Source organism: Pseudomonas sp. HS6 (assembly GCF_023375815.1).
Lineage (GTDB): Bacteria > Pseudomonadota > Gammaproteobacteria > Pseudomonadales > Pseudomonadaceae > Aquipseudomonas.
This window is the reverse complement of sequence record NZ_CP067412.1, coordinates 5,879,312-5,936,982: the sequence shown is the minus strand read 5'-3', so window position 1 is coordinate 5,936,982 and position 57,671 is coordinate 5,879,312. Positions and strand designations below refer to the sequence as shown.

At 58.8% G+C, this 57,671-nt stretch carries 43 protein-coding genes and 2 pseudogenes (2 of these 45 running past the window's edge); 20 read left to right on the top strand and 25 right to left on the bottom strand.

What is annotated here, in order from left to right; translation table 11 throughout:
* The 3 genes in view from gspL to gspG are tightly spaced (at most 8 nt apart) and all read right to left on the bottom strand, a layout consistent with a single transcriptional unit that may run on beyond the window.
* On the bottom strand, window positions 1–857 hold the 5' portion of the coding sequence (gspL, locus tag JJN09_RS26965) for a type II secretion system protein GspL (RefSeq protein ID WP_249484489.1). The gene continues 304 nt to the left of window position 1, outside the view; 857 of the gene's 1,161 nt are visible here — the first part of the coding sequence; it begins with the start codon at window positions 855–857; the stop codon falls past the left edge of the window.
* The gene (gene gspK, locus JJN09_RS26960; protein ID WP_249484488.1) at window positions 854–1,807 is read right to left on the bottom strand and encodes a type II secretion system minor pseudopilin GspK; all 954 of its coding nucleotides are present in this window, start codon (window positions 1,805–1,807) and stop codon (window positions 854–856) included. The genes gspL and gspK overlap by 4 nt, the downstream gene beginning before the upstream one ends.
* An 8-nt stretch (window positions 1,808–1,815) precedes the next feature.
* Window positions 1,816–2,274 carry a type II secretion system major pseudopilin GspG gene (gene gspG, locus JJN09_RS26955; protein WP_249484487.1) on the bottom strand — a complete coding sequence of 153 codons (459 nt, stop codon included), beginning with the start codon at window positions 2,272–2,274 and terminating at the stop codon, window positions 1,816–1,818.
* A 146-nt stretch (window positions 2,275–2,420) separates the two neighbouring features.
* Between gspG and gspI the strand changes: the two genes are divergently transcribed.
* Complete coding sequence (gspI, locus tag JJN09_RS26950) at window positions 2,421–2,801, top strand: type II secretion system minor pseudopilin GspI (RefSeq protein ID WP_249484486.1); 381 nt, start codon at window positions 2,421–2,423, stop codon at window positions 2,799–2,801.
* A 225-nt stretch (window positions 2,802–3,026) separates the two neighbouring features.
* Here gspI and JJN09_RS26945 read toward each other — a convergent pair whose 3' ends face one another.
* From JJN09_RS26945 to JJN09_RS26930, 4 genes are all read right to left on the bottom strand, one after another.
* Entirely contained in the window at window positions 3,027–3,413 is a 387-nt protein-coding gene (locus JJN09_RS26945; RefSeq protein ID WP_249484485.1) for a hypothetical protein, read from the bottom strand.
* A gap of 54 nt (window positions 3,414–3,467) precedes the next feature.
* Complete coding sequence (locus tag JJN09_RS26940; protein ID WP_249484484.1) at window positions 3,468–3,848, bottom strand: hypothetical protein; 381 nt, start codon at window positions 3,846–3,848, stop codon at window positions 3,468–3,470.
* A complete protein-coding gene (locus JJN09_RS26935; protein ID WP_249484483.1) occupies window positions 3,848–5,173 on the bottom strand; it encodes a hypothetical protein in 1,326 nt (441 codons plus the stop codon). The genes JJN09_RS26940 and JJN09_RS26935 overlap by 1 nt, the downstream gene beginning before the upstream one ends.
* Window positions 5,174–5,648: 475 nt before the next feature.
* The gene (locus tag JJN09_RS26930) at window positions 5,649–6,008 is read right to left on the bottom strand and encodes a hypothetical protein (protein WP_249484482.1); all 360 of its coding nucleotides are present in this window, start codon (window positions 6,006–6,008) and stop codon (window positions 5,649–5,651) included.
* A 544-nt stretch (window positions 6,009–6,552) separates the two neighbouring features.
* Between JJN09_RS26930 and JJN09_RS26925 the strand changes: the two genes are divergently transcribed.
* Window positions 6,553–7,035 carry a GNAT family N-acetyltransferase gene (locus JJN09_RS26925; RefSeq protein ID WP_249484481.1) on the top strand — a complete coding sequence of 161 codons (483 nt, stop codon included), beginning with the start codon at window positions 6,553–6,555 and terminating at the stop codon, window positions 7,033–7,035.
* Window positions 7,036–7,137: 102 nt separating this feature from the next.
* Window positions 7,138–7,381 (top strand): annotated as a pseudogene (locus tag JJN09_RS26920) (type II secretion system protein GspI); the annotation flags it as partial.
* Between the two features lie 104 nt (window positions 7,382–7,485).
* Here JJN09_RS26920 and JJN09_RS26915 read toward each other — a convergent pair.
* A complete protein-coding gene (locus JJN09_RS26915) occupies window positions 7,486–7,788 on the bottom strand; it encodes a hypothetical protein (protein ID WP_249484480.1) in 303 nt (100 codons plus the stop codon).
* 556 nt (window positions 7,789–8,344) lie between these two features.
* On the opposite strand from JJN09_RS26915, the gene JJN09_RS26910 reads away from it, so the two are divergent.
* Window positions 8,345–8,707: a hypothetical protein gene (locus JJN09_RS26910; RefSeq protein WP_249484478.1), complete on the top strand. Its 363-nt coding sequence runs from the start codon at window positions 8,345–8,347 to the stop codon at window positions 8,705–8,707.
* Window positions 8,708–8,828: 121 nt separating this feature from the next.
* Here JJN09_RS26910 and JJN09_RS26905 read toward each other — a convergent pair.
* Window positions 8,829–9,287 (bottom strand): annotated as a pseudogene (locus JJN09_RS26905) (PAAR domain-containing protein); the annotation flags it as partial.
* A 423-nt stretch (window positions 9,288–9,710) separates the two neighbouring features.
* Here JJN09_RS26905 and JJN09_RS26900 point away from each other — a divergent pair.
* Both JJN09_RS26900 and JJN09_RS26895 read left to right on the top strand, forming a co-directional pair.
* Window positions 9,711–10,334 (top strand): hypothetical protein, encoded by a 624-nt coding sequence (locus JJN09_RS26900; RefSeq protein WP_249484475.1) that lies wholly within the window; start codon window positions 9,711–9,713, stop codon window positions 10,332–10,334.
* A 79-nt stretch (window positions 10,335–10,413) separates the two neighbouring features.
* Window positions 10,414–10,986: a DUF3251 domain-containing protein gene (locus tag JJN09_RS26895; protein ID WP_249484474.1), complete on the top strand. Its 573-nt coding sequence runs from the start codon at window positions 10,414–10,416 to the stop codon at window positions 10,984–10,986.
* A 60-nt stretch (window positions 10,987–11,046) separates the two neighbouring features.
* Here JJN09_RS26895 and JJN09_RS26890 read toward each other — a convergent pair whose 3' ends face one another.
* Together JJN09_RS26890 and JJN09_RS26885 are read right to left on the bottom strand one after the other, a co-directional pair.
* Complete coding sequence (locus JJN09_RS26890) at window positions 11,047–13,509, bottom strand: AAA family ATPase (protein ID WP_249484473.1); 2,463 nt, start codon at window positions 13,507–13,509, stop codon at window positions 11,047–11,049.
* Between the two features lie 468 nt (window positions 13,510–13,977).
* Window positions 13,978–14,409: a type II secretion system protein N gene (locus JJN09_RS26885; protein ID WP_249484471.1), complete on the bottom strand. Its 432-nt coding sequence runs from the start codon at window positions 14,407–14,409 to the stop codon at window positions 13,978–13,980.
* Window positions 14,410–14,541: 132 nt separating this feature from the next.
* Between JJN09_RS26885 and gspH the strand changes: the two genes are divergently transcribed.
* Window positions 14,542–14,994 (top strand): type II secretion system minor pseudopilin GspH, encoded by a 453-nt coding sequence (gene gspH / locus JJN09_RS26880; RefSeq protein WP_249484470.1) that lies wholly within the window; start codon window positions 14,542–14,544, stop codon window positions 14,992–14,994.
* A complete protein-coding gene (locus JJN09_RS26875; protein ID WP_249484468.1) occupies window positions 14,991–15,599 on the top strand; it encodes a prepilin-type N-terminal cleavage/methylation domain-containing protein in 609 nt (202 codons plus the stop codon). Before gspH ends, JJN09_RS26875 begins: the two co-directional genes overlap by 4 nt.
* A 140-nt stretch (window positions 15,600–15,739) precedes the next feature.
* On the opposite strand, the gene JJN09_RS26870 is transcribed toward JJN09_RS26875, so the two are convergent.
* The 3 genes from JJN09_RS26870 to JJN09_RS26860 are packed head-to-tail and all read right to left on the bottom strand — an operon-like array spanning window position 15,740 to window position 17,992.
* A complete protein-coding gene (locus JJN09_RS26870; protein ID WP_249490859.1) occupies window positions 15,740–16,678 on the bottom strand; it encodes a FecR family protein in 939 nt (312 codons plus the stop codon).
* Between the two features lie 46 nt (window positions 16,679–16,724).
* Complete coding sequence (locus JJN09_RS26865) at window positions 16,725–17,276, bottom strand: RNA polymerase sigma factor (RefSeq protein WP_011334580.1); 552 nt, start codon at window positions 17,274–17,276, stop codon at window positions 16,725–16,727.
* Window positions 17,273–17,992: an STN domain-containing protein gene (locus JJN09_RS26860; RefSeq protein ID WP_249484466.1), complete on the bottom strand. Its 720-nt coding sequence runs from the start codon at window positions 17,990–17,992 to the stop codon at window positions 17,273–17,275. Before JJN09_RS26860 ends, JJN09_RS26865 begins: the two co-directional genes overlap by 4 nt.
* Window positions 17,993–18,142: 150 nt before the next feature.
* Between JJN09_RS26860 and JJN09_RS26855 the strand changes: the two genes are divergently transcribed.
* Window positions 18,143–18,457: a hypothetical protein gene (locus JJN09_RS26855; protein WP_249484465.1), complete on the top strand. Its 315-nt coding sequence runs from the start codon at window positions 18,143–18,145 to the stop codon at window positions 18,455–18,457.
* Between the two features lie 133 nt (window positions 18,458–18,590).
* On the opposite strand, the gene JJN09_RS26850 is transcribed toward JJN09_RS26855, so the two are convergent.
* Window positions 18,591–19,034 (bottom strand): carboxymuconolactone decarboxylase family protein, encoded by a 444-nt coding sequence (locus tag JJN09_RS26850; RefSeq protein WP_249484464.1) that lies wholly within the window; start codon window positions 19,032–19,034, stop codon window positions 18,591–18,593.
* 311 nt (window positions 19,035–19,345) lie between these two features.
* Between JJN09_RS26850 and JJN09_RS26845 the strand changes: the two genes are divergently transcribed.
* From JJN09_RS26845 to JJN09_RS26830, 4 genes are all read left to right on the top strand, one after another.
* Complete coding sequence (locus tag JJN09_RS26845) at window positions 19,346–20,779, top strand: PLP-dependent aminotransferase family protein (RefSeq protein ID WP_249484463.1); 1,434 nt, start codon at window positions 19,346–19,348, stop codon at window positions 20,777–20,779.
* A 123-nt stretch (window positions 20,780–20,902) separates the two neighbouring features.
* Window positions 20,903–21,196, top strand: a complete 294-nt coding sequence (locus tag JJN09_RS26840; RefSeq protein ID WP_096820028.1) for a putative quinol monooxygenase — start codon at window positions 20,903–20,905, stop codon at window positions 21,194–21,196.
* A gap of 245 nt (window positions 21,197–21,441) precedes the next feature.
* Window positions 21,442–21,843 carry a cupin domain-containing protein gene (locus tag JJN09_RS26835; RefSeq protein WP_249484461.1) on the top strand — a complete coding sequence of 134 codons (402 nt, stop codon included), beginning with the start codon at window positions 21,442–21,444 and terminating at the stop codon, window positions 21,841–21,843.
* A 241-nt stretch (window positions 21,844–22,084) separates the two neighbouring features.
* On the top strand, window positions 22,085–22,798 hold the full coding sequence (locus JJN09_RS26830) for an ATPase (RefSeq protein WP_249484460.1): 714 nt from the start codon (window positions 22,085–22,087) through the stop codon (window positions 22,796–22,798).
* Window positions 22,799–23,223: 425 nt separating this feature from the next.
* Here the strand turns inward: JJN09_RS26830 and JJN09_RS26825 are convergent, their stop codons facing one another.
* On the bottom strand, window positions 23,224–28,110 hold the full coding sequence (locus JJN09_RS26825) for an NAD-glutamate dehydrogenase (protein WP_249484459.1): 4,887 nt from the start codon (window positions 28,108–28,110) through the stop codon (window positions 23,224–23,226).
* Window positions 28,111–28,625: 515 nt separating this feature from the next.
* On the opposite strand from JJN09_RS26825, the gene JJN09_RS26820 reads away from it, so the two are divergent.
* The 7 genes from JJN09_RS26820 (at window position 28,626) to JJN09_RS26790 (ending at window position 36,105) form a co-directional block, all read left to right on the top strand.
* Window positions 28,626–28,979, top strand: a complete 354-nt coding sequence (locus tag JJN09_RS26820; RefSeq protein WP_096820032.1) for a hypothetical protein — start codon at window positions 28,626–28,628, stop codon at window positions 28,977–28,979.
* A 280-nt stretch (window positions 28,980–29,259) separates the two neighbouring features.
* Window positions 29,260–30,219, top strand: coding sequence for a MoxR family ATPase (locus JJN09_RS26815; protein ID WP_007913915.1), 960 nt, complete (start codon window positions 29,260–29,262; stop codon window positions 30,217–30,219).
* Between the two features lie 5 nt (window positions 30,220–30,224).
* Window positions 30,225–31,169 (top strand): DUF58 domain-containing protein, encoded by a 945-nt coding sequence (locus JJN09_RS26810; RefSeq protein WP_249484457.1) that lies wholly within the window; start codon window positions 30,225–30,227, stop codon window positions 31,167–31,169.
* Complete coding sequence (locus JJN09_RS26805) at window positions 31,166–31,663, top strand: DUF4381 domain-containing protein (RefSeq protein ID WP_249484456.1); 498 nt, start codon at window positions 31,166–31,168, stop codon at window positions 31,661–31,663. The genes JJN09_RS26810 and JJN09_RS26805 overlap by 4 nt, the downstream gene beginning before the upstream one ends.
* Entirely contained in the window at window positions 31,656–32,735 is a 1,080-nt protein-coding gene (locus JJN09_RS26800; protein WP_249484455.1) for a VWA domain-containing protein, read from the top strand. The genes JJN09_RS26805 and JJN09_RS26800 overlap by 8 nt, the downstream gene beginning before the upstream one ends.
* Window positions 32,732–34,468: a VWA domain-containing protein gene (locus JJN09_RS26795; protein ID WP_249484454.1), complete on the top strand. Its 1,737-nt coding sequence runs from the start codon at window positions 32,732–32,734 to the stop codon at window positions 34,466–34,468. The genes JJN09_RS26800 and JJN09_RS26795 overlap by 4 nt, the downstream gene beginning before the upstream one ends.
* On the top strand, window positions 34,465–36,105 hold the full coding sequence (locus tag JJN09_RS26790) for a BatD family protein (protein WP_249484453.1): 1,641 nt from the start codon (window positions 34,465–34,467) through the stop codon (window positions 36,103–36,105). The genes JJN09_RS26795 and JJN09_RS26790 overlap by 4 nt, the downstream gene beginning before the upstream one ends.
* On the opposite strand, the gene JJN09_RS26785 is transcribed toward JJN09_RS26790, so the two are convergent.
* The 9 genes in view from JJN09_RS26785 to JJN09_RS26745 are tightly spaced (at most 57 nt apart) and all read right to left on the bottom strand, a layout consistent with a single transcriptional unit that may run on beyond the window.
* Window positions 36,093–37,694: an ABC-F family ATP-binding cassette domain-containing protein gene (locus JJN09_RS26785; protein ID WP_249484452.1), complete on the bottom strand. Its 1,602-nt coding sequence runs from the start codon at window positions 37,692–37,694 to the stop codon at window positions 36,093–36,095. The genes JJN09_RS26790 and JJN09_RS26785 overlap by 13 nt on opposite strands.
* A complete protein-coding gene (locus JJN09_RS26780; protein WP_249484451.1) occupies window positions 37,691–38,497 on the bottom strand; it encodes a 4'-phosphopantetheinyl transferase in 807 nt (268 codons plus the stop codon). The genes JJN09_RS26785 and JJN09_RS26780 overlap by 4 nt, the downstream gene beginning before the upstream one ends.
* A complete protein-coding gene (locus tag JJN09_RS26775) occupies window positions 38,494–41,235 on the bottom strand; it encodes an alpha/beta fold hydrolase (RefSeq protein WP_249484450.1) in 2,742 nt (913 codons plus the stop codon). Before JJN09_RS26775 ends, JJN09_RS26780 begins: the two co-directional genes overlap by 4 nt.
* 42 nt (window positions 41,236–41,277) lie before the next feature.
* Entirely contained in the window at window positions 41,278–48,531 is a 7,254-nt protein-coding gene (locus tag JJN09_RS26770) for an SDR family NAD(P)-dependent oxidoreductase (RefSeq protein WP_249484449.1), read from the bottom strand.
* Between the two features lie 57 nt (window positions 48,532–48,588).
* Complete coding sequence (locus JJN09_RS26765; RefSeq protein ID WP_249484448.1) at window positions 48,589–49,143, bottom strand: isochorismatase family protein; 555 nt, start codon at window positions 49,141–49,143, stop codon at window positions 48,589–48,591.
* 48 nt (window positions 49,144–49,191) lie between these two features.
* Window positions 49,192–50,604 carry an FAD-dependent oxidoreductase gene (locus JJN09_RS26760; protein WP_249484447.1) on the bottom strand — a complete coding sequence of 471 codons (1,413 nt, stop codon included), beginning with the start codon at window positions 50,602–50,604 and terminating at the stop codon, window positions 49,192–49,194.
* Window positions 50,605–50,634: 30 nt separating this feature from the next.
* Window positions 50,635–51,471 (bottom strand): ACP S-malonyltransferase, encoded by an 837-nt coding sequence (locus JJN09_RS26755; protein WP_302852069.1) that lies wholly within the window; start codon window positions 51,469–51,471, stop codon window positions 50,635–50,637.
* A 25-nt stretch (window positions 51,472–51,496) separates the two neighbouring features.
* Window positions 51,497–57,073, bottom strand: a complete 5,577-nt coding sequence (locus JJN09_RS26750) for an SDR family NAD(P)-dependent oxidoreductase (RefSeq protein WP_249484445.1) — start codon at window positions 57,071–57,073, stop codon at window positions 51,497–51,499.
* A 31-nt stretch (window positions 57,074–57,104) separates the two neighbouring features.
* Window positions 57,105–57,671 carry the 3' portion of a polyketide synthase dehydratase domain-containing protein gene (locus tag JJN09_RS26745; protein ID WP_249484444.1) on the bottom strand. 240 nt of this gene lie beyond the right edge of the window, so only the last 567 of its 807 coding nucleotides appear in the window; its start codon lies beyond the right edge, outside the window — the gene reads right to left on this strand; it ends in the stop codon at window positions 57,105–57,107.

Here is a 57,671-nt window from a genome sequence, read left to right as displayed (position 1 = left end):
GCCGCAATTTGCTGCCGCGCCTGTTGCAGCGGATTGAGGATCACCGGCAACTCGGGAAACGCCTGCTTCACCCGCTGCGCCATCTGCGCCTTGATCTGTTGCCCTGCCCCGGCCTCACGGGCCGCGTACAGGTTCAAACCGATCACCCACACCGCCAGAGCCAACGCACCCAGACCCAATGCCCGGCCCCAGCCGCGAGGCTCGGTGCCCGGCTGTTGAATGCCAGCGTGCAGCCCCCAGCCCGGCAAGGGCCCGGACCAGCGTTGTGAATCAGCCAGTGTCGATTGCACCGCGTCAGGCCCGCCTTCACCGATCCAGTGCGCAGGCAAGGCGATTTCCATCAGCCATGCTTCATCGATCAACGGTTGCACCTGCGCCGAGTCCGGCCCCTGGCGCAATAACAGATGATCGCCGTACAACCGTCCGACGCCGCCACTCATCACCGGCAAACTGTAGGCCGCCGGATACAGACCTTTAAGGTTCAAACCGACCTGGTGCAGCAACTGCCCGAGGTATTGCAAGTCCCGACGCGGCAGCCAGGCAAGCTGCACCTGCCCCGAGGCATCTCGTGGCCCATGGGCGACGTGCATCGAGCTGATGTCGCTGAGCATCAACGCCTGCGCGGCGCACTGCACGGCCGCTGCGGTTTTGCTGGTGGTCAGCGGCGGCAGGTTGATGCTCGCCAGCAAGCTGTCGGTCGGGTGCAGGAAACACACCAGCGGTTGCTTCGGCAGTTTGCGCAGCAGTTGACGATCCTCGCGCGTGATCTTGCCGTGGCGGTCCAGCCACGCGCAGTCCAGTTCGCTGTCGAGATCGAGTTCCGCCAGTGGCGGCAAATTTACGCGCACGTGGTTCATACGCCCACCCGCGACCAGATCACTTGTGGCAAACGGTCTTCACTGCGATGCAACAACGCATCGAGGCTGACCCGCCGCTGATCGAGCCGCGCCTGCCCGCGCAGACGGAACCAGTCGCTGGTAATGCCGACCTTGACGCTGGTGATCTCCAATTGCGGCAAGCGCAGGCGATTGACGAAATCCCCGCGGTTGATGAACCAGCGCCCGGCATCACGCTCATTGATCAGCGCCTGCGCCCGTTCAAGCGACAACCCCGGCACATAAGCCGCCAGCACCGGCGCGGTGGCGGTGTTGCCGTTGAGCCAGGTGGTCGCCGGAATCACCGTCAGGTACGGCGCCAGTTTCAGCAGCACAGCATCGTTGACCCCGTCGACGCTGCGCAGGTCTTCCAGATTACGCAGCATCGGCAGGGTTGGCGTTTGCGGTTTGCGCGAGGCACCTGGCGAGGTGCCGCGACCGCTGTCGAAGGAATTCTTTGCCACGGTTTTTTCCGTCAGTTGTGCATTTAACAGATGGGGGTAAGAGGCGATCACTCGTTGACTGATGCGCCGGCTCAACCCGCTGCTGACACCGATCAACTCGCACAAACGCTCGAACGCCTGCACCTGCGCATCATCGATCCGCTCGTTGGCCACCAGATTGCGCAGGTTGAACTTGCCCTGCTCGTCCTCCAGCCGCCCCTCGAAACCCTGAGCGTTCAACCGCTGCGCCCAAGGCTGATCGAGTCGGGTCAGCGGATCGCGCTGCCGCGCGTCCCACAACAATTGCCGGCTGATCTCCAACCCGCCGTGCAACACCCAACGGCCCTGCACACGCAATTGTTCGGCTTCCAGCGCACGGGTCGAAACGCTCTGGCGGGTCAGCATGCCGGCGGCGATCACCGCGACCACCGCCGCGATCAGCAGCGCACTGATGATCGCCATCCCCTGCTGGTTCGATTGGCTGTTCATGACCGGCCTTACAACTGCCAGGAACCGATGTCGGCATTCACGCCATCGCCGTCAGGCTGGCCGTCGGCGCCGAGGGAAAAGATGTCGATCTCGCCGTTGGCACCGGGATTGAGGTACTGATAAGGACGACCCCACGGGTCATTCGGCAGGCGCTCCAGGTACGAGCGCCAGTTGGTGTTCTTCGCATCGGCCGGCCGCTCCACCAGCACTTTCAGACCCTGGCTCTGATTCGGGTAAGTGCCGTGATCGAGGCGATACAACTTCAGCGCCTGCATCAACCCGCCAATGTCCTGCTTCGCCGCGGTGGCCCGCGCCTGATCCGGCCGGTCGAGCACCTTGGGCACCACCATCGCCGCCAGAATCCCGAGAATCACCACGACCACCATGATCTCGATCAGCGTGAAACCCTGCTGCCCACGGGGCATCCGGCTCGGTCGACTGGGCTGTTTGAATTGCGCGATATCCATCTCGTCATTCCCTGGCTTGATTCGATTCGACGCGCAGTGTTGCAAGAAGATATGTCAGGGATGTTGAAAATCCTCGGGTGTTTTCGTCGTCAAGCCGTCAAGCACGGGCGTTAGCGTCAAGGGCTGCCCGACCGCCCGAGACCCCGATGCGCACCCCCTCCCCGCAAGCCGGATTCACCCTGATTGAAGTGCTCGTCGCACTGGCGATCATCGCCGTCGCCATGTCCGCCGCCGTGCGCGTGGCGGGGTTGATGACGCAGAGCAGCGGGATTTTGCGGGATCGCTCGATTGCGATGATTGCGGCGCAGAGTCGGATAGCTGAACTTCGGTTGGAAGGGAGATTACCGATGGGGGTTAAGGCGATGGAGTGTGATCAAGGGAGGTTGTTGTTGCGGTGTGAGCAGGTGATTGGGGGGGTGGAGAATGGGCGGTTGCTCAAGGTTGGGGTGCAGGTGTTTGATCGTAGCCAGGAGGGGCCGGCGTTGGCGAGGCTGGAGACGTTGCTCAGCCGCCCCGAAAATCCCTAGCCCTCCCAAAACGTCGAATCGCTCGTATGCAAGCGAATCGACCGTGGGAAATTTCCGATACCAACTTGAAGATCCTCACCAACTCGCACACGCCGCGTTGAACCCATAATCAACTCGGTCGCCCAGGTCGATGTACAACGCCAGACACCTCCCTCGGCCCCCTCTCCCTCCGGGAGAGGGCTGGGGTGAGGGCAGGCTCTTGTTCCACCCGTTTTAACCGACGCCTCAAAACAATCCTAGATATTCCGCCCAACCATACAAAGCCATAATCCCCAGCAGAGAAAATGCATTCAATCGATATGGAATTTCGACCCACCGCCGCAAATTCAGCGGAAGGCTCCGGACATCTTCGAGGGCGTTCGGATTATCCAGCAACAGGAGCGAAGGACGTTTACGAAGCAAAGCAGTGATCACATTGAGTCTGTACCTGCGCGCCCAAAAACCGGAACGTCCCTTCTGCGGGCAGTTATGGAGCAGATAACAATTTTCAAGGTGCGACTCAATTTCGGAAAGCTTGAAATACCCGACATAGATCATCACCAGAACGTTGGTGATGATCAGCACCAGTAAAGCAATGCCAGTGGCGGCGAACAGAAGTTTGATTTCAGTCATGGGGAGAGGCTTCGTAAACCACTTCACCGAGGGATTGTTTTTCTCTTTGCCCCATTACAAAAAACCTCTGTATTTCCCGTAATGCCAAAGCACCGCAGTCCCGCCGCATACAAAATAGCCGACATGAAATGGACGCGTCGCCCAGAACCTGAGTCCTCTGGGAAGGCGTTCAACGGCGTCGATCAGCAACGGTTCCTGCCGTTGGATACTCTTGGAGGTAATCAACCGGCTGACCTCTGCCATTCGAAGAGTTCTCCAGTGAAAACTCCCACCTGAAGAACGCCAGTCCGTGATCAGGTATAGCCAATCGTCAAAGTGGTTTTCCAGCGCTTCGAGTTTTGTATAAACGGCGTAGAAAATCATTGCGCAGTTGATTATGCCCAGCAGGATCAGCGCTCCACAGGCCCAAGCGAATGCTGATTGGGTGATTTCCATTATTCAGAATACTCATAGAGTTCTTGGCCGATTGACTCCCCTAGCTCGGTCGTCCTTGTTCCTGTCTCAACGGAACCAGCCGCACCGACCACAAGCACACACACCAGTTTTCCCACTCCCTTCAACTTCGCGCAAACCGCCGAACCTACCTTCCCTCCAAGAGTTCCACCAGCAATCGCTCCAATAGTCCCGCCCACCATTTTCCCTCCCTCGACAAACCTCACTTGCCTGCATTCCGACTCGCGGTCGGACGCGCATACCTCGTAGATTTTTGAGCTGGATGCGCCCAGTTGCAGACCTATGCCGAGATAACCACCTCCCTTCATGAACTTCGCTGCTCTGGCAACGCCCGCAATGTTGGTTGCATATCCGGGTAGTTGTGCCGGTGCGCCTGCCTTGCCCCATCGGTGAACAATTCGGCGGCTGGACAATCCCAGTGCACGTTTGAGTTTTGGATGATCCGGCAGACCGGTGCCTTTGCGTACCAGCGGCCCAAGGCTGGCATCCAGTTTCGCCATCAGACGCTTGCGTTTGGCAAAGAACTCCGGAGCATGCAGATGACGATGTTGGGTGTATTGCTGCTGATGCAGTTGCTCCAGCTCTTTGAGGGTGTTTTTCAATCCTTCCAGATGATGGCCGATCATGAATGACGCCACGCCTAATGTGCCCGCCGACACCTCCAGAAACGGCTCAATAACCTCATGATGCTCAACCATGAACGAAGCCTCTTCATCCGAGAGATCTTTCAGCGCCTCGTTCACCTTCTCCGCAGCGGCCATCATCTGTGCTTCTTCGCGCCGGCACGTGTAGTTGCGAGAGTCGCTGAACAAGACCATTTGCCCAGGTTTGACCTGCTCACCGAGATGTCGATTGAGAGAACGGAATTCGCGACGCAGTGAGTCGCCGGGCCTGACTTCGTACAACTCCCGTTCAAGCGCTTCGAGCGTCATGGGTTTCTGAACAATGTGAAAACCCGATTCAGCGGGTTGCGGCAAGGTGTAGGCGTGTTCCTCCACCAGGTGTTGTGCGGGAGGTGGCTCGGGTTTGGGGTTGAAGGCGTTCCAGGAGGCGCCGCCGTTGTCTGTAGCCATGCGTGGCTTCACCAATGCCCACTCACCGTTACGCACAGCATCGATGAGTTTTCGCTCATTCGCGCCTTGCATGTAGTTCGAACGATGCAGGCCCATGGCGTTTAACAGGTCGTCGAATCCGGGCAGTTCGTCCGGGCGATTCAATGCCTGTCGGAAGTCTTCCATGGCCTGGTAGGAATCGAGGATCTGGTCGCGCTGGCCATGGAGTTCGCTTTGAGGGATAAGTCTGGTCACGTCCGTGTCCCGTTCTGAAAACGAGGGACTTTGGGGAACGGAATCAGGTTTGAATGCAGGATGGATCGGTGTTCTTTGTAGGGAAAATCCGGATTTCTGGCTTGCGGACTCCGGGGTCAAATCATCAGTGTTTTATGGCGGCTGTACGTGGCGGATCGACGAACAGCGAGATTGGCGATCACTCACTAACGGTCAACCCCAACATTGTCAGATTTGTGAGCGCACCTTTTGCCTCAGGCAACCTGCACGAAGCATGGGTGAGCGACTCAAAGACATGACGGTTACGCGATGGACCGATGAATGTCCGGATGTGCCTTCGGAGCCAGATAGCAGCGGCGCGGGTTAAGAAACAAAGGGGACCGAATGAAATAATTCAATCCCCTTTCCCCCGCTAAATCCCCGTGGGAGCGAGCTTGCTCGCGAAGGCGCCAGAATTGACACCCGTTTTAATTAGCAGGTGATCCCGAGATCTGCCTCACTCCGGCAATTGCAAATTATCCAACGCCCGATTCACCGCCAACTCCCCGAGCATGATCAACTGCGCAATCCCCACCAACGCCCGACGCTGCGAAGCCGGCACCAGACTGGCGATGTTTTGGGCAATGGTTTGGGCCGAAGCGAGAGTTTCACTGGCATCAATCAGCAGTTCTTCGTTTTTGTTGTCCGCAGTCACGGCATACATCCCGCGGGTTCTACGTGGGGGCGGCGTGGAGCCGGGCGGACAGAGATAATGGTCGAGCGCGCGGTCGGCGGCTTCGTGGAGTTTTCTGGAATCTATGGATTCGTAGGGGGAAACCGATTCGGTTTCGGGCGGGGTGGGTGTTGGTTTGATCATGGTGAAGCTCCTTGATGACCGGAGCCGCCACCGTTCGCGGTCAAACAAACAGGGTGGCAGCTGTACGCGGGTTGACCGACCGGACATCAAGGAATCCGGCACACCCGAAGGTGTCCCACGCACAGCCACCGCGACATGATTTCAGACAATGCCTGAACACGTGCAGAACGCTGGTGCGCCTTGATGTTGGGCGGACGGTCAAATCCGATCACTGATTCGTCAGCGACCGCACCACAATAGAACCCGTCCCCAAGGCGCACAAGCCGGCGGATTCTGGCGTAGCTGTAGGCAACGGCGCAAGGATATGTAGCCTGAGAGAGTGTCTGGAGATGTCTTTTTAAACGTTGGTGCTTATCGGAATTCTCATTGCGTCTCGGACCCCACGACAGATCCGTCCCCTTGCCCCAACAAACGTAAGCGTCCGGCGAACACATCCCTCTGAAGCTGATATGGAGCCGTCGCCTCCATTGAACCGAAGCAGGAGTGGTTATGCGGAATCTGTTCTCTGCATAATGACTGACCGACCATGTTTAGGGTGCTTGTTATGCCAGCCTCCGTTGATCAAAACTCCGCTGTCGTTTTATGCGCAGCTTCCAATAACGACCTGGAAAATCTGGTAGCCATCAGAATTGAGGCCATGCGCGAGAGCCTTGAACGGCTTGGACGATTTAACCCAGATCGTGCGCGCGAACGATTTGTTGCTGGGTTCGACGTTAACAGCACTCGCCGCATAGAAGTATCAGGTGATCTGGTCGGTTTTGTCGTAATCAAAGACCACCAGAGCGAGCTTTTGCTTGACCACTTGTATGTGATGCCCAGTGCTCAAGGAGCAGGAATCGGCTCTGAAGTTCTTACTCAGATTTTCAGAGAGGCTGATGAGATCGGGCGCCCCATCAAGGTCGGTGCTCTCCAGGAAAGCGCTTCAAATCGTTTTTACACTCGCCATGGCTTCGTGTTCGTCGAAAGCGGTGAATTCGATAATTATTATGTCCGGGCTAACGGTGATGCCGTTGATTTGGGCGACTAAGCAGATCTTGATGCGGCGCCCCGTCAGAAACAAAGGAAACAAAGGGGGCTGATCTATTTTCTGGAAAATAAATCTGTCCCCTTCTTTCACGGTCCCCTTCTTTCAATTGCGATGATTGCGGCGCAGAGTCGGATGGCGGAGTTGCGGCTGGAGGGAAGATTGCCGATGGGGTTAAGGCGATGGAGTGTGATCAAGGGAGGTTGTTGTTGCGGTGTGAGCAGGTGATTGGGGGGGGGTGGAGAATGGGCGGTTGCTCAAGGTTGGGGTGCAAGTCTTTGATCGGAGTCAGGTGCGACCTCCTCTGGCTCGGATTGAAACGTTGCTCAGCCGCCCGGAAAACCCCTAGCCCTGGCCCGCTCAAAAACGTCAGGCACGATGTATGAGGAACAGATCGGGATCCTTGAGAACCTCGTGCCTCAAATCTCCCGATCTTTCCGTTGAATCTATTTTCTACTGTTGAACCACTGAAAATTTTCTGGTAGCTGACACAGCTCCGTCATCTGAGGCCGTAATCGAGTGTGCACCCAGAGCAAGTCCACCTAAGACCAGTAACCAACTGCCTGCTGCGTCAGCATGGGCAGTGCCTTTCGAAACTGTTCCATCGAGCACTTCAACTTTCTTCGTTGGTTCAGCACGACCTGCGACTGTCACAGTGGTATCAGGGGTCACTCCGCCTTGAGGCACTTCACCACCCTTGGAATCCCTGATAGAAAGGATCAGGGGTACGATGGCATTGGACTTTGCTGTAGACATGTCAGTAACTCCGTTTCGTGGGATTGGTTTGACGGAGTGATTCAATCAAGGACCGCAGGAAGCGTCACCTGTCAGATCTGACAGGTATTCGGATGTTTACGACCAACGGTCATTTCTCTTGTATTTGTTTTTCGCCCTGTTCAATCACTGACGGCCCCCTATACCGCAAGAACGGACGCTGTGCCGACAGTTTGTTTAACCGATTTTTTCAATGCTGTTTAAAGACACTCAGCGTTACTTCCTCAAGGCTACAACGCCTTGCGTCATTGCCTACGACTACGCCAGAATCCGCCGGCTTGTGCGTCCAGGGTGCGGGTTTTATCGTTTCCGGGTCACTGAAAAAAACAGTGATCGGGTTTGGTAGCCCGGCTTACCTGTCGCATCGCAACTCCAGTTTGCAGGGACTCTTTCGTCCTCTGTTTTATGGTGGCCATGCGTAGGGCGTCTTCGGACGCGCCGGGTATCCAGGTGACCGGTCTACCAACCTCCGTATGGCCACCACCCTCGTTTGGTAGCGAGGCTGATGGCTCCACTTTTTCACCCTGGAGTTACATCTATGATCAAGCCAACACCAAATCCACCAGAAACCGACCCAGCTTCCCCCTACCAATCCCCCAACTCCCGAACCCTCAACGAAGCCGCCGAACGCGCCCTCGACCACTACCTCACCCCACAACAACGCATCATGGGCAGCCACCACAAACACGACCCCATGTTCCTGGCCAACCCCGCCTACAACAGCGAATCGCTCCTGGCCAACGCCAGCGAATCCCTGGATTCCGCCAGCGAAATGCTCAGCAACTTCGCCGCGATCCTGGAACCAGCGCACCGCAAGACTGCACTGGGGATTGCGCAGGTGGTTATGGTTGCAGGGTTGGCAGTGAATCAGGCGTTGGATCATGTTGAGGTGAACACGTAAGCGGCTGATTGCTGTCGCTCAATGGCCGGAAAGAAAATGGCCGAGGTTGCCAGGTGAAACTGACGACCTCGGCCAAATGAGCATTTCTATTTTTTGCCGCACATCTCGACGTCTGGGGCGTCGGCGTCTTGATGTGCGCGATGCCATCAGCATCGGTGACGCCTTTGGTCTCGACGCCATTGACCGTCGCAACGTAGTCACGAAACGCCAACGGCTTACCCGTCTCACTGTCGGTAACACTGAACGACTGCCCGAATCGTTTCTGAATGGCGAGAGGTAAAGGAGGAATGAAAGGTGCCGGGGTATGCGAATCCCCGATGATGACAGTCCCCGAACCACCAATGACAACGTCGCCGTGTGAACCTGTGGTATCGATCAGCGCAGCATTCTTGCCGTTGATGAACACTGTGGCGGAAACACCTGACACCAGGGCACTTCCACAGGTACAGGAATCTCCTTTACGGGCGGCAGCGAGGCCGTCGAAGAACACGTCGGGGGATCCTGAGGCGATGGCCTTCGGACCATGCCCGGGCATTGGGCAGGAGGTTGGATCAGTAATGCGTGCGGCAGGTTTTGCCATGTGCTTGACTTCCTGTCAGCGGATTGAACGAGTGCGGACTCTATCAGAAAGCCGCTTGAACGTTGACCTGAGGGCTGCTCCCAATCTGTATTCAAAACGGAATAAGCCAAGTGAGTGGCCATGTGCTACTTTTTCAGAGCTTCTCATCACCGTTCTTTACAGGAGTTTCTATGTTTACTGATATCAAGCCAGGCCCAAAGCCAAAGCGTGAAGATGGCAAGGAAGACCGTAGGCGGCATGTGAATCCACCCAACGATAAAAAACACCCGACTTTGCCTATCCACAAGCATAAGCCCGGAGACTAATTGCAGGCTGACCGCCTATTTAATCGACATTTGTCGTCGGAACGGATTCATTTTCCAAACATGGATCTGTTCCCTTGTTGGATTATCAGACGCTGGACTGCATAGGAAGAGAGCAGTGATGGGCATAGTCATCAAATATCAAGATGGTTCCGGTCAGATTACGGAGCGGGAAATCTCGGACCTACGTTTGGAAAACGAGAACAATATTGATGCGTTTTGCCATACTCGGGAGGAGCGTCGGACGTTCAATCTAGATCGGATAATGCATGCAGTCATTCCTGAGACAGGCGAGTTGTTGAATCCGTATCAACTCGTACCTTTGATGCGTGATCCAGAATCACTGGATTCTCTAACCTGGGAAGCCCGCCATGCCATCAAAGCATTAAAATTCTTCAGCCTTACTACTCGCGGATTCGGCAAGCGTGAACGCAAACACGTAGAGACCTTTGTCAAATCTTTGGTCAACAGCCAGTCACATTCTGATGAAGATATCAGCGAATGGGTCTACGGGCTTTGGTGCGCTGACATATACAACTATCGCGACGGCAACATTGACGAATACAAAGGCTTGCTAGAGCAGATCCCAAATTCGCTACTTGATATGTGTCGGGCATACGCTATAAGAATCGTGATTGGCTCAGCTAGAAATACAGAAAACACCACTTGGATACAAAGAGTTGATGAGGAGTTCGCCCCTCAGCCAACAGTGCGAACGTTTATTAGACCCGACGGGGACCACTGACTCTCAAAAAAAATTCGAAGAATTGTGACGGATTGTTTTTGTTGGAAATAACCCTCCCCATTTTTTAAGGGATAATAAAATGAAAACAATTATAGCCCTTCTCACGCTAATTTTTCTTATAAGTGGCTGCAAAGATGACCAGAAACTCGAGACAGCAAAACAAGAAATAAAACAGTCACAAGAGAAAATCCTAGAATTAGAAAAAAGCCTAGAGACTCTAACCAAGGCTATTAACAATGACAGAGACTCATATGAATGGGATAAGCTAGTCAGCACCTTTGATCGGGTGGCATATCTCACACCGGGTTCTGACGGTTATAGAACTGTTCGCTTCGACCTAGGTGTTCTTACCGCAAGCCTGATTGATATCAAACCTTACGCAAACGGAACAAAAGTGACCCTTGAATTTGGAAATACGCTTTCAGCCACTATTTCCGGCTTAAAAGCGACCATCGACTGGGGAAAGGTCAATGAAAAAGGATCTCCAATGAACGAACAGGCTAAATCCAAAGAAATCACCTTCAATGAAGCGCTATTGCCTGGCGCGTGGACAAAAGTCTCAGTAGTTCTAGATGGGGTTCCCGCTAGTGAGTTTGGGTTCATTCGCGTGAAAGACATCCATCATTCGGGAATAAGACTATTAAAAAAATAGCTGCATAAAAGGGCGATTTATTACATGAAATAAATCGCACCATGCTCTTTAAGAGCAGGATTATTTTCCAAACCCTTTTCGAGCAGTTTCTTTTTTATCAAAAAAGTACTGAACCTTTTCAAAAGAACCGCTACATATACTTACACTTTCTTCCCAGCTATAATATTCGGACTTAATATTTGAACTCCGCCATATTGCCGTTAAATAGTCACGAAACTTACCAGCCCTATTAAATCGCACAGAAAGATCAGTATTGCGAATCGCCGCCGCTATCTCCTGCCTGACTTCTCGATCAAATATAGGAGTATCGAATAACATCGCATCCAGATACGCAAAATCTGCTGACCAGTACTGAATATGGTAAACCCCCGTTGCCGTAACCCGGAAAGAGTCTGGCATTTGTCCGATAAGCCCTGTTATATCTTCCTCAAACGTTATCCTTTCAGAGGCCTTAATAAGTTTTTTATTGGTCAACTTTCTGAGCTTTATTTCTATTTGCGACTTGGAAAAACCAAGACCTTGAATCTTATCAAACAAAGCATCCGCTCTAACAAAGCCCTCGGCATTTTTCAATGTATCAGCATTATCTAATAGCGAAATAATTATTGACGCCAAAAAATGCTCACGAGAGTCTGCTGCGCTCACATCAAACAAATTAAATGCCATCGAGCGCTCTGGATAATAGGTGACATACTCCCCATAAATAATGGTTTTAGCAAAATCATGAACCGGGATTTTGTACTTCTCACCCAAAATCATTTCTTTAATTATTCTTTCCGAGTCGGCATTGGCGCTACCGATATAATTCACAACTAGCTCAACAGCGGTCCTGACGTTTCCGTTTGAAATATTATCAATGAGAGTTATAAGTTCATCAGTCTGATTTAATGTAAAGAGGATCGCCTCAAGAAAATGTGCTAGAGAGCTCATACCCAGTCTGGAGCTACGAAGCTGTTCAATTGGGGTTTTACCACTTGCCATACTCAAAGCGAACCCAAGCCGCTTCTCCAGAACCAAATCAATTCTAGGGGGGGATATAGTAAAAGCTTTGGTTGGGTAGGCCGCCAACGCCCCGGACCTTTTAGATTGATAAAACGTATGTGGTCTAACTGTAATAAATACGACCGCGCCCCATCCAGATGCTATTTCTTCTGAGATTACAAACGCTTCTTGCTGTACGGAAAGACTACGCTGATCCGCATTATCTATCGCTATAACAACCTGCTTGTGCCTTGCTTTGGATATATGATCAATCGACCGCCTTAAATGTTCAGGCTTATTCTTTGTCTTCTCTCTCAGATGTTCTTTCAACGCTTTCTTATAAGCAGGAGGATCAGTTTCCTCCAAGTCGCCATCCAACCCCCGTCTAAATCGAGCGACTTCCGAATGGTAGACTCCAAATATAAAACCGGACTCATAAAGATCAACTTCATGTTTGTCATGCAACTGAGCTTCCGTTTCATCTATAACGAAATCTCTAATATTGTCGTAGAAGTTAGCCTGCCTACCTAAATCGATATAGATAAACAAAGCGTTCTCGAACTCTTCTTTCGCTGAAACATTTATCAAGTTTTTAATGAATGACGTCTTACCAACTCCAACATCACCAATGAGTACTATGGGTCTTTTACTTGTAGTTAAAGCAACCACTTCATCTGACAGCTTTGAAACTTTTTTCCTATCACCTTTTACAGGTTGCAATGTAGGATTTGAATCTCCTGGAGAAAACAATGCAGCATATCGATAGCTAAGTATTTTCTTGCTTAGAAGCGAGTATTGTGACAAGGCACCGGCCTCGCAATAGCACTGCTCGTAAAAGGTTTTTTCTATAGACTTATCTCCAAGCACATCCTCAAGTACTATATCTGAAATTATTTTCAAACTAGCCTGAAAGTCACTCCTCTCTTTCAGGTCTGGATAAGTGGGAAGTGAGGAGCTTAGTTTTGTCGGAGTGCTTATGCTTCCACCCGAATTCAGATACGCCATCAATCTATTTTCTTCAATTGCAACCTTGCTTAACAAGCTATGTACAAGAGGAAAATCTTTAATCAGCTGATTGAAACTGGATATGACAAAACACTTGCCATCCAAAGGTTCTATACCATCCTGGCGACTACCAACAAACGCGATCACTTGCTCACCATTTGTAATAGCTGCGTATGTTACACCTCTATTTGCGCAGTATTCCTGAACTTGCTTTAGTGCCTCCTCATTGGTTTTTGAAAGCTTTTTTATTTGCTTTAAACTATGTATATGCTTGTGGTTACCAGCAGGTATTTCAAAATGCTTTGACTGTCTCTTTGCTTCATAAATCATCTTGCGTGGTGTGCCCAGCTCATAATCCGTATAGTCCGGACCATTTGGCTGCTCAACTTTTATCTCTAGATGATCCCACCCCATGCAGCGCTCTAGAAAATGGTCAACCAGGTCGAATCGAGTTTGCGCTTCATTGCGATCACAAGACTCCTTTTGAGACAGCTCGAGCAAATCAAGTGCTGCTTGATAACAAGTTTCGTAGTCCATTATTCTGCCCGCCTTCTGCGTCAGTATTTTGTTTTATTTTTATTTATGACCTAAGAACACTAGCCATACAATGCATTTATTTAAAATAATATAATCGAATGCGCTATCAAGATCGATATTTTAAACCTACAAGGGGTCACTTCCTGCCTAAACTAGCTGATTTTTTTCCAAGAGCTTTTCCATGCGTTTGGCCGTGATGACCATACTCATACCTAATACAACCCAAGAATCCTTCATACCGATCCCTCACCAGTCAAACATCAACAGAAGACTAGCCGCACATATGGTAAAAGGCTATCACACCTTGATAAGTGAAGTATTGGGTCCACACATCCATACGTGCTTTGGGCTGAAATTAACCATAAATCGTCTTTTCTTGAGCCCTATCTTGCTGTCCAAAGACGCCTGTACTGCTATCCGAGAAGGCACTCCCTCGACCGGAAACCTCAGGCGACCTTTCCTAAAGAATCACGGCCTAACCAACCTAGGCATCTCCACCCCCTCCCCCAACTTCTCCACCTCCAACCGCACCCTCTCCCCCCCCTGCTCAATCACCACCCCATCCCCCTCCACCGCCACCAACCTCACCCCAGGACTCACCCGCTCCCCCTGCAAAAAACTCCTCGGCGGCCCATCGTTCAAACTCAAAATCGCCACCGCCCCGCGACTCCCCGCCATCACGCCGCTGACCTTGATCTCCACCGGCGCCGTGCGGTTGGAAAACCACTGCAACGCGGGGTTGTCGCTACGTGCAGCGAGCAGTTGTGGCGTGGCGGCCGGGGTGTGGGATTCGGCGGTGGTCAGGAGCAGGGATGACCAGGTGGCGATGCCGACCAGGGCGGCCAGCAGTGCGGCGGCCTGGATGATTTGGGGGGGTGAAAAGCGTGCGGTGAATCTCATGGGCTGAATCTCCTTTTAGTCCCGGTGACCAGACTACGCGGCAATTCTCACGGTTTTATTTCACACGCCTTACATGTTGGCCGTGCAGGATGGTTTTTTGGGACGGGCTGGACGCAAGGGAGTGCGCATTCGATGAACCGGTGCAGGCAGCAGGGTTTTACGCTGATCGAGTTGATGGTGGTGCTGGTGATCATCGGGATCGCCAGTGCGGTGATCAGTTTGAGTATCAAGCCCGATCCGTTGCAGTTGTTGCGCAAGGACGCCGAGCGCGTGGCGCAGTTGCTGCAGATTGCTCAGGCTGAGGCCCGCGCCGATGGCCGGCCGATTGCGTGGTTGAGCGATGGCAAGGGGTTTCGGTTCAGTCGGCGTAGTGACAGTGGCAAGGGTTTTGATCATTTCGATCGGGACCCGCAGTTGCGGCCGCGTCCCTGGCAGAGTCCGAAGCTGGAGGTGCGGGTCGAGCCGAAGCAGAAGGTGGTGCTGAACGCGGAGTGGATCAATCCGCCGCTGCAGTTGACTCTGTCTGACGGGCTCAATCGGTTGAGCGTGCTGCGCGATGCTTCGGGCCGGATTAGCGTGCAATGAACAGACAACAAGGTTTTACGCTGATCGAGGTGATGGTCGCGATTCTGTTGATGGCGGTGGTCAGCTTGATTGCCTGGAAGGGGCTGGACAGTGTCACGCGCGCCGACAGCCATTTGCAGGCCAGCGGTGAGCAGAGCGACAGCCTGTTGCGGGCGTTGAATCAGATGCAGCGGGATGTGGAGATGCGCGCCGGGATCGAGCTGACGGAGCCGAAGAAGGTCGGCACCGAGGACGAACCGGTGACGGCCCCGCCTGCCGTTACGGTGCGCAGCAGTGACAGCAAGGGGTTTCGGCTGGACATTATTCGTAGCGCGGCGGATCAGCCGGGGGCTTTGCAGCGGGTGCGCTGGTGGCTCAAGGGGGACACGTTGTATCGCGCGGTGGCGCCGGCGCGGAGTCGGTATCCGTTGCCTGCGCCGACGGCGGGGGTGGCGGTGTTGGGTGAGGTGAGTGATTTGCAGGTGCGGGTCTGGGAGGCGGACAAGGGGTGGCGGCAGTTGAGCGGGAATCGGCGGGAGGATCCGTTGGGGTTGGAGGTGCGGCTGACTCAGCAGACACCGCAAGGGCCGGAGAAGTATCGGCAGGTGATGGGGCCGTTGCAGTAAGTCCAGTCACCTCTAATCCTGTGGGAGCGGGCTTGCCCGCGATGGGGCCTGCACATCCAACATCTCATTGCCTGACATACCGCCATCGCTGGCAAGCCCGCTCCCACAGGGTTTGGGGTGTTTGTGGGGGTTGTGTTGGGTTAGCTGAGGACGACTACGCCGCCTGGGAGTTCGGTGCATTTGACGCCGTAGGCATCACGGATCAGTGCACCTACGCCGGCCAGTTGATCGAGGGAGAACCGTGCTTGTACGCGGCGCTGGCCGAGATCGCGATTCAGCAGCAGCAACATCCCCGGGCGATAGCGGTTGATCTCGTCGATCATCTGACTCAGCGTCGCGCCGTTGAATACCAGCACCTGCTGACGCCAGTTCATCACCGCCGCCGTGTCGACGCTTTGCACGGTGCCGACCTGTTGCGCGTCGTAGGTCAATTGCTGGCCCGGCTCAAGGCGCAGGCTGCGGCCTTCGACTTCCACTTCTACTGCGCCATCGAGGCACGTCACGCACACCTGTTGATCGAGGTTGCGCAGGTTGAACCGCGCCTTGCTCGCCCGCAACCAGCCGCCACCGGCCTGCATCGCCATCGGCAGGCGTGCGGTCTGCACTTCGACTTCGCCGCTGACCAGTTCAAAGCCTTGCACGCCCTCATCCACCGAACGCTGGTTGATGCGGGTCTGGGTATTCAGTTCCAGGCTCAAGCCATCGGCCGGTTCGACGCGACGTTGCTGGCCGACTTCGGTGATGTAATCGGCGCCAAGCCCGGAGAACCCGCCCGGTATCGTGCCGCGTACCAGCAGAAACGCCGCCGACGCGGCAATCGCCCCGCCGAGAAAGGCCCGGCGTCCAAACCGTCGTGGCGCCTGCGTCGCTTCCGCCGCCGGTTGCAGCAGGTGCCACAGGGCCTTGCACTCTTCGAAGGCGCGGGCGTGTTCGGGGCTTTGCGCGCACCACTGGCGCAGCGCTCGGGCGTCGGCGACCGTGGCGCGGCCGGAGGTCAGCAGGATCAGCCAGTCGCGGGCTTCGCTTTGCAGACGCTCGGCAGGCGTGGGCTCGGCAGGTGTCAGACGGAAGATGTTCAAAACGCACAGGTACTCGACGGGTTGATCGGGACACTCAATCGGAGCTTCATTCACTAGACGGTTTTCCGGCCCCGCGACCGAACCGCTGAAACACTTTTCTTTCCAGTTTGGCCGCGCAGTGTCCGAGGGCAGCCTTGATTTCCTTCTCTACCATGCGTGTGGAGATGCCGAAACGCTGGGAGATTTCCAGGTGCGGCGCTTCTTCCAGCCGTGCGGCGATGAAGATCCGGCGGCGCCGGGCCGGCAGCTCGTAGAGGGCGCTGAGCAGGGACTGGATTTCCTTTTGGCCGCCAACCACGCGCATCGGGTCCAGCGCTTCGTCGCTGACTTGCAGCAGTTCTTCGACTTCGCTACCGGTGAGCAGTCGCGCATCAGCCTGGCGGCGGTCGGCGGCGATGTTCAGGGCCATGCGATAGAGGTAGGCGTTGGGCCGCAGCAGGTTCGGCGGCGCTTCCATGCGGTCGACCCGCAGATAGGTTTCGTGCAGCACGTCGTTGGCCAGGTCCTCCGAGCCGAGACGGCGTCGCAGGCGCACCCGAAAGTCCTCGTAGGACGTCAGGAACAGCTGGACCATCGAACTTTGTCCGGCGTCTTTCATCCCCCGGAAACTCCTTCCCATTCTGTGCATTCCATGCGCTTTCCTGAAGATTCGGGTAACAACAGCAAGGTGACTGGCTGGCGCAATGCGCCGGGTGTCGGCCGGTCGATTTTCAGCGTGTGAAAACTGTCTACCAGCGCTGCATCGCGCCGAACATCGCCGGTCGAGGTGACCAACCGGTTGTGCTGCACCACGCCGTCGCGGCCGATCCACAACTGCAACACGGCGCGAAAACTACCGGGCCGGGTCAGCGGCGAGCGGCACAGGTTGCGTTCAATCGCGGCCTGCACCGCCGTGGCGTAACTGCGGTTGACGGCTGCGCTGGCGGGGGTCGGTTTCTCCGCCGGCATTGGCACTTCCTCGACTTGCGCCACTTGCAAGGTGAACGCGTCGTCGCGGCTGTACTTGGCCATCAAGCCGCTGCCGCCGAGCATCCGGCGCAATGCTTCGGCGGCGGTGAATTCACCGTCCACCGCCAGGGAACGCCGACCGCGACTCAGTTGGCTGTCGACCAGCACCGCCATGCCGGTGGCGCGGCTGAACTGATCGAGGGCTCGGGCCAGTTCCTGGGCCGGGATGTGCAGCGTCATGCGCATCGATGCCGGCACCGGATCGGCGCTGGCGCGGCTCAGAAACAAGCCAAGCAACAGCCCCAGACAGAGCTGGCGCACGAGCGCTGAGCGCACAACATCCTCCCTGGCACGGCCTCGCTGCACGGCTGATGTATTCCTGAAAACCGTCATCCTGAGGGCTGTTTATGAATCTGGTGTGACGGCCACTGCAAAAAAACCATCACGGGATCGGCGCCGCCGTTGCACTAGACTCTTGAGCCAGAGCGGCCCCTTCGGGCCAGCCAGGAGGCACGCATGAAATCACTGTGGACATTGGCGCTGAGCGGGCTGTTGTTGACCCTGTCGGGCGGCGTGCATGCCGAGCAGGCAGTGGGTTGCGTCGAGGTGACCGTGGGCGGTTACAAGGCGCCGAATTACGACTGCCTGAGCCAGCAGATGGGCAACAACCCCGACGGCGCGGCGGCTGCGCAGAAGAATCAGGAAGCGATGAATGTGCCGATCGACAAGCGTCCGCCGAATCAGGTTGGGCTGGCGACGCCGGCGGCCACCAGTACGCGGATGGGCAATACGTTTGGCACGTCGGTGAAACCGCAGCGGCCACCGAACTAACTGTTCTACTGTGGGAGCGAGCCTGCTCCGTGCGGCGTTCCGACGATAGCGTCCTGTCAGTCAACATTGATTGCACAGACAAACCGCCATCGCTAGCAAGCTAGCTCCCACAGTATTTTGTATTTGGCATTGATCAATGGTCTGCGGGGACCTGTCGGAAGCTCACCGCCAGGCGATTCCAGCTGTTGATGGTGCTGACGGCCATGGTCAGGTCCACCAGTTCAGTCTCGTTGAACTGTTCCCGCGCCTGCTGGTAAACATCGTCAGGCACCCGGCTATCCGCCAGCAGCGTGACAGTCTCGGCCCATGCCAGTGCGGCCCGCTCGCGCAGGTTGAAGAAGCCGCTGTCGCGCCAGACTGCGATGGCGTACAGCCGTCGATCCGTCTCCCCTGCCCGCCGTGCTTCCACCGAATGCATGTCGGTGCAGAACGCGCAGCCGTTGAGTTGCGAGGCGCGGATCTTGATCAGGTGCAGCAACGGCGCCTCGATGCTCAGGCTGCTGGTCAGCGCTTCCAGGGCAATCATCGCTTTCATGGCTTTGGGTGAAGCGCTGTAGTAATCCAGACGCGGGGACATGGGCGGGTCTCGGGCAGCAGAAGAGTGATTTCACGGTAAGCGCTGATAGGCCAGCGTTACAGCCCCAATTCCACGGAAAACCGGCAGACCATTGCCCCCGGACCAAACTCAATACCTGTGGGAGCTGGCTTGCCAGCGATGGCGGTATACCTGCTTACACTAATGCCGGATCCGAAGGCCTCATCGCTGGCAAGCCAGCTCCCACAGGGTACGTGACCAATTCGAGGTTTTTACTCCGCGCAACTACTGCCCCGCAGACAAACGGGAGTAATCTGGCCGGCACACTCAATTGCCCGGAGAGCCCCGTCGGTATGGAACTTCATGTCGTGATCAACGGCCGCAAGGATCTGGCCGGTCAGTTGTATCAGCAACTGCGGGGCGCCATTGAATCCGGGCGTCTGGCCGCCGGCACGCAACTGCCGCCGAGTCGCTTGCTCGCCGAGCAACTGGGGATTTCGCGCAAGACCATTTCCGACACTTACGCGCAGCTGACTTACGAAAACTTCCTCACCGGCGTCATCGGCAAGGGTACGTACGTCAACGCCCGCCCGATGCCGGTTCAGCGCAAGCAAAGCCATTCCGAACTGGCCAGTTCCGAGGTGATCGAGAGCTGGTGCAACCTGCCGGTGTTCCTGCGCCATCCGACGCTGGAAGGCTCGCTGCGCTACGACTTCATCGGTGGTGCCACCAGCAAGGGCCAGTTTCCCCACGATGACTGGCGCCGCTGTGTCTCCCACGCCATGCGGCAAATGGCGGGTTCCAAAGGCTTTTACAGCGTGGCGGAAGGCCTGCCGGCGCTGCGCAATGCGATTGCCCGGCACATCGCGTTTTCCCGTGGCGTGAACTGCCAGGACGAAGACATCGTGGTGTGCAACGGCGCACAACAGGCGCTGGACCTGATCGCCCGCGTGCTGCTGCGCCCCGGCAGTCTGGTGGCGATGGAAGACCCGGGTTATCCGCCAGCCCGACTGCTGTTCGGTACTCACGGCGCCACGGTGGTCGGGGTGCCGGTCGATGCGGAGGGGATTCAGGTCGAGCACATTCCCGATGGCACCCGGTTGATCTACGTGACGCCGTCGCACCAGTTTCCGCTGGGGATGCCGATGAGCCAGGCGCGGCGCGAAGCGTTGCTGGTCCGGGCCCATGAGCTCGGCGCGATCATCATCGAGGACGACTATGACAGTGAGTTCCGCTACGAGGGCCGCCCGACCGATTCGCTGCACAACCTCGATCAGCGCGGCATCGTTGCCTACGTCGGCACCTTCTCCAAGACTCTGCTGCCGGAGCTGCGGCTCGGCTATGCGATTCTGCCGCCGGCGATCCTCGAAGCGGTGATCCGCGCCAAGCAGCTCACCGATCTGCACGCCTCTACCCTGCCGCAATGGGCGCTGGCCAAGTTCATCGCCGAGGGCTGCCTGCTCAAGCACATCCGCCGCTGCCACACCATTTACGCCCAGCGCCGCGAGCGGATCCTGGCGCGCATGGCCACCGACCTCGCGCCGTGGCTGGAGGCCGTGCCGGCGAGTGCGGGCTTTCATATGGCGGTGTTCTGCCGGGTGCCGATCGACTTGCCGCTGGTGATCGAACTAGCGAAAAAGGTCGAAGTCGGGCTGTACGCCATCGATGGCTTCTATTACCAGCAGCCTTCACGAAGCGGGATGTACTTCGGTTTCGGCGCCATCGAGACGCTGGACATCGATATCGCACTGGATCGCCTGCGCGACATTCTGCAACAGGTCGCCTGATAGATTGGACTAACGGATTACCCGCCGATTGGTTATTGGTGATCCGGGGGTGCAGGCCTATTCTGCACAGGCGTTATCCCTCAATGAGCAGGATTCGTCCGGCCTGATTCAGGAGTGTGAGCAATGTCCAACGAAGTGATCAACACCGTACAGGTGCAGGCTGCGGCCGGCCGCTCCGAGGAGCTGGGCAAGCAGTTGCAGAAGATCGTCGAAACCCTGCGCGAAACACCGGGCTGCGATTCCTATATGGTCGACCGCTGCCCCGACGACAGCCACCGCTGGACGGTCAGTGCCCATTGGCAGTCGGAAGCGGCGATGCAGGCGCACTTCAACCGGCCTGAGGCTCAGGGGTTTATCGATTTGATCGACAGTCGGCTGGCTAACAGCGTCGATTTCAACAGTTTCCCTATCGTTTGACTTACTGACGCCATCGCTGGCAAGCCAGGCTCCCACAGGTTCTGTTGTCGTTCATATGATTTTTGAACGATACGAAACCTGTGGGAGTCTGCGGTGCGACGATTCGACTTGCCAGCGATGGCGTATTTGGAAGCACAGAAATATCGAGGATTGGTCACCCGAACTTCCCGAATATTGGCCGTTTGAATAGCCCTCCACGCGGACTACTGTGAAGACCGACTCCCCCACTTCACAGGTGACCCGCCATGAAACTCCTGCACATTTTCGCCGCCGCTCTCGCCCTGTCTGTTTCTGCCGCCGCCATGGCTCACGATGCCTCCGAAAAAGTCTCGGTCCTGCAGGACCAAATGCTGAAAAACGTCCCGGGCAAAAAAGCCATGATGATCGAAGTCGACTACAAACCCGGCCAGTCCTCCATCGCCCACAAACACGACGGCACGGCCATGGCGTATGTGCTCGAAGGCGAAGTGACTTCCCAGGTCAAGGGCGAAGAGGCAATCACCTACAAGAAGGGCCAGTTCTGGTACGAACCCGCCGGCTCCGAACATCTGGTGTCGAAAAACGCCAGCAAAACCAAGCCGGCCAAGTTGCTGGTGTTCATGGTGCTGTCGCCGGACGAGCAAGTGCTGATCCCATTGAAAAACTGATGGTTGTTTAACCAGCCATAAATAAAAGGCGCAAATCGTTGATTTGCGCCTTTTTAATTTCTCGCGGCAATTAATCAAAAGCGCTTACAGCCAATAAAACTATTGCATGACAGTCATTCAGCAAATTGTCAGGTTGTTTTCAGTTTCGCGGGAGTAGTCTGAGGCAACTGTCGCCGGTTCCATTTAATCAACCCCGACACCTCTGACTTTCCGACTGAAGTTGCTTCACGGGAGACTCACCATGAAACTTGCCTTTGCCAGTACTTTGGCGATATCGGTTTTAGCGTTGTCCGCCTGTTCCGTTCCCACCGCTCCAAAAGCGGTTTCCTCCCTCGACACGCTGTTCACCCAACCGGTGGGACGCAGCAGCGCCACTCAGGTGAAAAGTGGTCCCGGCGTCTCGCTGGGCGTCGTCTACAGCCCTAGCACCCAGACCAACCGCGAATACCTGCGCGACTATCAGGCCAACGCCGGCACCGGTTTCGGCCAGAGTTTACTGGTGCAGCCGATCCATGACGCCTACGTCGCCACCTCGAAACCGGACATGGCGGTGGATTGGGTGAAAGCCTCGCTGCAACGCCAGTTCGGCTCGGTCACGGTGTACCCGGACATGCAAAGCCTGCGTGCGGCGAATCCCGATGTAGTAGCGATCATCGATACTCACAGCCAGTTGATTACCTCGCGCAGTTCGGACATCAAGGCCGATGTGAGTGCGGACTTCTATGACGGCAAGTTCAACTATGTCGGAACGGCCAAGGGATCCGAGGCGAAAGAGTTGACGCCGGTCTGGGCGGACTTCAAGCGGTCGGAGGAGATTGTTGCGGATATTAATCAGCAGCAGGAAGTTCAGGTTAGGGCGTTGCAGAAGTTTGACCAGTCGCTCAGTAATTTGTTGACTGGGGCGGCAGGTAAAGTGTCGATGCTCGAGAGTAAACAAGGTCTTAGTGTGCGGTGATAGTTAGGCCGCTGCCCTCACCCTAACCCTCCCGAAACGTCGGACCGCCCGTAGGGAGAGGGGACTGACCGAGTGGTCTGGGCGAAATACATCGACCTGTTATTCCTGAGTCGAACTCAGGTTTGGAAGATCATGAAGACCGGCTCCCTTGCGATGATGGTTAGACCGCGGCCCTCACCCTAGCCCTCTCCCGGAGGGAGAGGGAACTGATCGAGGTGTTTGTTAGAGTTACGCCGACGTGAAATATCGATTCGAACTCAGGTTTGGAAGAGCATGAAGATCGGCTCCCTTTCCCCCTCTCCCCTTTGGGGAGAGGGCTGGGGTGAGGGGCTGGATTTGTGCAGCAACACTCAAATACCGCCGAACACCAGACATAAAAAAGCCCCGCCTCTTTCGAGTGCGGGGCTTTTTCATTCAGCAGCTACTCAAGCAAGCTCAAGCTCCGCAGTCGCCGCAGCAGGCACAACCGCCTGACCGCTCAGCGCCACGTCGTTCAGCTCACGGTTGGCCACCGCGTACATGGCGTAGTCAGTGCCGCTGGCGGCACGGATTTCCACCAGCATGGCGCGCCAGCGTTGGATCATGGCGTCGTGCTGCGCCATCCATAGCGCCAGACGCTCTTCCACGTCCAGGTTGCCGCCGCCCGCTTGCAGAACGGCGATGGTGATCGCGCGTTGCTGCCAGTCGACGTCGTCGCGGAACGCTTCACGGGCCAGGGCCTGCCAGTTGTTTTCCACCGGCAAGGCGCTGATCTGCGAAATGTACCAGGTGATGTCCAGCGCGCTGCCCACGGCGAAGTACGCCTTGGCCACTTCGGCTGGGTCCTGACCGGTCACGTCGGCCGCTTCGATGATCGGCAGCAGCGTGTAGAGGTGGGTAGTCCCCGCCACCATACGCGCCAGCAATTCCGGTACACCGGCTGCGACGTAAGCCTGATAACGCGCCTGCCAGTTTTCGCGGATTTCGCCGCTCAGCAGCTCGTCCAGCTTCAGACCCAGCTCCTTGAGGTGCGGACCGAAATGCGCGACGTCACGGGCAGCGTTCTGCTCGTTGCGACGGGCACGCAGGAACCAGCGCGTAGCGCGACGGCCCAGACGCATCAGCTCGTCCATCAGCTCCAGTTGCACATCAGCAGAGACCTGATAGTCCAGCGCTTCGATCTGACGGAACCAGTGCGGGAGGTGGAAGATGTCACGCACGATCACGTAAGCGCCAGCCACGTTCGCCGGGGTCATGCCGGTGGACTCTTTGAGTCGCTGAACGAAGGTGATGCCCATATGGTTGACCAGATCGTTGGCGATCTGGGTGCTGACGATTTCGCGCTTCAGACGGTGACGGCGCATGGCTTCGGCGAACTTGCTGACCAGGGTCGGCGGGAACGCGGTTTCCATGTCGCGGGTCAGGTAGTCGTCATCCGGCACCAGCGAATCCAGCAGCTGTTGCTTGAGGTCGATCTTGCTGTACGAGATCAGTACCGACAGTTCTGGACGCGTCAGGCCCTTGCCCGTCGCGGCGCGCTCGGTGAGCTGCTCCTCGGTCGGCAGGTACTCGATGGCACGGTCCAGCTTGCCACGGCCTTCCAGGTCGCTCATCAGGCGTTTGTACTCGGCAGCACGCTCGTAGGCACGGCGGGCAGCCAGGGACAGGGCCTGAGTCTGCTTGTAGTTGTTGCCCAGCACCAGACCACCGACTTCGTCGGTCATGCTTGCCAGCAACTGATCGCGTTGCTTGCCGGTCATGTCGCCGGCCTGAACCACTTCGTTCAGCAGGATCTTGATGTTTACTTCGTGGTCGGAGCAGTCCACGCCACCGGCGTTGTCGATGAAGTCGGTGTTGGAACCGCCGCCATTGAGACCGAATTCCACACGACCCAGTTGGGTCATGCCGAGGTTACCGCCCTCGCCCACCACTTTGCAGCGCAGTTCGTTGCCGTTCACGCGCAGTGCATCGTTGGCCTTGTCGCCGACATCGGCGTGGCTTTCGGTGCTGGCTTTCACGTAAGTACCGATACCACCGTTCCACAGCAGATCCACCGGTGCCTTGAGCAAGGCGTTCAGCAGTTCGGTCGGGGTCAGTTTGTCGGCCTTGATGTCGAAGCGTTCCTGCATCTGCGGGGAGATGGCAATGCTCTTCGCGCTGCGCGAGAAGATACCGCCGCCTTCGGACATGATGCTGGTGTCGTAGTCGGACCATGCCGAACGCGGCAGGTCGAACATGCGCTGACGCTCGACGAAGCTGGTCGCCGGGTTCGGGTTCGGGTCGATGAAGATGTGCAGGTGGTTGAACGCAGCAACCAGTTGCAGCTTGTCGGACATCAACAGGCCGTTACCGAACACGTCACCGGCCATGTCGCCCACGCCGACCACAGTGATGCTGTCTTCCTGAACATTGATGCCGCGCTCGCGGAAGTGGCGCTGTACGCCGACCCACGCGCCCTTGGCGGTGATGCCCATTTTCTTGTGGTCGTAACCGGCCGAACCACCGGACGCGAACGCGTCACCCAGCCAGAAGCCGTAGTCGATGGCGATACCGTTGGCGATGTCGGAGAAGGTTGCAGTGCCCTTGTCCGCCGCGACCACCAGGTACGGGTCATCGTCGTCATGACGCACGACGTTGGCCGGCGGTACCAGTTTGCCGTCCTTCAGGTTGTCGGTGATGTCCAACAGGCCCGAGATGAAGATGCGGTAGCAGGCGATGCCCTCGGCCGCGATCTCGTCACGGCTGCCGCCCAGTGGCAGGCGACGCGGCAGGAAGCCGCCCTTCGCACCCACCGGCACGATGACCGAGTTTTTCACTTGCTGGGCTTTTACCAGGCCGAGGACTTCGGTACGGAAGTCTTCTTCACGGTCGGACCAGCGCAGACCGCCACGAGCAACGTTGCCGAAGCGCAGGTGCACGCCTTCTACGCGTGGCGAGTAAACGAAGATTTCGAACTTCGGAACAGGCTTCGGCAGCTCAGGGATCAAGTGCGGGTTGAACTTGAAGCTGAAGTACGACTTGTTCTGGCCGTTGGCGTCGGTCTGGTAGAAGTTGGTGCGCAGGGTCGCTTTGATCAGGTCCAGGTAACGACGCAGGATGCGGTCTTCGTTGAGGACTTGAACGTCGTCCAGCGCGGTCAGGATCGCTTGTTCCAGACGCAGTTGCTTGTCGTCCAGATCATCGCTGCCCAGCTTGCGCGCCAGGTAGAAGCGGGTCTTGAACAACCGGGTCAGTTCGCGAGCGATGTCGGTGTGGTTGTTCAGGGTGCTGGCGATGTAGCCGAGGTCGAAGCCCAAACGGATCTGCTTCAGGTAGCGAGCGTAGGCACGCAGCAGCGCGACGTCGCGCCATGGCAGGCCGGCGGTCAGCACCAGACGGTTGAACGCATCGTTTTCGGCGTCGCCGCGCACGATGTGGACGAACGCGTCCTGCAGGGTGTCATTGAGCTGCTGGATGTCCAGGTCCATGCCTTCAGCGGCCGTGAACGCGAAGTCGTGGATCCAGAACTCGCGACCGTTGTTGTGACGCAGACGATACGGGAACTCACCCAGCACGCGCAGGCCGAGGTTTTCCAGGATCGGCAGCACGTCGGACAGCGCCAGCGGGGTATCGGCGTGATACAGCTTGCAGTGCAGCTCGCGCGGGCCGGAAGCCAGCGGCTGGTAGAAGCTCATGGCCAGCGGCTTCTTCTCGCTCAGGTTGAGCAGGTGCTGCATGTCGACCACGGCCGAGTGCGCAGCGAAACGCTCGCGGTAGCCGGCCGGGAAGCCTTTCGGGAAATCCGCCAGCACGTTGGTGCCGTTGGCTTCGCCGAAGGTTTCAACGGTCAGGGCGGCGTAGTCGTCCTGCCAGCTGCGGCAAGCCTGGATGACTTCGTTTTCCAGTTGCAGCGGGTCGATGTCGATGCGGTTTTTCGGGTCTACGCGCAGGATCAGTTGCACGCGAGCCAGCACGGACTCGGAGAAGAAGGTCCAGAACTCGCAGTCGGTCGCCTTCAGGCGCTCCATCAGCACTTGCTGGATTTTCTGGCGGACTTCGGTGGAGTAGATGTCGCGCGGCACGTAGGCCAGGCAGTAGCAGAAACGGCCGTACGGGTCTTTGCGCAGGAATACGCGAATCTTGTTGCGTTCCTGGATCTGCACGATCGACATCACGGTGCTGAACAGTTCGTCGACCGGAGTCTGGAACAGGTCGTCACGCGGCAGCACTTCCAGCACCTGTGCCAGTTCCTTGCCCAGGTGGGCCTTGGACTGGAAGCCGGAACGGCGCTCGATCTCTTCGACCTTGCGGCGGATGTAAGGGATGACACGTACGCTTTCGCCATACACCGACGAGGTGTACAGGCCCATGAAGCGGTGTTCCTTGATGACTTTGCCGTCGGCATCGATTTCACGGATCGACACGTAGTCCGGGTAGGCCGGACGGTGGACGCGGCTCGGGTGCGCAGCCTTGGCGAACGACAGCAGCGTCGGTTCGCGCAGGTAGTTCACGGCGTAGTCTTCGATGTGACGGTCTTCGTTGGTCAGACCGGTGCGCAGCATCTTGGTCAGGCCGAGGAACGAGTTCTGGTCATATTCGATGTGGCCGCCATCGGCCTGATCGACAACGGTGAACTCTTCGTAGCCGAGGAAGGTGAAGTGGTTGCCCACCAGCCATTCCAGGAAGCTCTTGATTTCGGTCTTCTCGTCGGCATCGACGGCGAATGCGCTGTTATCGAGCTTGGTGAGGATTTCCTGCACCTTGGCCTTCATCGGCTCGAAATCGGCAACCGCGACGCGGACTTCACCCAGAACCTGTTCCAGTTCCTTGGACAGCACATTCAGTTCGGCCGCGTTGGCGCAGCGGTCGATTTCCAGGTACATCAGCGATTCGTGCTGAATGCCTTCGCCGCTTGTGCCTTTAGGCAGGATTTCCAGCAACTCGCCCTTGCTGCCACGACGCACGCTGAGCACGGTGGTCTGCAGGGTGTGGATGCTGTAGCCGCGGCGGTTCAGCTCGGTACGCACCGAGTCCACCAGAAATGGCAGGTCGTGGTGCAGCACTTCGACCGCGGTGTGGGTCGACTGCCAGCCGTGACGTTCGTAATCAGGGTTGTAGACGCGCACTTGCGGTTGCGCGTGATCGAAGCGCTCAAGCAGGCGCCACGCAGAAAGAGTACAGCCAGCGAGGTCGGAGAGGCGACGTTGAGTCAGCTCGTCCAGGGAAATGATGCCGAAGAATTGTTCAGCGAACAGCGCCACTTGTGGCAGTGCCTGTTCACTGATGTGCTGCGCCAGTGCCGCTTGCAGTTGGTGCTGGAAGTCGGCTTTGCTGGCTGCGGTGAAGAACGCCATCTGTGGTACTCCGCTTGGGCTTGTTATTGATGGAAAGCGTCGCGTACAAAACCCCTTTCGGGGCGTTCCGTCGCCCTGTTCCTGAATCTCGGGCAGAGGAAACAGGGTGACAGGTGGGTGAAGCTGGACGAGACACTCAGGTCACATTCACCTTCCATGAATGGGCATCTGCAAAAACGACTGCCGGGCGCCGCTCGCGGGCCATGGCAATGCCTTTACGGGTGCTCATCCGTTGCGCAGCTTAATGGGTGCGACAATGTGTCTGCTTGCGGTGCTGCGACATATTCGGTCATTGGCACGTAAACCGAGGCAAGCGCATCGGTAAACACTAGCATTCATGGGGCAGAACGCCGGTCTGAATCCCCGTATTTACGGTACATGCGTGCCAGGAATGACCATTGACCTGCGTCGCGTTCACGACACATCCTCTGACACTCAGGCGAGCAGAAATTCCCGAGGGCTGGCAGAATCGCGCTTTATTGCGACCACCGAGCCCGCCGAGGCAGGAATTTCCCATGCAAATGACCACCGCCCTTTTGATCGTCAACCCGTGCGACGACGAAGAAGACAACATGGCTATGCTCTGCTGCCACAGCGACAAGGGCGACATGTTTCTGATGAGCCGCTACCCGGACGAGGATGAGCTGGAGATCACGCTGGATGGCGAGCCGTCCACCCTCGATGGCGTTAAAGTCACTCTGACCAAGACCTTGCTGAAAATCGAAATCGCCGCAGCGGATGCCGATGCGTTGAATGGTGATGATGTGCTGGAAATCACCTACAACCCGGACATGGTGGATCTGGCCGAGGTCGAGGAAACCCTGAAGAACATTCTTGATGGTACTGGCACCTTTATCAGCCAGATTTGATGGTGTCTGCACTGGCCTCATCGCAGGCAAGCCAGCTACCACAGGGGAACGCGTAATACAGACAGAACGCGGTCAATGTGGGAGCTGGCTTGCCTGCGATAGGGCCGGAACTGGTACCCCAACTTTCCCTGTCTACAAAATTCCAACAAATCCCCCGGTCATTTCCCGTACTTTGCGCAAAATGCCGTTAGTCGCCACCCCCTGCGATGGATTAAAGTAACGCCCCCAGCCCCGGCGTTATCCGAACGCCTGTGGCCACCCTTTCCAGGAACAGTCATCGATGGAACATCGTGAAGCGCTGCTGGCGCTGCGAACCTTTCTTTCAACGCAGATTCTCGGCCAGGAAAAACTCATCGAGCGCTTGCTCATCGCCCTGCTCGCCGACGGCCACATGCTGGTCGAGGGCGCTCCGGGTCTGGCCAAGACCAAAGCGATCAAAGAGCTCGCCGAAGGCATCGAAGCCCAGTTCCATCGCATTCAGTTCACCCCGGACCTGCTGCCCGCCGACATCACCGGCACCGAGATCTATCGCCCGGAAACCGGCAGCTTCGTGTTCCAGCAAGGCCCGATCTTCCACAACCTGGTGCTGGCGGACGAAATCAACCGTGCCCCGGCCAAGGTCCAGTCGGCGCTACTCGAAGCCATGGCCGAGCGCCAGGTCAGTGTCGGGCGCAGCACCTACGAGCTGTCGCCGCTGTTTCTGGTGATGGCCACGCAGAACCCGATCGAGCAGGAAGGCACTTATCCGCTACCCGAAGCGCAGCTCGACCGCTTCCTGATGCACGTAAAAATCGGTTTCCCAGACGCCGCCGTCGAACGCCGGATCCTGCAACAGGCCCGGGGTGAAGCCCTGAATGGCGAGACCAAGCCCGAGCGACGGGTCAGCCAGCAAGCTATCTTCGCCGCACGCAAGGAAATCCTCGGTCTGTACATGGCGGACGCCGTGGAGGAATACCTCGTGCAATTGGTCATGGCCACGCGCAACCCGGCCAAATTCGACCCGGAAATGGCCGAGTGGATTGCCTACGGTGCCAGCCCGCGTGGTTCGATCGCCCTCGACCGCTGCGCCCGCGCCCACGCCTGGCTGGCCGGTCGCGACTTCGTCAGCCCGGAAGACATCCAGGCTGTGCTGTTCGACGTGTTGCGTCACCGCATCATCCTGTCATTCGAGGCCGAAGCCGCTGGCATCGACCAGGATCGGGTGGTGCAGCGGATTCTCGACGTCGTAGCCGTCGCTTGACCCCGATGAACGCCTCCCTGCCGTCCGAACCGGGTATTCGCGTCAGCCTCTCCGAGCTGATCGAGATGCGTCACCGCGTACGCGAAGTGCAGCTGTTTTCCACGCCGAGCCAGCGCAGCCCGCTGATCGGCCTGCACCACTCCAAATTTCGCGGGCGTGGCGTGGACTTCGATCAGGTCCGGGTCTATCAGGCCGGCGACGACGTGCGCACCATCGATTGGCGCGTGACCGCACGGACTCAGGAACCGCACACCAAGCTGTTCCATGAAGAACGCGAACGGCCGATCTTCATCATGGTCGAGCAAAGCACGCGGCTGTTCTTCGGTTCCGGGTTAATGTTCAAATCGGTGCTCGCGGCGCAGGCGGCGGCGCTGATTGGCTGGGCCGCGCTGGGCCACAACGATCGGGTCGGCGGACTGGTGTTCGGCGACAACGAGCATTACGAAATCAAACCGCGCCGCAGCAAGCAGAGCCTGTTGCAACTGCTCAATCGGCTGGTGAAGGTCAATCAGTCGCTGCACAGCGAGCGGGAGCCGGATCGCGATGCATTTGGCGTGGCGTTGCGCCGGGCCCGTGAAGTGTTGCGGCCGGGCAGTCTGGTGATCGTGATCTGTGACGAACGCGCCCTGAGCGACAGCGCCGAGCAACAACTGAGCCTGCTGTCGCGCCATTGCGACCTGCTGATGCTGCCACTGTCCGATCCACTGGATCACGCCCTGCCCGCCGCCGGACTGCTGAGATTCGCTGAACGCGGCGCGCAACTGGAACTCGACACCCTCAACTTCGACCTGCGCCAGACCTATCGCGCCCAGGCCGAAGCGCGCATCGCCCGCTGGGAACTGCTCGCGCAGAAACTGCGGGTGTTGCTGATGCCGTTGAGCACCCAGAGCGAAATGGTCGAGCAGATGCGCGAGTTCCTCAACCCGCAGCGTCCGGGGAAAGTTCGATGAACGGCCTCGAACAACTGCAACCGCTGATTTCCCCGCCACCGATTGCCTTCTGGCCGCCGGCGCCGGGCTGGTGGCTGCTGCTTCTGTTACTGCCGCTGATCGGCGTCGTGCTGTGGCGTCTGCGCCGTTTCATTCCAATCAAGAAGAAACCCGTCGTGCGCGCCGAAATCCCGCTCGATCCGGTGCGCATCGCCGCACTCGCCGAGCTGGCGCAAATGGCAAAACCCTACGACGGCGCCCCGGCCGGCGCTTGGCTGCAACAGCTCAACGGCTTGCTCAAACGCCTGTGCCGCAACCATTATCCCTACAGCCAGAGTCACACGCTGAATGGGCGCAAATGGCTGGCGTTTCTCGACAACCGCTGCCCCGCCGCCGGCCTGACACGCTGGATGGTGCTGGTCGAAGGCGCGTACAAACCCGAGTGCAAACTCGACGACAAGGCCATCGCCGGCCTGACGCAAGCCGTCGACACGTGGATCCGCAAGCATGTTTGAATTCGCCTGGCCGTGGATCTTTGTGCTGTTGCCACTGCCGTGGTTGATGCGCCTTGTGCTGCCGGTGGCCGACAGCGGCGAACCGGCATTGAAAGTGAGTTTCCTCGGAGACCTCGAGGGCCTCGCCCGCCGCCGTGCCCGGGCCAATCTGCCGGCCTGGCGCCAACAGGCACCGTTCATGCTGCTGTGGCTGTTTCTACTGATCGCCGCCGCCCGCCCGCAATGGCTCGGCGAACCGTTGCCGATTGCCGCCAGCGGCCGCGATCTGCTGGTGGCGGTGGACGTGTCCGGTTCGATGGACTTCCCCGACATGCAATGGAACGACGAGGACGTCAGTCGCCTGTCGCTGGTTCAGCATTTGCTTGGTGATTTCCTGGAAAGCCGCGATGGCGACCGGGTCGGTTTGATCCTGTTCGGTAGTCAGGCTTATCTACAGGCGCCGCTGACGTTTGACCGACGGACCGTGCGCGTGTGGCTCGATGAAGCGCGTATAGGCATCGCCGGCAAGAACACCGCCATTGGCGACGCCATCGGCCTGGCCCTGAAACGCCTGCGCATGCGCCCGGCCCAGAGCCGCGTGCTGATTCTGGTCACCGACGGCGCCAACAACGGCGGCGAAATCGATCCGTTGACGGCCGCACGACTGGCCGCCAATGAAGGCGTGAAAATCTATCCGATCGGCATCGGTGCCGACCCCGAAGAAAGCGGCGCCACGGCACTGCTGGGCGGTAATCCGACTCTCGACCTCGACGAGCCGGCGCTCAAGGCGATTGCCGACGCGACCGGCGGCCGCTATTTCCGCGCCCGCGATGGCAAGGAACTGCAAGCGATCAAGGACACCCTCGACCAACTGGAACCGGTGGCCCAGCAACCGACCCAGGCGCGCCCGGCCCAGGCGTTGTACCAATGGCCACTGGCATTCGCGTTGCTGTTGAGCATGTTGCTGGTCGCCCGTGAATTGTGGCCGGACAACCCATTGCAACGGCTGTTCACCAAGGAGCTGTATCTGCAAAGCCCCCTGCCTGACTGGCGCGAGCGCCTCAAGCGTTTGCGCCTGCGGAGGCGCCGATGATCGCTCTCTGGCCGCACTGGTTCCGTCCGTGGTGGTTGCTGTTGTTGCCGCTGCTCGGCTGGCTGATCTGGCAACTCTGGCACCGGCAGAAACGCGCCGGGCGCTGGCAAATGATTCTGCCGCCGGCGTTCCATGCTGTGTTGCTCAGTGGCGGCAGTGGTCGCGACAGCAAGTTGCCGTGGGTCGCACTGGGCGGCGCGTGGCTGCTGACGATCCTGGCGCTGCTCGGGCCGAGCTGGGAGCGCGTCGAACAGACCAGCCAGAAACCCGCCGACCCGCTAGTGGTGGTGCTGGAACTGACTCCGGAAATGCTCGCCACCGACTCACCGCCGACGCGTCTGGAACAGGCCCGACGCAAGTTGTTCGATCTGCTGCAAGCACGCAGCGATGCACAGACCGCCATCGTGGTTTACGCGGGCAGCGCTCATACGTTGGTGCCGCTGTCGGATGATCTGGCGACCAGTCGTAATCTGCTTGATGCCCTCAAGCCGTCGCTGATGCCGGAAAGCGGCCATCGCGCCGATCTTGCGGTGAGCAAGGCGCTGGCCTTGCTGGAACAAGGCGCACTGGGTCAGGGACGCATCCTGCTGATTGGTTCTTCGCTGTCCGATGAGGAACGTCAAGGCATTCGCCATGCGTTGAGCGGGCAATCGGCGCAACTGTTGATGCTCGGCATCGGCACCGCCGAGGGCGCGCCGATTGCTCAGGAGGACGGCAGTTTCCTCAAGGACGCCCAGGGTGCGATCCGCGTGCCGCAACTCGACAGCCCCGGCCTCGGCGCCTTCCTCAATTCCGTGGGCGGCGAGTACCACAGCGCACGGTTGGATGAGTCGGATCTGCGCAGCCTTGGCCTGCTCAATGGCCCGCGCAGCCTGCGCAACGACGGCCAGACCCTGCGCCTCGATACTTGGGCCGATCAGGGTTACTGGTTGCTATTGCCGTTGTTGCTGCTCGCCGCGTGCGCCGGGCGCCGTGGCTGGTTGTTCTGCCTGCCGCTGCTGTTTTGCCTGCCGCAGCCGAGCTACGCTTTTGATTTCGAGGACCTGTGGCTGCGCCCCGATCAGCAGGGTTTGCATCTGCTCAAGCAGAAGCGTCCGGCAGAGGCGGCGAAACACTTCGAAGATCATCAATGGCAAGGGCTGGCGTTGTACGAAGCCGGCGACTACAGTGGCGCCGCCCAGCGTTTCGCCGAAGGCAGCGATGCCCGCGCCCACTACAATCGTGGCAACGCACTGGCGAAAAGCGGTGAGTTGGAAGCGGCGATCGATGCCTATGAACAGGCCCTGGAATTGCAGCCGGACTTACGTCCGGCACTGACCAACAAGGCGCTGGTGGAAAACCTGCTCAAGCAGAAAAACACCCCGCCGCCGACCGAGCCCGAGAAGCAACCGACGCAGCAAAACGTGCCGGGCGACGAACCACCGCCCGCCACTGCGCCGCCACCGGCGGTCAAGAATGATGCGCCAAGCGAGGCCCAGCCTGCGGAGTCGGCCAGCGAACCACCGCCGACCACCCCGCCGCAGCCAGGTCCCAACGAATTGCCCAACAGCGCGCCGGACGAAGAACAGAACACCAGCCCGACGCTGCGCCCTAGCGAGGACAACCTCGAAGGCGAGCAACGCCAGGCACTGGAACAGTGGCTGGGTAAGATCCCGGACGATCCGGGCGAACTGCTGCGACGCAAATTCTGGTACGAACAGCAACAACATCAGGATCAGGAAAACACTCGATGACCCGTTTCACCGCTCTTTTGCTGCCCCTGCTGATCTGCACGGCCACCGCCCAGGCGGCCGGGCTGACGGCCAGTGTGGATCGCAGTCGCCTGAACTCCGGCGAGACGGTCGAACTCACCCTCGAATCCAACGATGTCACGCAGTTCGGCAAACCGGATCTGACCCCGCTGGAACCGCTGTTCGAAGTGCGCGGCACGCGGCAGGTCAACCAGTTGACCACCCTCAACAACGAGAACCGCGCCACCACCCGCTGGATCATCACCCTGCTGCCGAAACAGAACGGCAGCATGGAAATTCCACCGTTGAAACTGGGCGAAACCGAGAGCCAACCAATCACCGTACAAGTGGTTGAAAGCGACGTTCACGAAGAAAAGAATGCCCTCGATCCGGTGTTCATCGAATCCAGCCTCGACCAGAACAGCGTCTACGTGCAGGCCCAGGCGATCCTGACCCTGCGCATCTACCATTCGGTTTCGCTGTACGACGACAGCAGCGTGACCCCGTTGCAGATCGCCGACGCGCGTATCGAACAACTGGGCGACACGCGCACCTACGAAAAAGACATCAACGGTGTGCGGCATGGCGTGATCGAGATGCGCTATGCGATCTATCCGCAGCACAGTGGTTTGCTGACCACCACCCCGCAGACCTTCAGCGCCACATTGGTCGACACTCAGCCGGCAAAAGATCCCACCGCCCAAGGGCCGAAAACCGGCAAATTGCTGCGGGTCACGTCCTCGGAAATCCCGCTGACCGTCAAACCCAAACCGATCACGTATCCGAGCGATGCGCCGTGGCTGCCGGCCCGCAGCCTGAGCCTGAGCGAGAGCTGGAACCCGGAGCCGGATCACACACAGGTCGGCGACTCTCTGACCCGCAGCCTGACCCTCAAGGTCGAAGGCCTCGCCAGTTCACAGCTGCCCGCCCTGCCCGCCACCGAGGCCAATGGCTTGCGCCGCTATCCGGATCAGCCGGTACTCAACAACCAGAGCAGCGAACGCGGCCTGATCGGCAGCCGTGAAGAACGCGAAGCGCTGGTACCGAGCCGCAGCGGTTCGATCGAACTGCCGACCGTTGACGTGGTGTGGTGGAACACCTTCGAGGATCACCTGGAACACACCAGCCTGCCGGCGCGCACCCTGCAAGTGGTGAACAACCCGAGCCTGCAAGTCGACACCCCCGCCGGCAGCGCTCAACCGCTCAGCGGCGCCGACAGCGAAGCGCTGTGGTGGTGGAAACTCAGCACGCTGATTCTGGCCTGCACCACCCTGCTCGGCTTCGGTCTGTGGTGGCGTGCCCGTTGGCAACCGGCAATCCTGCGCGCCACTCAAACCGGCCCAAGCCCGCGCACCCTGCTCGACGACATCAAACGCGCCAGTCAGGCCAACGACCCACACGCCACCCGCCAGGCCCTCGACGCCTGGGCTCGTCAGCAACCGGAAACCCTCGCGGACATGGCGGCGCGTTTTGTGCCGTTGTCCGACGCCCTGGACGGTTTGAATGGCGCGCTTTATAGCGAGACCGGGCAGCACTGGCAGGGTGAGGATCTTTGGCGGGCAATCCGCACAATTCCAACCGCTGAACGGGTACAGGATCCGGTGGGTGACAGCGGCTTGCCGCCGCTTTATCCCAAATAAGCCGGTTCGCTGCCGAGATAGAATTCGGCATCCAGATGTATCGCCTGTAAAAAAGCAAGATCGTGGGAAACGACAATCAACGCGCCGGTGTATTGATCAAGCATCTGTTCGAGGGCGATTTTGCTGGGCAAGTCCAGATGGTTGTCAGGCTCGTCCAGTAACAGTAATTGTGGTGGCCGTAGCGCGTACAACTCTGCGGCCAGGGCAATTTTCAGACGCTCGCCGCCGCTCAACTGACAGGTTTTGAGCTTCGCCCGATCCGCATCAATACCCATCTGCGCCAACCGCGTTCGCGCTTCGGCTTCGGGCAGTTGCGGATTACTTTCGTAAAGCCACTGCACCGCCGTCCGTTCGGGATGCTGCAGTCCGGCATGTTGATCCAGCCAACCGACATGACAACTGCGTACAACCTCCCCTGCACGCGCGGCAAGTTTTCCGGCGATGACCTGCAATAGCGTCGATTTACCGCTGCCGTTAGTACCCAGAATCGCCACACGCATCGGTCCAGTCAGCGTCAGATTGACAGGTTCCGTGTGGCCAAATGGCAGAACGACATTGATCAATTGCACAATCAGCTTGCCTCTGGGCACCGAGCATTCCGGTGACAACATCACGCGCTGGATCTCTGGTGCACAGCGTGCCCGGGCCTCGGCGATACGTTGCTGTTGTTGTTCGCGGGCCAACTGTTGAGTGAGGCGTAACTTGCCCTGACTGTTTTCGCTGCGCTCCTTTTGCGCGTTGGTAATGATTTTGGTCTGGTTACCGTCACGCGCCTGACGGTCACCGCGAGCATTGCGTCGTTGTTGACGCTCCATCTGCACGACCATCTCACGTTGCTCACGCCGGGCCTGTGCCCGCTCGCCTTGCAATGCCGACTGAAACGCCTGCTGCTCTTGCTCGCGCGTCGCAGAATAATGACTGTAGTTGCCGCCATACACCGCCAGCCCCAAGGGCGAAAGCTCGACAATTTCGTTGACGTGTTCCAGAAGACTGCGGTCGTGGCTGATCAGGATCAGTCCATTGGGCCAGCGCTCGATTTGCTGCGCGAGCTTGTGCTGCTGATCGATATCCAAATGATTGCTGGGTTCATCCAGAATCAGCCAGTCGGCCCTTGATAACCACGCGCCCATCAGCGCCACCCGCTGCCGCTCGCCACCGCTCAGCGTGTCGGTGCAAGAATCGGCACTCAAATGACCGAGGCCGATCTGCTGCAATTCCGCCTCAAGGCGAGTGGCACAATCCCATTGGTCGACCGCCAGTGCGTAGTCGGCATCATCGACGCTGCCTTGGGCAATGCGCGCCAGCGCCGCCAGAACAGGCTCGACCCCGGCCAGCGCGGCGACGGAGGGAAAGCGCTCGGGTTCAAGCAACTGCGCCACCGCGTACACCTGCCCTTCGCGGCGAACGATACCACTGGTGGGCTGTTGTTCACCCGTGAGGAGCCGGCCGAGCAAGGACTTGCCACACCCATTGGCACCCACGATGCCCGTGGCCCTGGAACTGAAGGTGTGGTTCAAGTGATCGAAGAGCACGCGCCCGTCGGGCAGGTTGAACGACACTTGATCAAGTTGCAGTAACCGTTGAGTCATGACACTTCCTTGAATAATCGGCCCGAGGGGCAACGCACCGCTCCCTGGTGATGCGCAACAGCACCCGGCGGATGGGCGATGACCGTGAACACGGCATCTGCCCCTATTTGAAAATGGCCTTCAAAAAGCATACCGGCCCGGATCGACGCTGACAGCTCTTGTGCCACCCTCAACACCAGGCGCCCGGTGGGCCAATGTATCTCGACGAGGCGCGCGGCATCGAAATCAAAATACCGGCCAACCTGCGGAAACAGGGCCTTGAACAGGCTTTCCTTGGCCGAAAAAGCCAGGGTCAACATCTGCTCGAAAGTCCCCTGCGCCGCAAGGTAACGGGCCTCCTGAGGGTCGACGATCGTTGCGCTGATTCTGTTTGCGACCTCGGGTGTCAGCCACGGCTCCAAATCCAGACCGAGCAACCCGACCTCGCAGGTCCTGGCCAGACAACTGAGCGCAATTGACGATGTGTGGCTGATGGAGCCGATCCAGCCGCCCGGCCATATCGGCTGACGATGCGGCCCCGAACCCACCTGCACCGGAGCGAGATTGCGCCCGGCCCACAGATGCTGACTCAACCAGCGTCCGGCCAGGTATTCGGCCTGACGGCCAGTGACCGCCCGGGCAATGGCTGGCGGACAATCAATACCCGCGCAGGCGTACAAACCACGATTGAAATGCCGCAGATCAAACCGCCCCGACACCGCCGTGACTGCCGTCAGGCCCAGGTCCAGCGCTTCGATTTCGGTGAGGAACCCACCCAGTACGCACGGGCCCGGTTCCTGCCGGGTTGGGGTCCGACTGTTCAATGTTGCCGAGCCTTTACAAAGTCGAACAGAAGCTCATTGAAACGTCGCGCAGCAGTCAACGGAATAAAATGCCCCTGATCGGCAAAGACTTCCAGGCGGGCATCCGGCAAACGCTGCAGCAATTCCACATCCGTTCGGGCGATGACGACATCCTGCTGACCGTGAACGATCAACGTCCGTACATCAATGCTCGGCAGTTGCGCGCTGAAATCGAGTGCTCCGAGCATCTGATAATAATGACTCAGCGTACTCATCGATGCGCCGGCCCCCACTTGCTCGGCAATGTTTTGCCGAGGTTCGAGCAAGATGTCCAGGTAGTCGGCATGGGCTTTAAGCTCAGCATTCAACTCGATGGTCTTGCCGAAGATATCATCGCCAAAACGTGCGGCAGTGCTGATCAGGATCATCGATTCGACGATTGCCGGGGCGCGCTGGCCGAGCGCCAGGGCGAGACAACCTCCCAAAGACCAACCCACTACCGGCACCGCACGGCCGCCAAGTTGTTGATTGATGTAAGCCTCGATCTCCAGCACCAGCCCTTCCAGACTGAACCGGCCTTCATCCAGCGGGGTGCCCTGATGACCGGGATAGGACGGGATGTGCAGGGCGAAACCCTGGCGCGTCAGGACGTTGACTTGCTGCATCCAGGCCTGCGCGCTCATGTTCAGCGGTGGCAGCAGTAAAATCGCCCGCCCTTGTCCAGTTTGTGTCCAAGTCATCGGCGTACGACTCATCGGCCTGTCGACGTCCCTGTCGAACGCGATTGTCGATTCGGCTTGCAATCCCTCAACGGCTTCGGCCAGCGCGGCAATGGTTGGAAAATCGAAGACATCGTGAGGCTGCATCCGGCTGGCACCGGCACCCATTCGACCCAACAATTCAATCAACGAAATCGAATCGACACCGTAATCGCGCAGCGAGCGGTTGGTATCAATGTCGGCCTCATCGAATCCGAGCAAACGCGCCAGATCACTTTTCAGCGCCTGCAAAACATTGCCTCGTGGCGAATCCGGCCTGGCAACGGCTGCCTGCGCGGCTATCAGCGCGGTCCCGACCCAGTAGGATTTTCGATCAAAGGGGTAACCCGGCAGGTCGATGCGTGGGTAGCGAACCGTTTGCGCGGTGCTGTACAGCGCCTGATCGTGGCCCGCCAACCAGCGCTGCAAACGCTCCTCAAGCACCGGGTCGCCCAAGGCTTCGCCCCTGAAGCGACCGACGTCGAGTGGCTCTGCTGGTGTCGCCAGCCATTGCCGCAACTGCATCGTCAAAGATTCACGCGTCGAAGCCGTGACAGCCAGACGCAGACGATAGACCTGGCTTCCTTTACCAAGCGCCACACTGAACGCCGCCAATTGATCGTCGGCCAGACCGTCGACAACGCTGAGCATCTGACGGATACGCGCTTGCAGGCTGGCGGAAGATTGCGCGCTGAACAGAAACGCCCAAGGGCCGGCGCTGTGCTGCGGGTCAATCGGACGCGGCACAGGCTTGCCGAGCACCAGATGAGCATTGCTGCCGGTAAACCCGAATGCACTGACACAGGCGTAATCCTTGTCGGATGGCCAGGGCACTGCCTGTTCACTGATTTTGAACCGATCAAGCTGCAGAGCGCTGTTGAGGGACCCCGCCAGAGACTGGCCCGGAATAGTCTCATGACGAAAGATCATCAGCGTCTTGATCACGCTGGCCAGCCCGGAGCACACCAGTGTGTGGCCAATGACGCTTTTCGAAGCGCCCAGGTAGGCGTCATAAGGTTGCTGCTGAGCGCGGAAGCCGTTGACCAGCCCGGCCACTTCTATCGAATCCCCCAACTGTGTGCCGGTCCCATGGGCCTCGACGTAGCCGATACGTCCCACATCGATGCCGTAACGTTGGTAGGAACCGGCGATCAGCGCCGCTTGTGCCTGGCTGTTGGGCGCCATCATGCCGTTACTCATGCCATCGTGGTTGAGGCTGATCGCCTCGATGCTTGCCAGCACCTCCAGACCCAGTTCGCGAGCCTTGTCGGCGTTCATCAACATGATTGCCGCGACACCTTCAGAGGGAACGAAACCGTCGGCCTGGTCACCGAAGGCATCGCAATGCCCCCTCGTCGACAACATGTTCGAGCGTTGGGCAAACTCGAACACCTCTGGGGTGGCAAACACCGAAACCCCCGCCACCAGAGCAGCCTCGCATTCACCGGCACGCAACTGTGCAACGGCGATCTGCAAGGCTGTCAGTGACGATGAACAGGCGGTATCCAGCGTCACCGATGGTCCATGAAAATCGTAGAAATACGACACTCTTCCCGCCAGCGACGAAGCCGCGTTACCCAGAAAGCTGTGGCTGCTGAACGCCGCTTCAGGTTCCTGTGCCAGCAAAAACTTGTAGTCACCGGGCAGGCCGGTGCAAAACACGCCGCACTGCAAGTCACGCAAGGTTTGCAGCGGTACGCCGCCGTCATCCAGAAGATGTTGTACGGTCTCCATCAACAGTCGTTGTTGCGGGTCCATGCAACGCGCCTCGTTGGGCGAGATACGAAAAAACCCCGCATCGAACGCGTCCACCTGTTCCAGCAGGCCACCATAAACTGCCGCCCCGCGCAGAGACTCCCAACGCGTGACCGGTGCGACACAACGCTGGCCGACCATCAGGTTCTGCCAATAGGCCGACAAGGACTCGCTGCCGGGCAAACGGCAGGCCGCCGCGACAATCACCACTTTTTCGCCCGGTGGCGGTTTGATCTGCGTTGTCATGTTGTTCGTCTCGTCCGTGTGCATTGTTCTGCTCCTTTGATTTCAGCGATTGCCCGGCTGAACCTGTGCTTCATCGTCAAACCAATACTGGCGCGTATCGAAGGCATAACCTGGCAAATGCAGGCGGCCAGCCTGCGGGTACAAGGTCCGCCAGGCCACCTGCCCACCCTGCAAATAGCGTTCGCGCAAGTCCGCCCCTTGCTGATCGAGGTCGGCGCCTTCGCTGCCGCGTCCGACCTGGCGAATATCCGGGGGCAGTTCTGCACGCAAAGCCTGCACCAATGCATCGACGGTACGAACGTTCCAGGCCAGACGGTATTCAAAATGCTCACGCCCGGCCCCCAGGGTAAATGCAATGTCGGCCAGAGCCTGGGACTGAACCGAGGGCGACTCAAGGTGCCGCAACAAGGCCCCCTTCATGGCAAGCAACGAGTCGCAACTGCGAGCAGACAAGACGACCAGATGTTCCTCATGGCTCGATGCCTGCGGTGTGGTGGTGCAGGCCGGCGGCTCGCTCAGCACCACATGAGCATTGGTGCCGCCGAAACCGAACGAGCTGATTCCGGCGACGCGCTCCTGCCCCTCCCAGGGCGTATTGCGATCCAGCACTTTGAATGGCGAATGCTCGAAGTCGATGTAGGGATTGAGTGTGCGCAGATGCAAATTGGCCGGCAGCATTCGGTGCTTGAAGGCCAGAATCACTTTGAACAAGGATGCAATGGCAGCGGCGGGCTCCAGGTGACCGACGTTGGTCTTGACCGAGCCGAGCAACACCGTGTCCTTCTGGTCCGGCGCCAGCGTGCGCCAGGCGCCCTTCAAGGCATCGATTTCCACCGGATCGCCCAGGCGGGTGCCCGTGCCATGGGTCTCGATGTAACTGACGCGCGCCGCCAGCTCCGGCGTGTAGGCAGCCAGCAACAAGCGCTTTTGTGCGTTGGGGTTCGGCGCCGTCAGTGAGTGCCCCCGCCCGCCGTGATTCTCCTCGGCGGCTTCAATCACCGCATGAATGCTGTCACCGTCGCGCCGAGCATCGGCCAGGCGCTTGAGCAACAGACTGCCAACCCCCTCCGCACGTACGTAACCATCGGCTTCGCTATCGAAAGTGGCGCAACGAAAGTTTGGCGAGAGCACGCCCATGCTCTGCGCTGCTTCGGTCATGTCGCTGTCGATCAACAAGCTGACGGCACCGGCCAGCGCGTAATCGCACTCCCCACGTTGCAGCGACATGACCGCGCGGTTCACCGCCACCAGCGCACTCGAACAGGCCGTATCGATCGATTGGCTCGGCCCTTCGAAATCGAACAGGTAGGACACCCGGTTAGCCAACATGGCGTGGGCGTTCCCGGTGGCGGCAAAGGGGTGAAAGCTTTGCCCGGATCGCTGCAGTAACGTCTGGTAATCCGTGAACTGGACCCCCGCAAAAACCCCCACCCGTTTCAGCGAGGACGGCGCGTAACCGGCATCGAGCAACGTGTTGTAGCACGCTTGCAAAAACAGTCGGTGTTGCGGGTCCATCAGCATCGCCTCACGCGCCGATATACCGAAAAAACGCGCGTCGAAATGTTCGATATCGGCAATGATTCCGGCGTGACAGTCTTTTTCTGGCCAGCGACGTACCGCCTGGATTGCACTGCGGTTGGCGATCAGTCCCTGCCAGAATCCGGCGATGTCATCGCCGCCGGGCAAGCGGCCGTCCATGCCGATGATCGCAATCCGCTGGTCATGGGCCTCTGTAGCATCACCCGGCATTGTCAGCGTTGCCGAAGCTGACGGAACCCCTGGCACCGATGACGAACCCGCAGTCGCCTGCGCACCGCGCTCATGAAGGTATTCGATCAACTGCGCGACCGAGTTGTAGGTAAACAGGGTATTGGGTGCCATCGGCACGTTGAACTGCGCCTCAATGTCTTGCGCCAATTGCTGCAACATGACCGAATTCAACCCCAGGTCACCAAAACTGCAATGATCATCGATGTTTGCGGTGAGCAATCCGGTCAACGCACTCAACAGCGCCTTGAGCCGCAACTTCAGTGCCTCAGGCGTTGCCGATTCACGGTTTGTTTCAGCGTTGGTCGCTGCGCCGGCTTGCGGCGCCGAGTGGCTGTGCAGTCGGTCGGGAGCAATACTGCGACGGATCTTCTCGCTGTCACCCATGAACGGAGCAATCTGCGTCATGCTCGCGTCCACGCCATCAATCAGCCGCACCAACAGATCGACGCCGACAGCCGGGGTCAACGGTTGCATGCCGTAGTTGTCTTGCAGATAGCGACCCAGGGCAGCGCGATCCGACGCGTCGTCACTGTGTTCCTCAAGCCACAGAGGCCAGTTCACCGACAGGCTCAAACCACGTCGATGCCCCTGCGCGACTTGCCGCTGACGGCCGCCAGCGAACAGGTCCAGATAATGATTGGCCACGGCGTAGTCGGCCTGGCCGACATTGCCGAACAACCCGGACACAGAGGAAAACAACACGAAGAAATCCAGCGCTACATCGGCAGTCGCATGATCGAGATTACGCGTGCCGTTGAGCTTCACCGCAATCACTTTCTGGAAATCTTCCAGTTGTTTATTGCGCAACAGCCCGTCGCGAGTGATGCCGGCAGCATGCAACACGCCGTGCAATGCACCGTGCCTGGCAATGATCGATCTGATCAGATCATTCACAGCAGCGCTATCGCTGATGTCAGCGCTGATGTATTCAACGCTTGCCGGTGCCGCCAACCCGGCCAGCTTGTCGCGCTCAACGTTCCCAGTGGGGCTGCGACCGACCAGCACAACCCTGGCGTCGAACTGCTGGATCAAGCGCGTCGCGACCGCCAGCCCGATAAGGCCCAGACCGCCGGTGATGAGGTAAACGCCCTGGTGGCGAAAACGGCTGCCGGCCGCCACCGGCCAGGGCACTTCACGAACGCGGGACTGCCAACGCTCACCGGCCACATGCCGAGTAGCACTGAAGCCATCGACGGCATTGGCCAGTTCCCCCCGCACAGACACCAGCAGTTCCGGGACACGTTCAAAATCGTGCGCAGCGACGGTCATCGACAGCAACTGGAATTCGGGCTGCTCCATTTGCAACACGCGAAACAATCGGTTCACGGCACCGGCGGCGGGCAGCGGCCAGGCATCCTGACGTTCTTCGTGGACAAAGGCCATCCGGTAGCCCGCCCCTTCAGCACTGATCGCCTTGGCCAGCGTGAACTGCCAGCGCGCCCATGCAGCCTGCATGTCCTCGGCACTACTGTGTACCAGGTTGATCAGCCATGGCCGCTGTACCCTATTGCCCGAGGCATAGCGCTGCAGGACTTGCCGACAATCGTCGATCGAATCACTGCGCACCTGGGCGAAGTGCTCATCCAGGCGCAGACTGTCGCCGAGCGTCACCACAACGATGTGCGGTTGCCCGACCAACGCACGAGATTGCGACGGGCTGCAAAAGACAATGACGCCCTGCCCTTGCGCGCCCGTCGATGGGGGAATCGCTTGCGGCTCCCAGACGGTTTGAAAACACACAGGCTCCGAGATCTTTTCCAGCGCGGCAGTATGCTCGCGGCCAGAGGTCTGCACAGCCGTGACCGTCGGCCCCGAGATGAAGAGTTGGTCATCCCAGTACGACTGTTCTTCAAACGGATAATGAGGCAACGACACTAGCCTGCGGCAATCATGCAGCGCCGCAAAGTTGAGTGTCCCACCCGCCAGATAAGACGCCTGAAGCGGTTGCAACACGGACTGCGACTGAGCGGCAACAGTCTTGTCGGCCGCGGCATCCACCAGCTGTCGGGTGAAGCTCGCCAGGTTGTCGGCAACAAAACAGTGACGGTGGCCAAAGTGTTCACGCGCAACGCCCAGAGTATAGGCAATCGCCGCGAGGCTGGCCTGCGGGTGCTCCTTGAGCCAGGTGCTCAGGTCGTTGATCCGGGCCTTTAGTGCCAAGGGGGTACGCGCTGAAACGGGCAACAGATACTCAGCGTGCGGCTCCGGCGCGTTTGGCGTCGCGATGTACTGCTGAACGATGACATGCGCATTGCTCCCCCCGGCACCGAACGAACTCAGCCCGGCCAGCAGTGGTGCTTCGGCGCTCCAGGGTTCGCGGGTGCGCGGCAGGCGAAAGTCTGTCTCGGCGAGGTTCAGCCAGGGATTTTCGATTTCACAGTTAAGCGTCGGCACTCGCACCTGATGCTGGAACTGCAACAGGATCTTCACCAGTCCAGCCAACCCGGCAGCCGACTCAAGGTGCCCGATATTGCTCTTGATCGACCCGATACAGCGCCGCTCGCCTTGCCGTGTGCCATAGGCTGCGCTTAGCGCATTGATCTCGATGGGATCGCCCAGCCGCGTGCCGGTGCCGTGGGCTTCCACGTAATCGATCTGGCTGGCCTCCACACCCGACTTGCTCAACGCCTGACGAATCACTTGCTCCTGCGCTCTTGCCGAAGGCACGGTAAAACCACTGGAGCGTCCGCCACTATTCAGCGCACTGGCACGAATGACGCCGTGAATCCGGTCGTCGTTGGCTTGTGCGTGGGCCAGCGGTTTGAGCAACAGGGCAACGGCGCCCTCGCCCGGCACATAACCGTCGGCTTCGATACCAAAACTGTGGCAGCGCCCACTGGGACTCAGGAAACGCCCTGCCGAGAGCAATTTGAACTTGCCCGGATGCGGCATGATATTGACCGCACCGACCAACGCCTGAGCGCATTCGCCACTGCGCAAACTGTTGATGGCCAGATGCAGGGCCGTCAGCGACCCCGAGCACATGGTATCGACACACAGGCTCGGCCCTTGAAGATTGAACGTGTAGGAAATGCGGTTGGCGATCGAGGCGAAAGAACTGCTCGTCACTGCACTGGCAGCGTTAAGGTTTTGATAGTGGCCGAACATCGCCGCCGTAAAGACGCCAGTGCTCTCCAGCGGAAAGGCAAAATGCCCGGCGTCTTCCAGCGCATGGTAGGCCATTTCCAGCAGCCGCCGTTCCTGAGGGTCCAGACGCGCGGCCTCAATCGGCGTGATGGAAAAAAAGCCTGGATCGAACTGCTTGGCCCGCCGCAGAAACCCGCCATGGCGACCATAGCTGGTGCCCGGTTGTTTGGGGTCAGCGCAGTAATCGAGCTGCCAGTCCCAGCGCTCAGCGGGAATGACACTGATCGCCTCCGCCCCGGACTCCAGCAACGCCCACAACTGGGCCAGATTGTCCGCCCCGGGAAACTCGCCTGCCACACCGATAATCGCAATATCGTCAGGACGATAGTGAACGCTGGTATCGGACGCAGCATCGCCACCGGCATCGGCCGTCACCTTCGCCGTCACGTCAGCCGGTTTGATCTCTGCCGCCGTTTGCTCCACGGCAGTCTCCAGCACGGCAGCCACCTGCACCGCAAAGCGCTCTGTGAGAAAACGTACGATCTGGCCGATGCTTGAATATTCAAACAACAGTGTCTTGCTGATGTTGACCGGGGTTTGGCTCGACAGGCGTCGTGCCAGTTCGGTGGCAATATTGATACTGGCCACCGAATCCAGGCCACGCTCCAGCAGATTGTCGCCCACCGCCGGAGCGGACAGACCGCTGAAGCGCTGAACCACCTCTTGAACCCACTGTGTCAGGCGCGCCTCAAGGTTGGCCTGTGCACCAGGCACGGACGCAATCGCCTCAACGGCGGGTATGGGCGTCAATGTCTGCACCCTTTCACTGGCAAACGCTGCGGCCAGCGCTCCGGGCTGGGTAGCCAGCAAATAGTCCGTCAATGCGCCGATCGATGAATAATCGAAAATCAGCGCCTTGCTCAGGGAAACTGCGATGCCAGTGGCGTTCAGCCGTTGCTCTACCGCCGAGACAATGCTGATCAGCGCGGACGATGTCACGCCCAGCGCCACCAGCGATGCGTCCTGCGAAACATCGCGCAAACCACTGAAGGTATGAACCAGTGAACCCAGCCACTCACTGACCTGGGCCTGGGCCGGCAGCTGCGCGGCGGCCACTGCGTCGGCGACAGTTTGTCCGTCACTTGATGGGTTCAGCGTGCCCAGTACGGCGCGACTGCCAGCGAAGGCCACCAGCCGTGGCGCGCTCTGATCAAGAATGCCGCGCAATGCCGCCAGCCCCTGCTCATCCGACAAGGGCAGTAACTCACTGCTGCCTTCGGCCATTTGCATGCCTTCGGAAGCCCACAAACCCCAGTTGATCGATTGCCAGCGCGCATGGCCGCCGGGTGCCTGACGACTGACGAAATCGGTCAGCTCATCGATAAAACCGTTCGCAGCGGCGTAGTCAGCCTGACCGACATTGCCCACCAGTCCACTGAGGGAACTGAAGTGACAGACAAAACCTGGCTGTATCAGTGAGTCCAGTGCCCAAAGATTCAGACTGCCGGCAATCTTGGGTAACAGCACTCGCTCGACATCAGCCGGATTTTTATTGATCAACAGGCGATCAGCCGTGGTGCCCGCCAAGTGAAAAACCCCGTCAATGGCGCCATAACGATCCTTGAAATGTTGCAGAGCGCCCGCCAGTGACTGACGGTCTGCTACATCGGCCTGCACATAAGAGGTTACCCCGTGCGCCAGAAGCATCGCGCGTCGCTCGTCATCCACCGGCGAACGACCAACCACACAGACCTTGGCCCGGTACTCGCGAGACAGCCATCGACACAACAACCGACCGACACCGCCACCGCCGCCCGTGACCACGTAGCACGCGTTGGTGCGCAAGGCGGATTCAGCGCTCGCAGCAAGAGGATTGCCCACCGGCTCAAGGTGCTCACGCGCCAGAGTGTGCGCGTCGAAACGGTAGCGAACACCTGGTTGCTGCAAGACCGTGGCAATGGCTTCGGCCAATGTCGAGGTCAGCGCGCCCTCAACGATCAGCGAGGCATATTGCAGGCGAGTCGTTTCCTGGCATGCCGACAACCCGAGGCCATCGAGCACACTCGCGGCCAGCGCATCGTGACGACGCAGCCCAATCAGCGTGATGGCTCTGGACTGCTTGATCAAACCCTTGAGCAGCGCCAGAAAAACCTGAGTGCATTGGCTGACTGCGGAGTATTGCTCAACGGCGGGCGGGCACTCCCCGGACAATGCGCAAAGGACCGTGTGTGCACGGCCGGCGTCGAGGCGTGAGAGGAGTTTTTCCAGTTCATCCGCTGCGGCCAGGCGTTCGATGTCTGTCTGAATGACCGCCAGCCCAGCGGTGCTGCCCCAGCGCGCGAACTCATCACTGTCGGTCAGCAGGACACCGCCGCGCAACGCTGCAACCGACCCGGAAACAATCGGTGTCGGGACGAAATGACGCTTGAAAATATCCATATAAAAAAATCTCTCGGTAACCATCGAAGCCGGCTTGCGGGCAATCCTTCTGTTCGTTTAGCGGATGTATCGCCCGTCCAGATATTTCATTGCCAGCTCGATGTAGTCGGGCCGCGTGGAGTGACGGATGCATTCGAAGAAGAACATTTCCCGGGTCAGCACGCGGATGCCTGCCTGCGCGAAATTGGCCAGCGCATGCTGGTGGTCGAAAAGGTTGCGCGCACTGCACGCATCTGCCATCACACTGACCTCATACCCCGATTCGCGCAGGCCAAGTGCAGACTGCAGCAGGCACACATGTGACTCCGCCCCGGCCAGCACCACCTGGCGCCTGCCGACAGCCTCAAGTGGATGGGCAATGGAGTCATGTGAGCTGCAGTCGAACCAGGTCTTTTCAAGATAAGAGGCGCTGCCCGCTACCTCTTTCAATGCCTGGGACGATGCGCCGAGTTTGCTGTGCTCGATAATCAGCGTCGGCACCTGGAGGGTCTGCGCCACATCGGCGAGCCAGCAGCAGTTGTTCAACACTTGCGTGCCTTCATGCAGCAACGGAATCATTTCCAGTTGCATATTGAAAATAACCACGCAGACGTTGTCGGCCTGGATCAACATAATGAAACTCCCTGTCAGATGATGTGCTCGCTAAACCGCTGAGTCGGCTTAAACGATGACGTCCTTGATGAATTTGTGAGACTGGCTCTTGTGCAGCGAGGTGCCCTTGGCAGCCGCGAACAGCATGTTGGTCAGTGTCGCCTTGAAGCGCTCGGAGGGGCGGTGCACCCCCATCAGATCCTTGATGACATTGAACTGAATGGCCGCCAGATTATTTTCGGCAAAGGGATGGTCGGCACCCAGGCGGTGGGCAATGACCAACCCCGACACCACCGCCCCTTCGTGACCGGTCAGTGAGGTGTCGGTGCCGCAGTACCAGAGTTTCCCCAGCCCCTGAATGCGGCGATAGCGCGACTTCTGGTAGAAGTCGACCGGGCGCAGCTTCGGCAACTTCCAGTGCTGTTCACACACTTGCCGTTCGGGGGAAATGGCCTGTTTGGGGTCGAATGTCACCAACACCGGCTCACGCACATGGGCATAAGGCGCCAGGGCATTGTTGATACGCGTCAGTTGCCCATGATCCGTGCCCTCGAGACCGGCAGGTCGGGAAAACTCGCAGTACTCACCGCGCCCGCCCTCAACCAGCAGCTGTTCATCGGTGTGCAGCACACTGCGGGTCGGCACATAGTCGAAACGCGAAAGAATGTCCCGTTGTTCGGCACTCGGTGCTTCGAGCAACTTGAGAGTGACATCGGCGTGCGTCGCAAAGATCACACTGTCGAAATGTTCAATGCCGCCTTGTTCTGTCTCAACCCGCCAGCCACGACCGGCCTCCTTGCGTACTTGCCGTATCGGGCAGGCAAGGCGTACGCGCGCCCCCAGTATCTCGCCCAGCAGGCGCAGATAGCCGTCGATGCCGCCCTTGGCCTTGCGCCAGACACCCGGCGTGAAGAACGACAACAGGCTCATGTTGAACGAAACCGCGACGTACATGAGCGTGTATTCCAGCGAGGGTGCGTTGCATCCGGAAAACGTCGTCAACAGGGGCAGCAATGCCTGCTGTTTAAAGGCTTCGGAGTAGTTGCGCTCGGCGAGGAACTGTCCGATGTTGAGTTTCTTGTAGCGCGGATCTCCTTCGCTGAGCACCTGGGTCATGTCCAGATGAAAACGGTCGATCTCATCGGCCAGTTCCTCGCGCAGGTGCCCGCGGCCGTGCAGGTTGCTCCAGGCATTGTCGACCCCGGGAAATGCTGCGCGAAACGACATGGGCGCGATGTAGGTCTCGATGCCCAACTGCTGCAGCATCGCGAACAGGTTGGGGGCCAGACGTTCGTTGAAATATTCGACTCCCATGTCGACGTGCAACGTGTCCTCACCGACATTGAAATGGTGGGTATAGGCGTGCCCCCCCAATCGCGGGCCAGCCTCGAACAGAGTGACATCATGTAGTGTGTGCAACTGCCAGGCGGCCGTCGTACCTGCGGCGCCACCGCCAATAATCGCAATCCTTTCGCGTTTCATATCGACCTCATCCGTGTCTTCAAGCGCTGTTCAGTGGTGCGCAAGCAATTGCGCGTTCAGACGGGTCAAGACCTGGCCCGGTCCTATTTCCTCGAAGGCAATATCGTCAAAGCGTGAACACAAGGCGCGAATGCTTTGGGTCCAACGCACCGGACGCACCAGTTGCAGGGCCATTTCTTCCAGTAAATGCGCCTGACCGAGGCGTTCGCCGCTCGTGCTGGAAACTACCCGTCCATCGGGAGAACCCAGCGTCTGCTGTTGCAGGAACGCGACATAGTTCAACCGGGCCGGCTCCATGTAGCGGGAATGGAACGCCCCGCTGACGGGAAGCCGCACACATCGCAAGCCATGCTGTTCCAGCGCTTTGCACGCCGCGTCGATGTCCTCGGCCTTGCCGCTGATCACGGCCTGCACCGGGCTGTTGTAGTTGGCGACATCAATTTGATGAAACTGATGTTCAAGCAGCAGCTCGGGCAAACGCTCGACGTTGTCGCCGATGATCGCCGCCATCGCCCCACCCTGCACCGCCGCCATCAACTCGCCTCGCTTGGCCACCAGGCGCAGGCCGGTCGCCAGGTCGAAAGCCCCGGCGCCGAACAATGCGGCATACAAACCCAGGCTGTGCCCGATCAGTAACTGGGGCAAGTCGCCGCCCTGCTGTTGACGATCAAGCCAGGCCAGACAACTGACGAAGAAAATCGCCGGTTGGGTATAGGCCGTCGAGTTCATCCGGGCAGCATCATCGCCCTTGCACAGAGCAGTGATCGAATAACCGAGAATCTCGTCGGCGATTTCGCATTGCAGTGCATAGCGGGCGAATAACTCCCGCCCCATACCAGGGGACTGTGATCCCTGGCCGGGAAACATACCTATCAACATGAGCGTTCCTCTCTTAATCGAGGTCGAAGGCGACGATCCGGGACGGCCGGTGAACCGCCGAAAAATCACGTTCGACGCCGGCAGGACGCACGGTTTTCAACGCGTTTTCATGCACCACCACCGACGTCAACTCGCGCATGACAATCAGCGGACTGCCCTGGCCATCACTAAACAGCAAATCGAAAGTGACCGAGCGATCACCGGGCTGCGCCGGGCGCATCACGCAATGACAGAACACCGCTTCATGCTGCGGAATACGCAACACCTGAAACTCGCCCAAGTGGTACGGCACCAGCAGTTCATCGGCACCCAGCCCCTGCAATTGCGGGATCAAAATAGCGGTTTGCAAGCCACCGTCGATCAGGGCCGGCGAGATCCGATAACCCCAGTCACGCCCCACATCAATCAATGTCCTGACACTGCTCGACCCTACCTTTGCCCATCGCAGAGGCCGCAGATCTTCGCCGTAGCGATAACCCAGATCAGTGAACTGCCGGTAAATCTGCTGGTGTTCCAGCAAGTTCGTCGAGGTGTCGGCAGCCGGCCAGTTCAGCCGTGAAGGTTCGACTGCCGGTTGCAGCAGGCCTTCGCAGTAAATCTGTGCGTGGTCCAGTGAGCGCAACTCGAAGCGCTCGCCGTTGATGTCCAGCAGCACATCATCCAGATCACGTATGACACTGCGCCAGGTCACGGCCTTCAGGCTCACGTCGCGGCGGCTCTCCAGGCAATGTGCAAGTGCCCACGCCGCCGGTGCGATTTCGCTGCCGAGAATCGAATGCTGACGCACCAGATCATTGGCATGATGGAACGCACTTTGACTCGACTTGACCCACGACCGGGTTTTTTCGAACGGATAACCGGGCAACGAGATGACCTCGCGTCGTGCAAAGAATGCCGACCACGCAATGTCCTGGCCCGCCTTGAATGCCTGCACCCGCTCAGCCGCCTGCGCCGCCGTCAACGAAGCGGAACCGACCGGCACAGCAATCGAAGCGGGATCGACCGGGGCAGTATGTGCCGACGCACGCTGCTGCAGGTCTTCACGCAGCAGGCTCAATAACTGTGCCTTGCTGGAGAACACGTAACCTTCGCGGTGGGCGAAGTGTTCCCGTGCACAACACAAGGTGTAGCTGAGCGCACCGAGCGCCGGATCGTGCTGCTCCAGCCAGTCGTGCAGCGCATCGATTTGCCGTTGCAAACCCGCCTCGGTACGCGCCGACAACAGCGCGATGTTCACCTCGCCCGCGGGTTGGGCCACCGGCGCCGGCACCGATTGCAACACCGCGTGGGCATTCGCCCCGCCCGCGCCAAACGAGCTCACCGAACCGTACAGGGTGCCGTTCGCCGACAGGACCGTGGGCTGCCGAACCAGATAAAACGGCGTACTGGCGAGGTTCAACAGTGGGTTGATCTGCTGCGCGTTGATCGAAGGTGCCAACGTGCGAGCCTGTAATTGTTTGAGTACCTTGATGACACCGGTCATCCCCGCTGCCGACTCCAGATGCCCGACATTGCCCTTTACCGAACCGATGGCGACCGAACCCGGTGTGAGTCCGTCGAACACGCTGCTCAAACCTCGGATCTCGATCGGATCACCCAACTCGGTACCGGTGCCATGCGCTTCGACAAAATCGATATCGGCCGCCGTCAGCCCGGCACGTTCAAGTGCCTTGTCGACGACCCGCGACTGCGCTTGAGGATTGGGCGCCGAGTATCCGTTGGATTGGCCACCGGCATTGATCGCAGTACCACGGATCACCCCATAGATACGGTCATTGGCGCGGATCGCTTCGGCATAGGGTTTGATCAGAATCGAGCAGACGCCCTCACCGTCGACGAAACCATCCGCTTCTGAGCCAAACGGGCTGCAGGTGCCTGAGCGCGAAAGCATGTGCAGGCTGCAGAGCTGCTCGTAATGGCGTGGGTTGACGATCAGGTTGACCCCTCCGACGAGTGCCTGACTGCAATCGCCATTGCGCACAGCCTGGCAGGCCAGGTGCAGCGCGGTCAGCGAAGCCGAACAGGCTGTGTCGATGGCCATGCTCGGCCCCTTGAGATCGAACAGATAGGAAACACGATTGGCAATTGACCAGAACAGCGACGTTGGCATCGGGTCTTTCGGGTCTTCAGGACGATGCCAGGCATAACCGCCATTCATCACCCCGACAAAAACGCCGGTCTCACTGCCTTTGAGATCTGCGCGCCGATAACCCGCATCGGCGAACGTCTGATAAACGTTCTGCAGAAACAGGCGTTCCTGCGGATCCATGCGCTGAGCTTCGAGCGGGGTGATACTGAAAAACGAATAGTCGAACGCGTCGACATCCCGCACAAATCCACCTGCCGAGGTGTAACTCCCGCCTTCAAGTGGACTGCGTGGGTTCTCGAAGCCTTTCAGTGGCCAGCGTTGCGCAGGAATTGTGGCGGTGCACTGCCGCCCGGCCAGCAGATTCGCCCAGAACGCTTGCACATCGTCAGCATCGGGAAACTGCCCTGCCACACCGACGACTGCCAGGTCATCGGCACGTGCCTGCAACGCGGTGTCCATGCCGTCACCCGAAACAGCGGCCTGAACCGGCTCGCCCGGCACATCTGTTGTCATCGATGCAGGCCCCGTTACTTGCGGCGCGACGGCATCGGGGTAGTGCTGCTCAAGGTAGGTCGCCAACCGCTCGACTGTCGGATACTCGAACAGCAATGTCGCCGGCAAATAACCAAACCGCTCTCGCAACGGTTTGAGCAACTCCAGAGAAATGATCGAATCAATGCCGTATTCCTTGAACGGCACCGTGTCTTCCAATTCGTCGGGCTCCATCAACATTGTCTCGGCGATCACCTGGCGCAGGAACACCCTGGCCTGTTGCGATGAGGCTGCCGGCGCGGGTGCTGTCGGCATGACGACAGCGGCTGCGTGCTCTGTGCCAGGGGCCGGATCCGGCATGGCGCCGGCCGCGCGCTGCACCTGCTCACTGAACTCCGTCAGAAAGTGCTCTGCCAGACGCGAGATAGTCGGATGTTCGAACAACACGGTGGCCGGCAAGTAACCCAGGCTTTCCTTGAAGGGCTTGAGCAACTCCATTGCAATCAACGAATCGACGCCGTATTCGTTGAAAGGCTGGTTCACATCGATTTCGTATTCGTAGGCGTGCAGCACATCAGCGATCACCCGGCGAACCCAGTGCTCGACCTTCGTGCGCGAATCACCGCCGAAGTCAACGCTCGGAGCGGCGCCGGCCACTGGAGCAGACACAACGCCGGCGGGTTCCAGTCTGGCAACGAGCACCTGTTGATCTTCAGTGCCGTGACCCATCGTTGCGCTGAAGCCGGCCTCGCGCAGCAAGGACTGCCAGGTCGCGGCGGCCACCAGCGGGCTGTTGGGAATCCGGTAAGGATCAACACTCAACCACCAGCCTTCGGTCAGGCCAAACGTCAATGTGGCGTAGTCCTGGCAGGAGGTTATTTCGTTGAGAATAAAGATGCCGCCAGGCGCCAGCCGATCACGAACGTTGGCCAGCGTCGCCGGAAGATCGGCAGTCGCATGGATGACGTTCGTCGCAATAATCACGTCATAGCGCTGGTCGTTGGTGGGCGGCCGGGCGATATCGCACAGTTCGTACCGTACGAATCCGTATTCGGAAAAACGCGCGCGTGCCTTGTTCAAAAAGGCATGTGAGAGGTCAGTAAACGTGTAAGTGGCCTCGCTTCCGCGCAGCACCGGAAGTACAAACTGACAGGTACTGCCGGTACCCGCGCCCACTTCAAGCAACTGCAAGGGACGAGCTTGCTGACGGACAAATCTGTCGACGACCTGCGCCACGATATTGTTGAAATAGTCCGCCAGCGGATTGTCACGGTACACCGGCTCGACCAGCGCAAAGCTGCCTTCGGGAAACAGCACCGTCAAAGGGTCGATTTCGCCGCTGAGTATTTGTGGATAGCGCGCCAGGCAAGCGTCAAGCAATGTGACATGCCCGGCACTTTGCGGAAATTCACTGAGCAATTGTTCACGGGTGGGGCCGTCACTGGGCGAGATGGCGTTGATGGCCGCCACCAGTTTGGCGTGCCGAGGCACCGTGACCGCTGGAATGGTGGTCTGCGCCAGACGTGCTCGGGCGTAGTTTTGCAACCCGAGGGACAAGCCGATATTGCGCCGCACCGCCTCGCTGTGAGGATCAAACGTCGGGACAATTGCAGTCAGCAGCGCAAGCGAATCGCTCACCGGGGACGCGGTCGCGACGTCGGGATGAGGGGTGATGCGTAACCGCTGCAAGGCTTGCGTTGACGCTTTGACCACGCTGATCTGAGGGACGGCACTGTGCAGCAACGCTTCGATGATCGCCAGGCCTTCCGGCGCTTCGATCGAGCCGATCTGCAGTTTTTGCATCCGCTCACGATAAAGGGGCGACGCCACAATGCCGATGGAACCCCAATAACCCCAGTTGATGACTTTGGTGTTTACCATCAGTACATCGCGCAACAGCCCCCCCAGTGCGTCCTTGCTGACACAGGCTGCGGTGTAGTTGGCCTGGCCGGCATTGGCAATGTAGGACTGGATCGAGGAAAACAGCAGGACAAAATCGAAGTCACGGCCACGTACCGCATTGAGCAGATTGACCATGCCGTGCAACTTCGGCTCCAGCACACGCATTAACGCCTGCTCGGTCATGTTGCTCAGCACCGCATCATCGAGCAGCAATGCCGAGTGAATGATCCCGTCTATTTGCGGGTAACGCGCCATCAGCGCCGTGACGGCGGCCGCATCAGTCAGGTCGACCTGCTCATACACCACACTGGCGGCCTGGGGACGCAGGGCCGCGAGCAGTTCATCGGCGTTGGCGCGACGACCGACGAGAATCAGACGAGCCTGGTAACGACTGGCCAGGTAGTGGGCGAGCATGCTGCCCAGACCACCCGCGGCGCCGAATATCAGGTAGGTGCCTCCCTGCTTGAACCCCTTGGCCGAGTCGACAGGCGTCAGCGGTTGCGCAACCAGTGTCGGTGTCCACCATTGCTGGTGATCAAGGCTGACCGGTTGCCCGCTCTCGACCGGAAAGTGTCCCTGCAACGCCGCCCGAAAATGCTCCGCTGTGAACGCTGCCAGGGAGAAACAACGCACGTCCCAGCCACTGAACTCCTTGGCCGCCGTTTGCCCCAGCCCCATGTAGACACTGTCAACCGGATGGGTCGGTGCTTCGGCAGCCGGTGACACGATCGACTTGACCGTCACGATATCCAGCCGCAGATGCGCCAGACCCGCCAACCGTTTGTTCATCTGCAGAAAGAGTTTTATCGCCTGATCATCGACACCGTCTCGCCACGGCGTAACCGACATGAAGACAATGCGCGAAACCGCACCGCTCTCGACCATCCCCCCTGCCCGCTCGACGTTTTCAGCCGTGAGCAATAACGACTGGGCCTCGGGTAACCACTGTTTGAGCGCATCGAAGGTCGCGGTCTGTGCGGCTGGCACCACAACCAGAATGTCACGTTCGATGCAGGGGCGAGTGTCGAGCTGAAGCTTCGAACACTGCCACTTCGGTGCGTACACCAATGATGCAACCTGGGAGAACGGAAGAACGGGCTGGCTCATGTTTCACCTCCATATGAATATGATCTGCGCTTTACAGAAGAGACGGCTTGACGCCCAGGTCGCGAACCGAAATCAGTGGTCTGCCGTCATGGCTGAGCACACAGATATCGGTTCGGAACTCAGTATGTTTCCGGGTAGTGACCCAGTATTCATTCGTGTGACTGAAGTCGATGGGCGCATGCAGTACCAGCGTGCCCAGCGAGAACGGCATCAGGCTGCCTCGCTCGGTACCGATGGAAATCGCCATGCCCGATTGAAACGCGCAGTCCAGCAGATTACTGAAACAGAACCCGGCGCCGGCCTGCCTTGAAAGCAGCGCCAGCGACAGTTGTTCATGGATGCGCACATGGCTGATCTTTTTGAAGAACGGGCCGTAATCGATGCCCATGCCACTGAACTCTGCGTACACCTGCTGATGGTCGAAATGGCGGCTTGAGTTCAGTAACAATTGCTCGCGAATGCGCTGCCCCTGCGCAGGCACTTGCGTGACGGAGGCCTCGCTGCAAAGGCAGCCGAGGGCATAGGTGTGATCCTGGTCAGCAACAGTAAATGCCAGGCGCTGATTGCCGGCGGGCTTGAGCTCGATATTCAGGCGCGG

What these genes read in the sequence shown, in the direction of transcription:
- JJN09_RS26805 (WP_249484456.1), top strand. Translation starts at nt 31,166, where the DNA reads ATGAACGGCCTCGAACAACTGCAACCGCTGATTTCCCCGCCACCGATT.
- JJN09_RS26800 (WP_249484455.1), top strand. Translation starts at nt 31,656, where the DNA reads ATGTTTGAATTCGCCTGGCCGTGGATCTTTGTGCTGTTGCCACTGCCG.
- JJN09_RS26940 (WP_249484484.1), bottom strand. Translation starts at nt 3,848, where the DNA reads ATGGAAATCACCCAATCAGCATTCGCTTGGGCCTGTGGAGCGCTGATC.
- JJN09_RS26815 (WP_007913915.1), top strand. Translation starts at nt 29,260, where the DNA reads ATGGAACATCGTGAAGCGCTGCTGGCGCTGCGAACCTTTCTTTCAACG.
- JJN09_RS26945 (WP_249484485.1), bottom strand. Translation starts at nt 3,413, where the DNA reads ATGACTGAAATCAAACTTCTGTTCGCCGCCACTGGCATTGCTTTACTG.
- JJN09_RS26900 (WP_249484475.1), top strand. Translation starts at nt 9,711, where the DNA reads ATGGGCATAGTCATCAAATATCAAGATGGTTCCGGTCAGATTACGGAG.
- JJN09_RS26810 (WP_249484457.1), top strand. Translation starts at nt 30,225, where the DNA reads ATGAACGCCTCCCTGCCGTCCGAACCGGGTATTCGCGTCAGCCTCTCC.
- JJN09_RS26845 (WP_249484463.1), top strand. Translation starts at nt 19,346, where the DNA reads ATGGAACTTCATGTCGTGATCAACGGCCGCAAGGATCTGGCCGGTCAG.
- JJN09_RS26895 (WP_249484474.1), top strand. Translation starts at nt 10,414, where the DNA reads ATGAAAACAATTATAGCCCTTCTCACGCTAATTTTTCTTATAAGTGGC.
- JJN09_RS26770 (WP_249484449.1), bottom strand. Translation starts at nt 48,531, where the DNA reads ATGGATATTTTCAAGCGTCATTTCGTCCCGACACCGATTGTTTCCGGG.
- JJN09_RS26910 (WP_249484478.1), top strand. Translation starts at nt 8,345, where the DNA reads ATGATCAAGCCAACACCAAATCCACCAGAAACCGACCCAGCTTCCCCC.
- gspK (WP_249484488.1), bottom strand. Translation starts at nt 1,807, where the DNA reads ATGAACAGCCAATCGAACCAGCAGGGGATGGCGATCATCAGTGCGCTG.
- gspI (WP_249484486.1), top strand. Translation starts at nt 2,421, where the DNA reads ATGCGCACCCCCTCCCCGCAAGCCGGATTCACCCTGATTGAAGTGCTC.
- JJN09_RS26750 (WP_249484445.1), bottom strand. Translation starts at nt 57,073, where the DNA reads ATGAGCCAGCCCGTTCTTCCGTTCTCCCAGGTTGCATCATTGGTGTAC.
- JJN09_RS26785 (WP_249484452.1), bottom strand. Translation starts at nt 37,694, where the DNA reads ATGACTCAACGGTTACTGCAACTTGATCAAGTGTCGTTCAACCTGCCC.
- JJN09_RS26795 (WP_249484454.1), top strand. Translation starts at nt 32,732, where the DNA reads ATGATCGCTCTCTGGCCGCACTGGTTCCGTCCGTGGTGGTTGCTGTTG.
- JJN09_RS26925 (WP_249484481.1), top strand. Translation starts at nt 6,553, where the DNA reads ATGCCAGCCTCCGTTGATCAAAACTCCGCTGTCGTTTTATGCGCAGCT.
- JJN09_RS26760 (WP_249484447.1), bottom strand. Translation starts at nt 50,604, where the DNA reads ATGAAACGCGAAAGGATTGCGATTATTGGCGGTGGCGCCGCAGGTACG.
- gspG (WP_249484487.1), bottom strand. Translation starts at nt 2,274, where the DNA reads ATGGATATCGCGCAATTCAAACAGCCCAGTCGACCGAGCCGGATGCCC.
- JJN09_RS26820 (WP_096820032.1), top strand. Translation starts at nt 28,626, where the DNA reads ATGCAAATGACCACCGCCCTTTTGATCGTCAACCCGTGCGACGACGAA.
- JJN09_RS26915 (WP_249484480.1), bottom strand. Translation starts at nt 7,788, where the DNA reads ATGTCTACAGCAAAGTCCAATGCCATCGTACCCCTGATCCTTTCTATC.
- JJN09_RS26765 (WP_249484448.1), bottom strand. Translation starts at nt 49,143, where the DNA reads ATGTTGATCCAGGCCGACAACGTCTGCGTGGTTATTTTCAATATGCAA.
- JJN09_RS26830 (WP_249484460.1), top strand. Translation starts at nt 22,085, where the DNA reads ATGAAACTTGCCTTTGCCAGTACTTTGGCGATATCGGTTTTAGCGTTG.
- JJN09_RS26875 (WP_249484468.1), top strand. Translation starts at nt 14,991, where the DNA reads ATGAACAGACAACAAGGTTTTACGCTGATCGAGGTGATGGTCGCGATT.
- JJN09_RS26755 (WP_302852069.1), bottom strand. Translation starts at nt 51,471, where the DNA reads ATGTTTCCCGGCCAGGGATCACAGTCCCCTGGTATGGGGCGGGAGTTA.
- JJN09_RS26885 (WP_249484471.1), bottom strand. Translation starts at nt 14,409, where the DNA reads ATGAGATTCACCGCACGCTTTTCACCCCCCCAAATCATCCAGGCCGCC.
- JJN09_RS26930 (WP_249484482.1), bottom strand. Translation starts at nt 6,008, where the DNA reads ATGATCAAACCAACACCCACCCCGCCCGAAACCGAATCGGTTTCCCCC.
- JJN09_RS26850 (WP_249484464.1), bottom strand. Translation starts at nt 19,034, where the DNA reads ATGTCCCCGCGTCTGGATTACTACAGCGCTTCACCCAAAGCCATGAAA.
- JJN09_RS26890 (WP_249484473.1), bottom strand. Translation starts at nt 13,509, where the DNA reads ATGGACTACGAAACTTGTTATCAAGCAGCACTTGATTTGCTCGAGCTG.
- JJN09_RS26865 (WP_011334580.1), bottom strand. Translation starts at nt 17,276, where the DNA reads ATGAAAGACGCCGGACAAAGTTCGATGGTCCAGCTGTTCCTGACGTCC.
- JJN09_RS26835 (WP_249484461.1), top strand. Translation starts at nt 21,442, where the DNA reads ATGAAACTCCTGCACATTTTCGCCGCCGCTCTCGCCCTGTCTGTTTCT.
- JJN09_RS26825 (WP_249484459.1), bottom strand. Translation starts at nt 28,110, where the DNA reads ATGGCGTTCTTCACCGCAGCCAGCAAAGCCGACTTCCAGCACCAACTG.
- JJN09_RS26840 (WP_096820028.1), top strand. Translation starts at nt 20,903, where the DNA reads ATGTCCAACGAAGTGATCAACACCGTACAGGTGCAGGCTGCGGCCGGC.
- JJN09_RS26855 (WP_249484465.1), top strand. Translation starts at nt 18,143, where the DNA reads ATGAAATCACTGTGGACATTGGCGCTGAGCGGGCTGTTGTTGACCCTG.
- JJN09_RS26775 (WP_249484450.1), bottom strand. Translation starts at nt 41,235, where the DNA reads ATGACAACGCAGATCAAACCGCCACCGGGCGAAAAAGTGGTGATTGTC.
- gspH (WP_249484470.1), top strand. Translation starts at nt 14,542, where the DNA reads ATGAACCGGTGCAGGCAGCAGGGTTTTACGCTGATCGAGTTGATGGTG.
- JJN09_RS26790 (WP_249484453.1), top strand. Translation starts at nt 34,465, where the DNA reads ATGACCCGTTTCACCGCTCTTTTGCTGCCCCTGCTGATCTGCACGGCC.